At 72.1% G+C, this 56,275-nt stretch carries 52 protein-coding genes, 1 tRNA gene and 1 riboswitch (2 of these 54 running past the window's edge); of the genes, 28 read left to right on the forward strand and 25 right to left on the reverse strand.

Annotated elements, in window-relative coordinates:
- Positions 1-1,297, forward strand: the 3' portion of a protein-coding gene (locus AC27L3_RS20185; protein WP_487235441.1) for a DoxX family protein. 296 nt of this gene lie to the left of the window's left edge; only the last 1,297 of its 1,593 coding nucleotides appear in the window; its start codon lies beyond the left edge, outside the window; the stop codon is at positions 1,295-1,297.
- Between the two features lie 246 nt (positions 1,298-1,543).
- Here the strand turns inward: AC27L3_RS20185 and AC27L3_RS20190 are convergent, their stop codons facing one another.
- The 3 genes from AC27L3_RS20190 to AC27L3_RS20200 form a co-directional block, all read right to left on the reverse strand.
- On the reverse strand, positions 1,544-2,266 hold the full coding sequence (locus tag AC27L3_RS20190; protein ID WP_487235442.1) for a nucleotidyltransferase family protein: 723 nt from the start codon (positions 2,264-2,266) through the stop codon (positions 1,544-1,546).
- A 66-nt stretch (positions 2,267-2,332) separates the two neighbouring features.
- A complete protein-coding gene (locus AC27L3_RS20195) occupies positions 2,333-2,752 on the reverse strand; it encodes a hypothetical protein (RefSeq protein WP_344432560.1) in 420 nt (139 codons plus the stop codon).
- 265 nt (positions 2,753-3,017) lie between these two features.
- Entirely contained in the window at positions 3,018-4,154 is a 1,137-nt protein-coding gene (locus AC27L3_RS20200) for an ABC transporter ATP-binding protein (protein WP_487235443.1), read from the reverse strand.
- A gap of 166 nt (positions 4,155-4,320) precedes the next feature.
- Here AC27L3_RS20200 and AC27L3_RS20205 point away from each other — a divergent pair.
- Positions 4,321-4,393: transfer RNA gene (locus AC27L3_RS20205), tRNA-Thr, on the forward strand.
- Positions 4,394-4,464: 71 nt separating this feature from the next.
- Here AC27L3_RS20205 and AC27L3_RS20210 read toward each other — a convergent pair.
- Positions 4,465-6,612: an MMPL family transporter gene (locus AC27L3_RS20210; RefSeq protein ID WP_487235444.1), complete on the reverse strand. Its 2,148-nt coding sequence runs from the start codon at positions 6,610-6,612 to the stop codon at positions 4,465-4,467.
- 282 nt (positions 6,613-6,894) lie between these two features.
- On the opposite strand from AC27L3_RS20210, the gene AC27L3_RS20215 reads away from it, so the two are divergent.
- Positions 6,895-7,998 (forward strand): aminopeptidase P family protein, encoded by a 1,104-nt coding sequence (locus AC27L3_RS20215; RefSeq protein WP_487235445.1) that lies wholly within the window; start codon positions 6,895-6,897, stop codon positions 7,996-7,998.
- A 4-nt stretch (positions 7,999-8,002) separates the two neighbouring features.
- On the opposite strand, the gene AC27L3_RS20220 is transcribed toward AC27L3_RS20215, so the two are convergent.
- The 3 genes from AC27L3_RS20220 to AC27L3_RS20230 all read right to left on the reverse strand — a co-directional run bounded on the left by AC27L3_RS20220 (position 8,003) and on the right by AC27L3_RS20230 (position 11,351).
- Positions 8,003-8,491, reverse strand: a complete 489-nt coding sequence (locus AC27L3_RS20220; protein WP_487235446.1) for a GNAT family N-acetyltransferase — start codon at positions 8,489-8,491, stop codon at positions 8,003-8,005.
- Positions 8,492-8,576: 85 nt separating this feature from the next.
- Complete coding sequence (locus AC27L3_RS20225; protein ID WP_487235447.1) at positions 8,577-10,115, reverse strand: MFS transporter; 1,539 nt, start codon at positions 10,113-10,115, stop codon at positions 8,577-8,579.
- A gap of 219 nt (positions 10,116-10,334) precedes the next feature.
- Positions 10,335-11,351, reverse strand: coding sequence for a zinc-binding dehydrogenase (locus AC27L3_RS20230; protein ID WP_487235448.1), 1,017 nt, complete (start codon positions 11,349-11,351; stop codon positions 10,335-10,337).
- Positions 11,352-11,475: 124 nt separating this feature from the next.
- On the opposite strand from AC27L3_RS20230, the gene AC27L3_RS20235 reads away from it, so the two are divergent.
- The gene (locus AC27L3_RS20235) at positions 11,476-12,165 is read left to right on the forward strand and encodes a pentapeptide repeat-containing protein (RefSeq protein WP_487235449.1); all 690 of its coding nucleotides are present in this window, start codon (positions 11,476-11,478) and stop codon (positions 12,163-12,165) included.
- A 25-nt stretch (positions 12,166-12,190) separates the two neighbouring features.
- Here the strand turns inward: AC27L3_RS20235 and AC27L3_RS20240 are convergent, their stop codons facing one another.
- The gene (locus AC27L3_RS20240) at positions 12,191-12,685 is read right to left on the reverse strand and encodes a hypothetical protein (protein WP_487235450.1); all 495 of its coding nucleotides are present in this window, start codon (positions 12,683-12,685) and stop codon (positions 12,191-12,193) included.
- Positions 12,686-12,805: 120 nt separating this feature from the next.
- Entirely contained in the window at positions 12,806-14,356 is a 1,551-nt protein-coding gene (locus tag AC27L3_RS20245) for a M4 family metallopeptidase (RefSeq protein ID WP_487235509.1), read from the reverse strand.
- A 346-nt stretch (positions 14,357-14,702) separates the two neighbouring features.
- Between AC27L3_RS20245 and AC27L3_RS20250 the strand changes: the two genes are divergently transcribed.
- Positions 14,703-15,284, forward strand: a complete 582-nt coding sequence (locus tag AC27L3_RS20250) for a GNAT family N-acetyltransferase (protein ID WP_487235451.1) — start codon at positions 14,703-14,705, stop codon at positions 15,282-15,284.
- 18 nt (positions 15,285-15,302) lie between these two features.
- Here the strand turns inward: AC27L3_RS20250 and AC27L3_RS20255 are convergent, their stop codons facing one another.
- Both AC27L3_RS20255 and AC27L3_RS20260 read right to left on the reverse strand, forming a co-directional pair.
- Entirely contained in the window at positions 15,303-15,494 is a 192-nt protein-coding gene (locus AC27L3_RS20255; RefSeq protein WP_344432570.1) for an antitoxin, read from the reverse strand.
- 419 nt (positions 15,495-15,913) lie between these two features.
- A complete protein-coding gene (locus AC27L3_RS20260) occupies positions 15,914-17,347 on the reverse strand; it encodes a serine hydrolase domain-containing protein (protein WP_487235452.1) in 1,434 nt (477 codons plus the stop codon).
- 79 nt (positions 17,348-17,426) lie between these two features.
- Here AC27L3_RS20260 and AC27L3_RS20265 point away from each other — a divergent pair, with 79 nt between their 5' ends.
- Entirely contained in the window at positions 17,427-18,155 is a 729-nt protein-coding gene (locus AC27L3_RS20265; protein WP_487235453.1) for a TetR/AcrR family transcriptional regulator, read from the forward strand.
- Positions 18,156-18,753: 598 nt separating this feature from the next.
- On the opposite strand, the gene AC27L3_RS20270 is transcribed toward AC27L3_RS20265, so the two are convergent.
- On the reverse strand, positions 18,754-19,101 hold the full coding sequence (locus AC27L3_RS20270; protein WP_487235454.1) for a hypothetical protein: 348 nt from the start codon (positions 19,099-19,101) through the stop codon (positions 18,754-18,756).
- A gap of 116 nt (positions 19,102-19,217) precedes the next feature.
- Between AC27L3_RS20270 and AC27L3_RS20275 the strand changes: the two genes are divergently transcribed.
- Genes AC27L3_RS20275 through AC27L3_RS20285 form a run of 3 tightly spaced genes read left to right on the forward strand, consistent with a single transcriptional unit; the run spans position 19,218 to position 20,768 of the window.
- Positions 19,218-20,069, forward strand: a complete 852-nt coding sequence (locus AC27L3_RS20275) for a helix-turn-helix domain-containing protein (protein ID WP_487235455.1) — start codon at positions 19,218-19,220, stop codon at positions 20,067-20,069.
- Entirely contained in the window at positions 20,053-20,265 is a 213-nt protein-coding gene (locus tag AC27L3_RS20280) for a DUF397 domain-containing protein (RefSeq protein ID WP_487235456.1), read from the forward strand. Before AC27L3_RS20275 ends, AC27L3_RS20280 begins: the two co-directional genes overlap by 17 nt.
- Positions 20,262-20,768: an NUDIX hydrolase gene (locus AC27L3_RS20285; RefSeq protein ID WP_487235457.1), complete on the forward strand. Its 507-nt coding sequence runs from the start codon at positions 20,262-20,264 to the stop codon at positions 20,766-20,768. Before AC27L3_RS20280 ends, AC27L3_RS20285 begins: the two co-directional genes overlap by 4 nt.
- Here AC27L3_RS20285 and AC27L3_RS20290 read toward each other — a convergent pair.
- Together AC27L3_RS20290 and AC27L3_RS20295 are read right to left on the reverse strand one after the other, a co-directional pair.
- Complete coding sequence (locus tag AC27L3_RS20290) at positions 20,762-21,667, reverse strand: alpha/beta fold hydrolase (RefSeq protein ID WP_487235458.1); 906 nt, start codon at positions 21,665-21,667, stop codon at positions 20,762-20,764. The genes AC27L3_RS20285 and AC27L3_RS20290 overlap by 7 nt on opposite strands.
- A gap of 64 nt (positions 21,668-21,731) precedes the next feature.
- Entirely contained in the window at positions 21,732-22,223 is a 492-nt protein-coding gene (locus tag AC27L3_RS20295) for a MarR family winged helix-turn-helix transcriptional regulator (protein ID WP_487235459.1), read from the reverse strand.
- A 117-nt stretch (positions 22,224-22,340) separates the two neighbouring features.
- On the opposite strand from AC27L3_RS20295, the gene AC27L3_RS20300 reads away from it, so the two are divergent.
- Positions 22,341-23,255, forward strand: coding sequence for an EamA family transporter (locus AC27L3_RS20300; protein ID WP_487235460.1), 915 nt, complete (start codon positions 22,341-22,343; stop codon positions 23,253-23,255).
- Positions 23,256-23,261: 6 nt separating this feature from the next.
- Positions 23,262-23,915: an NAD(P)-dependent oxidoreductase gene (locus AC27L3_RS20305; RefSeq protein WP_487235461.1), complete on the forward strand. Its 654-nt coding sequence runs from the start codon at positions 23,262-23,264 to the stop codon at positions 23,913-23,915.
- A 312-nt stretch (positions 23,916-24,227) separates the two neighbouring features.
- On the opposite strand, the gene AC27L3_RS20310 is transcribed toward AC27L3_RS20305, so the two are convergent.
- Entirely contained in the window at positions 24,228-24,803 is a 576-nt protein-coding gene (locus tag AC27L3_RS20310; RefSeq protein ID WP_487235462.1) for a TerD family protein, read from the reverse strand.
- A 131-nt stretch (positions 24,804-24,934) separates the two neighbouring features.
- Between AC27L3_RS20310 and arfB the strand changes: the two genes are divergently transcribed.
- Positions 24,935-25,372 carry an alternative ribosome rescue aminoacyl-tRNA hydrolase ArfB gene (gene arfB / locus AC27L3_RS20315; RefSeq protein WP_487235463.1) on the forward strand — a complete coding sequence of 146 codons (438 nt, stop codon included), beginning with the start codon at positions 24,935-24,937 and terminating at the stop codon, positions 25,370-25,372.
- Positions 25,373-25,415: 43 nt separating this feature from the next.
- Here arfB and AC27L3_RS20320 read toward each other — a convergent pair whose 3' ends face one another.
- Complete coding sequence (locus AC27L3_RS20320) at positions 25,416-25,994, reverse strand: flavin reductase family protein (RefSeq protein ID WP_487235464.1); 579 nt, start codon at positions 25,992-25,994, stop codon at positions 25,416-25,418.
- Between the two features lie 296 nt (positions 25,995-26,290).
- Here AC27L3_RS20320 and cdgB point away from each other — a divergent pair, with 296 nt between their 5' ends.
- Both cdgB and AC27L3_RS20330 read left to right on the forward strand, forming a co-directional pair.
- Complete coding sequence (gene cdgB, locus AC27L3_RS20325; protein ID WP_487235465.1) at positions 26,291-28,078, forward strand: diguanylate cyclase CdgB; 1,788 nt, start codon at positions 26,291-26,293, stop codon at positions 28,076-28,078.
- Between the two features lie 167 nt (positions 28,079-28,245).
- A complete protein-coding gene (locus AC27L3_RS20330; RefSeq protein WP_487235466.1) occupies positions 28,246-29,190 on the forward strand; it encodes a carbohydrate-binding protein in 945 nt (314 codons plus the stop codon).
- Between the two features lie 17 nt (positions 29,191-29,207).
- Here AC27L3_RS20330 and AC27L3_RS20335 read toward each other — a convergent pair whose 3' ends face one another.
- The 5 genes from AC27L3_RS20335 to AC27L3_RS20355 form a co-directional block, all read right to left on the reverse strand.
- Entirely contained in the window at positions 29,208-30,053 is an 846-nt protein-coding gene (locus tag AC27L3_RS20335) for a class II fructose-bisphosphate aldolase (protein WP_487235467.1), read from the reverse strand.
- Positions 30,054-30,075: 22 nt separating this feature from the next.
- On the reverse strand, positions 30,076-30,990 hold the full coding sequence (locus tag AC27L3_RS20340) for a 1-phosphofructokinase family hexose kinase (protein ID WP_487235468.1): 915 nt from the start codon (positions 30,988-30,990) through the stop codon (positions 30,076-30,078).
- Between the two features lie 123 nt (positions 30,991-31,113).
- The gene (gene nagA, locus AC27L3_RS20345) at positions 31,114-32,268 is read right to left on the reverse strand and encodes an N-acetylglucosamine-6-phosphate deacetylase (RefSeq protein WP_487235469.1); all 1,155 of its coding nucleotides are present in this window, start codon (positions 32,266-32,268) and stop codon (positions 31,114-31,116) included.
- Positions 32,265-33,221 (reverse strand): ROK family protein, encoded by a 957-nt coding sequence (locus AC27L3_RS20350; RefSeq protein ID WP_487235470.1) that lies wholly within the window; start codon positions 33,219-33,221, stop codon positions 32,265-32,267. The genes nagA and AC27L3_RS20350 overlap by 4 nt, the downstream gene beginning before the upstream one ends.
- Before the next feature lie 217 nt (positions 33,222-33,438).
- Positions 33,439-34,335, reverse strand: a complete 897-nt coding sequence (locus AC27L3_RS20355; protein ID WP_487235471.1) for an SIS domain-containing protein — start codon at positions 34,333-34,335, stop codon at positions 33,439-33,441.
- 235 nt (positions 34,336-34,570) lie between these two features.
- Between AC27L3_RS20355 and AC27L3_RS20360 the strand changes: the two genes are divergently transcribed.
- From AC27L3_RS20360 to otsB, 3 genes are read left to right on the forward strand one after another with little or no spacing between them, the layout of a single operon-like run.
- Entirely contained in the window at positions 34,571-35,848 is a 1,278-nt protein-coding gene (locus tag AC27L3_RS20360) for an extracellular solute-binding protein (protein WP_487235472.1), read from the forward strand.
- A gap of 10 nt (positions 35,849-35,858) precedes the next feature.
- Positions 35,859-36,134 carry a DUF3263 domain-containing protein gene (locus tag AC27L3_RS20365; RefSeq protein ID WP_487235473.1) on the forward strand — a complete coding sequence of 92 codons (276 nt, stop codon included), beginning with the start codon at positions 35,859-35,861 and terminating at the stop codon, positions 36,132-36,134.
- 20 nt (positions 36,135-36,154) lie between these two features.
- Complete coding sequence (gene otsB / locus AC27L3_RS20370) at positions 36,155-36,994, forward strand: trehalose-phosphatase (protein ID WP_487235474.1); 840 nt, start codon at positions 36,155-36,157, stop codon at positions 36,992-36,994.
- A 181-nt stretch (positions 36,995-37,175) separates the two neighbouring features.
- Here otsB and AC27L3_RS20375 read toward each other — a convergent pair whose 3' ends face one another.
- Positions 37,176-38,654 (reverse strand): alpha,alpha-trehalose-phosphate synthase (UDP-forming), encoded by a 1,479-nt coding sequence (locus AC27L3_RS20375; RefSeq protein ID WP_487235475.1) that lies wholly within the window; start codon positions 38,652-38,654, stop codon positions 37,176-37,178.
- Positions 38,655-38,695: 41 nt separating this feature from the next.
- Positions 38,696-39,643 carry a glucosyl-3-phosphoglycerate synthase gene (locus AC27L3_RS20380; protein ID WP_487235476.1) on the reverse strand — a complete coding sequence of 316 codons (948 nt, stop codon included), beginning with the start codon at positions 39,641-39,643 and terminating at the stop codon, positions 38,696-38,698.
- A 182-nt stretch (positions 39,644-39,825) separates the two neighbouring features.
- Positions 39,826-39,973: riboswitch (SAM riboswitch) on the forward strand.
- Between the two features lie 17 nt (positions 39,974-39,990).
- Here AC27L3_RS20380 and thrC point away from each other — a divergent pair.
- The 10 genes from thrC to AC27L3_RS20430 all read left to right on the forward strand — a co-directional run bounded on the left by thrC (position 39,991) and on the right by AC27L3_RS20430 (position 53,079).
- Entirely contained in the window at positions 39,991-41,274 is a 1,284-nt protein-coding gene (gene thrC, locus AC27L3_RS20385) for a threonine synthase (RefSeq protein WP_487235510.1), read from the forward strand.
- 94 nt (positions 41,275-41,368) lie between these two features.
- A complete protein-coding gene (locus AC27L3_RS20390; RefSeq protein WP_487235477.1) occupies positions 41,369-41,644 on the forward strand; it encodes a ubiquitin-like small modifier protein 1 in 276 nt (91 codons plus the stop codon).
- A 415-nt stretch (positions 41,645-42,059) separates the two neighbouring features.
- Complete coding sequence (locus AC27L3_RS20395) at positions 42,060-42,263, forward strand: cold-shock protein (protein ID WP_004954158.1); 204 nt, start codon at positions 42,060-42,062, stop codon at positions 42,261-42,263.
- Between the two features lie 339 nt (positions 42,264-42,602).
- The gene (groL, locus tag AC27L3_RS20400) at positions 42,603-44,225 is read left to right on the forward strand and encodes a chaperonin GroEL (protein WP_487235478.1); all 1,623 of its coding nucleotides are present in this window, start codon (positions 42,603-42,605) and stop codon (positions 44,223-44,225) included.
- A gap of 146 nt (positions 44,226-44,371) precedes the next feature.
- Positions 44,372-46,027 carry a regulator gene (locus tag AC27L3_RS20405; protein WP_487235479.1) on the forward strand — a complete coding sequence of 552 codons (1,656 nt, stop codon included), beginning with the start codon at positions 44,372-44,374 and terminating at the stop codon, positions 46,025-46,027.
- A 51-nt stretch (positions 46,028-46,078) separates the two neighbouring features.
- The gene (locus tag AC27L3_RS20410) at positions 46,079-46,855 is read left to right on the forward strand and encodes a tetratricopeptide repeat protein (RefSeq protein WP_487235511.1); all 777 of its coding nucleotides are present in this window, start codon (positions 46,079-46,081) and stop codon (positions 46,853-46,855) included.
- Positions 46,856-46,964: 109 nt separating this feature from the next.
- Positions 46,965-48,614, forward strand: a complete 1,650-nt coding sequence (locus tag AC27L3_RS20415) for a hypothetical protein (protein WP_487235480.1) — start codon at positions 46,965-46,967, stop codon at positions 48,612-48,614.
- Positions 48,611-50,995, forward strand: a complete 2,385-nt coding sequence (locus AC27L3_RS20420; RefSeq protein WP_487235481.1) for a tetratricopeptide repeat protein — start codon at positions 48,611-48,613, stop codon at positions 50,993-50,995. The genes AC27L3_RS20415 and AC27L3_RS20420 overlap by 4 nt, the downstream gene beginning before the upstream one ends.
- Before the next feature lie 52 nt (positions 50,996-51,047).
- Positions 51,048-52,700, forward strand: coding sequence for a DNA repair helicase XPB (locus tag AC27L3_RS20425; RefSeq protein WP_487235482.1), 1,653 nt, complete (start codon positions 51,048-51,050; stop codon positions 52,698-52,700).
- 97 nt (positions 52,701-52,797) lie between these two features.
- Complete coding sequence (locus AC27L3_RS20430; RefSeq protein WP_487235483.1) at positions 52,798-53,079, forward strand: type II toxin-antitoxin system RelE family toxin; 282 nt, start codon at positions 52,798-52,800, stop codon at positions 53,077-53,079.
- Between the two features lie 22 nt (positions 53,080-53,101).
- Here AC27L3_RS20430 and AC27L3_RS20435 read toward each other — a convergent pair whose 3' ends face one another.
- Positions 53,102-53,437: a hypothetical protein gene (locus AC27L3_RS20435; RefSeq protein WP_487235484.1), complete on the reverse strand. Its 336-nt coding sequence runs from the start codon at positions 53,435-53,437 to the stop codon at positions 53,102-53,104.
- 467 nt (positions 53,438-53,904) lie between these two features.
- Between AC27L3_RS20435 and AC27L3_RS20440 the strand changes: the two genes are divergently transcribed.
- A complete protein-coding gene (locus tag AC27L3_RS20440) occupies positions 53,905-55,995 on the forward strand; it encodes a HelD family protein (RefSeq protein WP_487235485.1) in 2,091 nt (696 codons plus the stop codon).
- A gap of 6 nt (positions 55,996-56,001) precedes the next feature.
- Here AC27L3_RS20440 and AC27L3_RS20445 read toward each other — a convergent pair whose 3' ends face one another.
- Positions 56,002-56,275, reverse strand: the 3' portion of a protein-coding gene (locus AC27L3_RS20445; RefSeq protein ID WP_487235486.1) for an ArsR/SmtB family transcription factor. The gene runs 62 nt beyond the window's last position; the window shows 274 of its 336 coding nt (coding positions 63-336); its start codon lies beyond the right edge, outside the window — the gene reads right to left on this strand; its stop codon occupies positions 56,002-56,004.

The raw sequence follows: 56,275 nt of genomic DNA on the forward strand, positions 1-56,275 counted from the left end.
GGACTCCGGCGCCCCCCTGCACGCCGGCGGCGACGCCGGTGCCACGCAGGTCCTCCCCCGGATCGCCGTCGGCGACGACGCCCCCACCACCGTCATCGGCCCCCGCGGCCCCGCCGAGGCCACCGGCTCCCACCCCCGCCTCCTGGACGGGGTGCGCCCCACCGGCAGCGCGTACGACGAGGACGCCGGGGCGCACGGTCCGTACGAGGACTACCCCGACTACGACACCGAGCACGACGACGACGAGGAGCGGCGCGGCCGCCAGGGCGACCCCCTGCGCCACGCCTACTACCCCGGGCGCCGGATGAACCTCGGCGTCGTCCTGCTGCCCCTGCGGATCTTCCTCGGCCTCAGCTCGGTCTACGCCGGCATGGGCAAGCTGTGCGACCCCGCCTACTTCGACGGCGGCAGCCGCCGCGGCTCCATGGTCAACTGGCTGCGGCACCTGCACCCCTGGAGCGCCGCCGAGCCCCTGCGGGACTTCGCCCTCGCCCACCCCATCGGCTCGGGCCTGACGGTGGCCTTCCTGCAGATCGTCGTCGGCGTCCTGACCCTCTTCGGCCTCTGGCAGCGGCTCGCCGCCGCCATCGGCGCCCTGCTGTCCGCCGTGCTGCTGGTCACCGTCAGCTGGCAGAGCGCCCCCGTCTACGACGCGCCCGACATCATCTACCTGGCCGCCTGGAGCCCCCTGGTGATCGCCGGGGCCCCGTTCTACTCCATCGACGGCCGGCTGGCCGGCGAGGCATGGCGGCGGCTCGGGCCGCGCGCCGAGCTGTGGGCGCTGCGCCGGCGGGTGCTGCGGCGGGGCACGGTCATGGCGACCGTCGTCATCGGTCTGGCGCTGCTCACCGGCTCGATGCTCGGCGGCGCCGTCCGCTCCTCGCGCGTCGCCGAGACCCCGGGGACGCCCACCATCCCGGCCAACAGCCTGCCCGGCTCCCCGCTGCCGCAGTCGCCGTCGTCCTCGGCGCGGCACGGCTCGCACGGCCCCTCCGCCTCCGGAACGCCGAAGCCGGGCGCGACCCACAAGCCCGCGGTGCCCGGGGCCACGCCCTCGGCGGCGCCCGGCACCCGTACGCCGGCCGGTTCGGCCGGGGCCACGGGGGCCGGCCCGGGCAGCACCGGCAGCGTCCGCCCGGCGCCGCAGAGCCCGCACCAGGCCCCGGCCCCGGCGGCCCCGCCGCGCAGCTCCTCGGGCTCGTCCACGGGCGGCACGAGCGGCACCGGCGCCGGCAGCGGCTCCAGCGGCCCGGGCAACGGCTCCGGCGGCGGAGCCCTCGGCGGCCTCCTCGGCTGACGCCGGCCGCGCCGAAAGTGCCCCGCGCCCGGAAGGGCGCGGGGCACTTTCCGTGCCCCGTCAGGGGCGCGGGGAACTGCGCGATCGGCCACCGACGGCCCGCAGTCGACATGTGCGGGCCGTCGCTGGCTTGTCGCGCCCACGCGGCGGCAGCCGCAGATCGACACTGCCCCGCGCCCCTACGGGGCGCCGTGGTGCCGCGCCCCTGACGGCGCCCCGTCATGCAGACGGGGCGCCGGACAGGCCCTAGCGGGCCAGTTCCTTGGCGGCCTCCGTGAGGTCCTTGGCCGTGTCGATGGCCCGCCAGTACGCACCCTGGGGCAGCGGGAAGCCCGCCAGCCGGCGCTCACGGGCCAGCCGGGGGAACGTGGTGCGCTCGTGGTCGCCCCGCTCCGGCAGCAGCGCCGTGAAGCCGGGGGCGAAGACGTACACGCCCGCGTTGATCAGGTACGGGGACGGGGGCGCCTCGATGAAGTCCAGCACGTGCCCGAACTCGTTGGTCTCCACCGCGCCCCACGGGATGCGCGGGCGGGCCAGGGCCAGCGTGGCCAGGGCGTCGCGCTCGTGGTGGAAGGCCGCCATCTCGCGCAGCGAGAAGCGGGTCCAGATGTCGCCGTTGGTGGCGTACCACGGCTCGTCGGGCCGGGGCAGGGACGCGGCGGCGAACTTCAGGCCGCCGCCCCGGCCGAGCGGTTCCTTCTCCACCACCGTCGTCACGCGCAGCGGCAGGTCGGCCGAGGCGAGCCAGTCCTCGAGGACCTCGGCCAGGTGGCCGCAGGAGACGACCGCGTCCGTCACTCCCTCGGCCGCCAGCCAGGCGAGCTGATGGCCGATGATCGGGACCCCGGTGCCGGGGATCTCGACCATCGGCTTGGGACGGTCGTCCGTGTAAGGGCGAAGCCGTGATCCTTGGCCACCGGCCAGGATCACGGCTTGGGTCGGATACGGGGAGGGCTGGGTGCCGGTCATGCTCCGCACGATATGCCGTGCCGCGAGCGGAGCCGTCGCCGGTGGCCCGCCCGGAGCCGTGGACCGTCAGTGGCCGCCCTGGACGACACCGGCCGCGAAGGCCGTGTCGCACACGGGGCGGGCGTAGGACTGCGCCTGCTTGACCGAGCGGTACTTCTTGACCGCGGCCTGGCCCAGGGCGCGGGCGATCTCCACGCAGTGCTGGGCGAGCGAGGGGCGGCCGTTGGTCGCCTCCTGCAGGTGGGTGAGCGCGACCCCGGGGTTCTTCTCCTGGAGTTCGCCCAGCAGCCGGTCGCGCAGGACCTCGTGCGGGGCGCGCGCCTTGGCGACGGTGGAGGCGTTCTCCGAGGATGCGGTGAGCACCTGCGACTCGGCGTTCGGAGCGGCCCAGGGAACGCGCGTGACCGCGAGGGTCCCCGAGAGCACGAGAACGACCGGGAGGACGAGAGCGAGAGTTCTGCCGATGCGGCGGGCGGCCTGGTTCATGCCGCAGATGGTAGCGAGGGGTAATGGGCGCGCGACATTTAGTCACCCGGTCGAGGGATGTCGTCGGGCGGCATTGTGACGAGCGCGTTGACGCACGGGGGTCGAAATGGGTGGTCTGCCGGGGTATTTTCCCGGGCGGTCACCGGGTCGGGGTAGACGCATACCCCGCGCCGCCCGGTCCGCACACATGGCGTAACGCATCGTGTACGGAGCGCGGGCGGCGCGGGGGTCTTCCGGGGGATGCCCGGGTCAGTCGCTCAGTCGCTCAGTCGCTCAGGCGCTCGCCGGAGGACGTGGAGAACACGTGCAGCTCGCCCGGGCGCGGCACGACGTGCAGCACCGAGCCCTTCTCCGGCACCCGGCGGCCGTTCACGCGCACCACGAGGTCCTGCTGCGCGCCGCCGACCTCGGCGGTGCCGTAGACGTAGCCGTCGGCGCCGAGCTCCTCGACGACGTTGACGGTCACGGCCACGCCCGCCGGGTCGCCCGCGGACTCCTTGCTCAGCGAGCGCGCGGCCTCGCCGTTCTGCTCCACGACGTCGAAGTGCTCGGGGCGCACGCCGACGGTGACCGTGCGGTCGCCCTTGTCGGCGGCGGTGGTCAGGGCCTCGCGGGAGACGGGCACCACGCTGTTGCCGAACTTCACGCCGCCGTCGGTGATCGGCACCTCGACGAGGTTCATCGCGGGCGAGCCGATGAAGCCGGCGACGAACAGGTTGGCCGGGCGGTCGTACATGTTGCGGGGGGAGTCGACCTGCTGCAGCAGGCCGTCCTTGAGCACCGCCACCCGGTCGCCCATGGTCATCGCCTCGACCTGGTCGTGCGTGACGTACACCGTCGTGATCCCCAACCGCCGCTGCAGGCTCGCGATCTGCGTACGGGTCTGCACGCGCAGCTTGGCGTCGAGGTTGGACAGCGGCTCGTCCATGAGGAACACCTGCGGCTCGCGCACGATGGCCCGGCCCATGGCCACGCGCTGGCGCTGGCCGCCGGACAGCGCCTTGGGCTTGCGTCCCAGGTACTCGGTGAGGTCCAGGATGCGGGCCGCGTCCTCGACCTTCTGCCGGATCTCCGCCTTGGGCACGCCCGCGATCTTCAGCGCGAAGCCCATGTTCTCGGCGACGGTCATGTGCGGGTAGAGCGCGTAGTTCTGGAACACCATGGCGATGTCCCGGTCCTTGGGCGGCAGGTGGGTGACGTCGCGGTCGCCGATGCGGATCGCGCCGGAGTCGACGTCCTCCAGCCCCGCCAGCATCCGCAGCGAGGTGGACTTGCCGCAGCCGGAGGGTCCGACGAGGACCAGGAACTCCCCGTCCTCGATGGTGATGTCGAGCTGGTCGACGGCGGGCTTCTCGGCGCCGGGGTAGATCCTGGACGCCTTGTCGTACGTGACCGTGGCCATGGTGGTGTGGTGGTCCCTTCACCGGCAGGAACGTGCCGGACGATCCGTTGTAGAGGGAGTGGTCCAGTCCAATAGGACGGGAGTGCTGGTGACGGTACCCGGGCGGCAGGCGCTTGTCAGCAGGTGGCGGGTCACAATGCGGGTGTGGGTAGACTGCGTCACGCACGCCGCCTTAGCTCAGCTGGTAGAGCACCGCTCTTGTAAAGCGAAGGTCGTCGGTTCGAGCCCGACAGGCGGCTCTCTCACCACCCACGCGAAACCGCAGGCCCCTCCCCGAGGGACCTGCGGTTTCGGCGTTCTCGCGGGATCGTTACGCGCGGACCCGCTCGCCCGCGTCGGCCGCCCGGGCGGCCTCGCCCTGCGGCTCGTCCTGGTGACCGGGCCACCAGGCCTTGTGGCCCAGCAGCGAGGTGACCGTCGGGACCAGCAGCATCGCCATGATGAAGGCGGTGAGCAGGATGCCGAAGCCGACGGCGAAGCCCATCTGCTGCAGCATCGAGTTGTCGGCCAGGATCAGCACGCCGAAGGTGCCGGCGAGGATGATCGCGGCCGCCGAGACGGTCGGCGTGGACTGGGCGACCGCCGTGCGGACGGCCTCCCGGGCGGGGATGCCGCGGCGCACCTCCTCGCGCAGGCGGGCGACCATGAGGATGTTGTAGTCCGTGCCGATCGCCACCACGAAGAGGTAGACGATCACCGGCAGCATGAACAGCAGGCCGTTCTCGCCCTTGTAGTCCTGGAAGAGCCAGACCGTGGAGCCGAGGGTGGCGCCGAAGCCGAGGGCGACGGCGATCATCAGGTACCACGGGGCCACCAGGCTGCGCAGCAGCAGACCGAGGATGACCATGATCGCGACACCGGCGACGGGGAAGACGACCCGGTAGTCGTGGCCGACCGCGTCCTCGATGTCGGCCAGCACCGCAGAGGTGCCGCCGACGAGGGCCTCGGTGCCCTCGGGCGCCGCCTTGTGGCTGGTCGTGCGCAGGTCGCCGCCGGCCAGGTCGATGGCCTCGTCCGAGGTCGGCGCGTACTTCAGTACCACGCGGTACTGGGCGACGCTGCCGTCGGGGTTGGCGACGCCCGGGGCGACCGGGGCGGTCACGCCCTCGATGCCCTCCAGCTTGGCGCGGAACGCCTCGATCTCGGCGGGCTTGAGGCGGGAGCCGTCCTTGCTCTTGAGGTAGACCATGGCCGGGTCGGACTGGCCGGCGGAGAAGCCGCGCTGCATGTCCTTCATGGCCTGGACCGACTCGAGCTTCTGCGGCATCTGGCTGCTGGTGTCGAACTCCGCCTTGAAGCTCAGGGCACCGACCGCCAGCACGGCCAGGACGGCGGTGGAGACGGCCGCGACGATGCCGGGGCGGCGGGCGACGAGGTTGCCCACGCCGTTCGCGAAACGATTCCGCGGGGTCTTCTTCCACGCCTTCGACGGCCAGAAGGCCGCCCGGCCCAGCAGCGAGAACACCGCCGGCACGAGGGTCAGCGCCGCGACCAGCGTCACGGCCACGGCGATGGCCAGCGACGGGCCCATGGCCCGCATCATGCCCATCGTCGACAGCAGCAGCGCGAGGAAGGCCGCGATGACGGCACCCGCCGCGGAGGCGATGGTCTCGCCGACGCGGGCGACGGCCTCCACGAGGGCCTGCTTGGGCTCCTGACCGGCGCGCAGGTGCTCGCGGTAGCGGAAGAGCAGGAAGAGGATGTAGTCGGTGCCGACGCCGAAGAGGACGACGATGAGGATCGCCGTGATCGAGGCGTCCGCCTTCAGACCGCCCACCTCGGCGGCGGTGCCGATCAGGCCCGTGGCGACGGTGGCCACGACGCCGATGATGATCACCGGCATGATGGCGATCAGCGGGCTGCGGAAGATGACCAGCAGCAGCACGATGATCAGCAGGAACGTCGCCGACATGACCATCGAGTCGGTGTCGCCGGACGAGTCCTTCGAGTCCAGCGTCTGCGCGGCCGGACCGGTGAAGCCCAGCTTCAGCTGGGTGCCCTTGAGCAGTTCCTTGGCGTCCTCGCGCAACGCCTTGACGGAATCGGGCAGTGCGTCGTCGAAGCTGTTCTTGGTGGTGGCATAGACATTGGCCAGGGCTATTTCCCCGTTGGGGGAGACGGCCTGCTCGTTGGTGACCACCTTGGCGATCTTCGGCCGGTGCTTGGCGTCCAGACCGCTCGTCACCTTCGCGACGTCACGCTTGTCGGCCTCGGACAGCTTCCCGCCGTCGGACCGCTGGAAGACACCGATGGCGGTCGGCTGCTCGGTCTGCGGGAACGCCTTCTGTGTCAGATTCCCCACCTGCACGGATTCGTAGTGCGAGGGCAGGAACTCGGTCTCGTCGGTGGTGGACTTCAGGCCGGGGGCCAGCATGGCGAGCGCCACGGCTGCAATGATCCAGCCCGCGATCGTGAGCCAGGGCCGGTGGACGGCGAACCGCCCGACTCCTCGGAACATGATGCTCCTTCAACTTCCTTTTCCGCGCGTCGTTCGCGCTCTTGCTTCGCATCGTGCAAATGGGCAGGGTTGTGCGCCGACCCCCTCCTTCGGACGGGACCGGCTTTTCGACGGGCGTGCAGCACGGGCATGAACACGCTAGGGATGCGGGTTCCCCGCGGACAACAAAGTTCTGCGGAATCAGGGGTAAATCGATCCTGGGGATGAGGGCCTCTCACCCGTGGGGTAGAGACGGCGGCGCCGACCACCTGCAGCTGGATGACGCGGGTCTACGCTTCCCCCATGAGCGATGTCGACTTCTACGCAGCCCGCATGGACCGTGCCGCCCGCACGGCCGCCGACGCCGGGCTCGCCGGGCTGATCGTCACACCCGGCCCCGACCTCGTATGGCTGTGCGGCTACGCGCCCCCCGTCACCGAACGGCTCACCGCGCTGCTCCTCGCGCCGGGCCGGCGGCCCCAGTTGTTCGTACCCCAGCTCGAACGACCCGATGCCGAAAAGGCTCCGGGAGCCGGCGCCCTGTCCGTCTCCGGCTGGGTCGACGGCGAGAACCCCTACGCCGCGGTCGCCAAGCAGCTGCCCCCGCAGGGACGTTACGGCATCTCCGACAACGCCTGGGCCCTGCACCTGCTCGCCCTCCAGCGCACCGTCCCCGGCCTCGGCCTCGGCGCCCTGACCGAGGCCCTGCCCATGCTGCGGGCCGTCAAGGACGCCCACGAGACCGAGCTGCTCGCCGCCGCGGGAGCCGCGGCCGACGCCACGTTCGAGGAGATCGTACGGCTGCGCTTCGCCGGCCGTCGCGAGGACGAGGTGGCCGCCGACCTCGCCCGGCTGCTGCGCGAGCACGGCCACAGCCAGGTCGACTTCACGATCGTCGGCTCGGGCCCCAACGGCGCCAACCCCCACCACGAGGCGGGCGACCGCGTCATCGAGGACGGCGACATGGTCGTCCTCGACTTCGGCGGCCTGAAGGACGGCTACGGCTCCGACACGACCCGTACGGTCCACGTGGGCGAGCCCACCGCCGAGGAGCGCAAGGTCCACGACCTGGTGCGCGAGGCGCAGCAGGCGGCGTTCGAAGCGGTCCGCCCCGGCGTCGCCTGCCAGGAGATCGACCGCGTCGCCCGCCAGGTCATCCGCCGCGCCGGCTACGGCGAGTACTTCATCCACCGCACCGGCCACGGCATCGGCGTCACCACCCACGAACCGCCCTACATGGTCGAGGGCGAACACCTGCCGCTCGTGCCCGGCATGTGCTTCTCCATCGAACCCGGCATCTACCTGCCCGGCCGCTTCGGCGTCCGCATCGAGGACATCGTCGTCTGCACGGAGACCGGCGCACGCCGCCTCAACAACACCGCGCGGGAGCTGCGCGTGGTGGCGTGAGACCTCACAGCCGCCGGTACATGACGAGCAGCCCGGTGTACGTCCCGTCCGGCAGCCGGAATCCCTCGGGCACGGTGCCGACGACGGCGAAGCCGAGGGAGCGCCAGAGGGCGACGGCCGCGGTGTTCGCCTCGACGACGGCGTTGAACTGCATGCCGCGGTACCCCTCGGCGCGCGCCCACGCGAGGGCGTGTTCGCCCAGCGCCCGGCCGACGCCGCGGCGGCGGTGGCCGGGCGCGACCATGAAGCTGGCGCTGGCGATGTGGGAGCCGCCGCCGGCCTGGTTGGGGTTCATCTTGGCGGTCCCCAGAACCGCACCGTCGTCGTCCACGGCGACGACGGTGCGCCCGGGGGCGTCGAGCATCCACCACGAACGGGCCACCTCGGGCGTGAGGTCGCGGGGGTAGGTGTAGGTGTCACCGGCGGCGGTGACGGCACGGAAGACCGGCCAGATGGCGGGCCAGTCGGCGGCCTCGGCGTCTCGGATGAGCATGGGGGCGAGCATGGGGCCCCGGGCCCGTGCCCGCCACCGGTTTTCGCGGGCTCACGGCGCCCCGCCGGGGGCGCCCCGCAGGGCCCTACTCCGCCCGCATGCGGTGCGGGTCGTACGCCGCCGGGTACGTGCCCTCCGGGCGGCCCCGCTTCGGCGCCCCCGCCGTGACCAGCGTCGTCGCCACCAGCCCGGCCGTCAGCATGATGACCGCCGCCCACCCGATCGCCACATTGAAGCCGTGCACCACCCCGGCCCGGGCCACCGCCACCCCCGCGCCGCCCGCCCTGGCCCGGGCGGCCACGTACGCCGTTCCCGCGGACGTCGCGATCGTGTTGAGCAGGGCCGTGCCCACGGAACCGCCCACCTGCTGCGCCGTGTTGACCGTGGCGGAGGTGACGCCCGAGTCCTGAGGGGCGACGCCGCGGGTCGCGACGTCCATGACGGGCATGAAGGTCAGCCCCATCCCCAGGCCCACCAGCACTTCCGCCGGCAGGACGTGCGAGACGTACGCCGATTCGACCGGCAGGAAGGTCAGCAGGAAGAGCCCGGCCGCGGCGAGGAGCGTGCCCGGGCCCATGAGGAGCCGCGGCGGCAGGTGGTTCATCAGCCGCGCGGAGATCTGCGTCGAGGCGAGGACGATGGACGCGGTCACCGGCAGGAAGGCCAGCCCGGTGCGGACGGGGGAGTAGCCGAGCACGACCTGCAGGTAATAGGTCATGAACAGGAACATCCCGAACATGGCGATCACCGCGAGCCCCATCGTGAGCACCGCTCCGCCGCGGTTGCGGTCGCGCAGGACGTGCACGGGCAGCAGCGGGTGCGGCGCGCGCCGCTGCCACAGCGCGAAAGCCGTGAGCAGCGCGACGCCACCGCACAGCAGGCCGAGGACGAGCGGGTCGCCCCAGCCGCGCGGTTCGGCCTCGCTGCAGGCGTAGACGATGGCCACGAGCCCCCCGCAGCCGAGCAGGACGCCGGGCAGGTCGAGGGAGGGGCGGTGCGCCCGGTCGGGCCGGTGGTCGTGCAGCAGGGCGAGGGCGCCGAGGAGGGCGACGAGGGCGATGGGCACGTTCACGTACAGGCACCAGCGCCAGTCGAGGTACTCGGTCAGCAGCCCGCCGGCGATCAGCCCGATGGCGGCGCCGCCGCCGGCGATGGCGCCGTAGATGCCGAAGGCCTTGCTGCGCTCCCTGCGGTCGGTGAAGGTCGTGGTCAGCAGGGACAGCGCGGAGGGCGCGAGCAGGGCGCCGAAGACGCCCTGCAGCGCGCGGGCCGCGAAGAGCATGCCGGAGCTGTGCGCGGCGCCGCCGATCGCCGAGGCGGCGGCGAAACCGACGAGCCCGGTGCAGAAGGTGCGCTTGCGGCCGGCGAGGTCGGCGATCCTGCCCCCGAGCAGCAGGAGTCCGCCGAAGGCGAGGGTGTAGGCGGTGATGACCCACTGCCGGTTGCTGTCGGACATGCCGAGCGCGCGCTGGGCGGAGGGCAGGGCGATGTTCACGATGGTGGCGTCGAGGACGACCATGAGCTGGGCGACGGCGATGACGACCAGTCCCCACCAGCGCCGGGGGTCGGGCTCGGCGCCGGGCCGGTGGGGCGGGGATATGGGGGGCTGGTTCGCCGAGCTCATCACGCACCTGCTCTCGACGTGTGCCGGGCGCGGTCGGTCGCAGTCCAGCGTAGGCCCTGTGGGTGACGTCCGCGCGCGGAATGGGGAGGCGCCCCGGAGGGGCGCGGGGGCGCGATCGGGCACTGACGGCACGCTGTCGTCCGCGGGCGCATCGTGGCTTGTCGCGCCCACGCGGCGGCAGCCGCAGATCGACGCGGCCCCGCGCCCCTGACGGGGCACTCACGGCACCAGGACGACCTTGCCCATGGTGCCGCGCGTCTCCAGGGCCCGGTGGGCCTCCGCGGCCCGGGCGAGCGGGAAGCGGTGCACGGTGGGGACGACGTGGCCGGCGGCGGCCTCGGCCAGGGACAGTTCCTCGAGCCGCCGGAGCCCCGCCTGTCCACCGCCGAAACGTTCCAGCATGGCCGGGCCCAGGACGCTGCGCGAGGTGATCCCCCGCGCGGCGAGTTCCTCGGCGGACTGCTGCCCGCCGGGGGCGGCGCCCGTGCGGCCCTGCGAGGACCAGCCGAAGACCAGGTGCAGCCCGCCGCGCCCGAGCAGGCCGACGGCCTCGCGGGCGACGTCGCCGCCGACGCCGTCGAGGACGACGGTGGCCGGGCGCCCGCCCAGGGCGGCCCGGGCGGCCTGCGGCCACGCGGGGTCGGTGTAGTCCAGGGCGATGCCGGCGCCCAGCCCGCGGGCGTGCGCCACCTTCGCCGGCCCGCCGGCCAGGGCCACGACGGTGGCGCCGGCGTTGCGGGCGTACTGCACGAGCAGCGAGCCGATGCCGCCGGCCGCGGCGGGCACGACCACGACGTCGTCGGCGGTCAGGTCGGTGAAGGAGAGGATGCCGAGCGCCGTGCGGCCCGTCCCGATCATGGCGATCGCGGCGGCCTCGGCCAGCCCGGCGGGCAGCCGGTGCAGCCGGCCGGCGTCGGCCACGGCCAGCTCGGCGTAGCCGCCGCCGGGGGCGTCGTGCCCCAGGTGGGCGACGACACGGGCGCCGAGCCAGGCGGGGTCGGTGCCCGCGCCGAGCGCGTCGACGGTGCCGGCGACCTCGCGCCCGGGGACGTACGGCAGCTCGGGCAGCGCGTACGGGCCGTTCGGGTCGCCCGAGCGCTGGGTGGTGTCGACGAGGTGCACGCCCGCGGCGGCCACGGCGATGCGGACCTGGCCGGGGCCCGGGAGCGGGTCGTCGGTGCGCTCGTGGGTGAGGTTCTCGGCGGGTCCGAAGGCGTGCAGCCGGACTGCGTGCATGGCGGGGCTCCTCGGTGCGGAAGGGGGGTCTCGCACCGAGTCTGCGACCTCGACCGGACTTGAGGTCAAGGCCCGAACTTCCTGCTCACAGGCCGTTGTCAGTGCCGTGTGCCACGGTGGGGCCATGACGAACACGAGGCGCGGGCAGGGCACGGCGGCACGACTTCCACGCCTGCCGCAGGTGCGGCTTCCGCAGCTGTGGACGTACGAGGGCGCGGGGCTGGAGCCCGAGGGGGATCACGAGGGCGTCGGCTTCCGGGAGGCCGACTTCACGGGGCAGGACGGTGCCGCGTCGCGCTTCATCGACTGTCTGTTCGAGCGGTGCGTGCTGGACGGGACGGCGCTGGGCCGGGCCCGGTTCGCCGACTGCGTCCTGGACGCGCCGCGCGGGGTGGGCACCGGGCTGGCCGGGGCGTCCCTGCGGGACGTGGAGATACGGGATGCGCGCCTGGGCGGGACGCAGCTGCACGGCGCCGTGCTGGAGCGGGTCCTGGTGCGCGGCGGCAAGATCGACTATCTGAACCTGCGGTCGGCCGTGCTCAAGGACGTCACCTTCGAGGGCTGTGTGCTGGCGGAGGCCGACTTCGGCGGCGCGACGCTGGAGCGCGTGGTCTTCCGCGACTGCGTGCTGCGCCGCGCCGACCTCACCGGGGCGCGGCTCACCGACGTCGACCTGCGCGAGGCGGCCGAGCTGGACATCGCCGCGGGCATCGAGCGGCTGGCGGGCGCGGTCGTCACCCCGGCCCAGCTGCTGGACCTGGCCCCGGCGTTCGCGGCCCACATGGGCCTGCGGGTGGTGGCACGGGGGGAGTGACGGGCGCCCCGTAAGGGGCGCCGTGTCACACCCGCGGGAAGCGGGTCTGCAGGTTCCAGATCGCGGGGTTGTCGGCGAGGCCCTCGTGCATGTCGGCCAGGTCGGCGATCAGGTCGTGCAGGAAGTCGCGGGCCTCGCGGCGCAGCTCGGTGTGGCCGAAGGTCAGCGGGGCCTCGTCGGGCGCCCAGTCGGCGGTGACGTCCACCCAGCCGAAGCGGCGTTCGAAGACCAGGCAGTCGGTGGACTCGGTGAAGTCGAGCTCGGCGAACTGCGTCGTGGCCGAGCGGCTGCCGCGGGGGTCGCGGTCGAGCTGCTCGACGATGTCGCACAGGGCCCAGGCGAAGTCGAGCACCGGCACCCATCCCCAGGCTGTGGACAGCTCCCGGTCGGCCTTGACGTCGGCGAGGTAGACGTCGCCGCAGAACAGGTCGTGCCGCAGGGCGTGCACGTCCGCGGTCCGGTAGTCCGTCTGGGGCGGGTCCGGGAAGCGGCGGGAGAGGGAGTAGCCGAGGTCGATCACGCCTCGATGGTACGTACTGCCGCGTGCGTACGCGCCGTCCCGGCGGCGCGTACGGGGACAGGGCCCGCGCCCCCGCCGCCGTGGGGCGGAGGGGGCGCGAGCCCTGGGGAGGACCTGCGGTTACTTGACGTTGATCGCGGACCAGGTGGCGGCGACCGTCTTGTACTCGGTGCTGGTCGAGCCGTACAGGTCCGCGGTGGCCTTCAGGGTCGCGGTCCGGGCGGCCTTGTAGTTGGTGGTGGAGGTGAAGTACGTGGTGAGGGCCTTGTACCAGATCTTGGTGGCCTTGTCCCGGCCGATACCGGTGATCTTGGAGTTGTTGTAGGTCGGGCTGTTGTAGCTCACGCCGCCCAGGACCTTGCTGCCGCTGCCCTCGGACAGCAGGTAGAAGAAGTGGTTGGCGGGGCCGGACGAGTAGTGGACGTCCACGTTGCCGAGCGAGGAGGACCAGTAGTCGCGCGAGGCGCCGTCCTTGCTGGGCTTGTCCATGTAGCGCAGCGGGGTGCCGTCGCCGTTGATGTCGATCTTCTCGCCGATCAGGTAGTCACCCGGGTCGGTGGAGTTGTTCGCGTAGAACTCGGCGGCGGTGCCGAAGATGTCGGAGGTCGCCTCGTTCAGACCGCCGGACTCGCCGCTGTAGTTGAGGTTGGCGGTGGCGGAGGTGACGCCGTGGCTCATCTCGTGGGCGGCCACGTCGAGCGAGGTCAGCGGGTGGGCGTTGTTCTCGCCGTCGCCGTACGTCATGCAGAAGCAGTCGTCGTCCCAGAAGGCGTTGACGTAGCCGTCGCCGTAGTGGACACGGGAGTAGGCGCCCTTGCCGTCGTTGCGGATGCCGCTGCGGCCGAGCACGTTCTTGTAGAAGTCCCAGGTGACGGCCGCGCCGTACTGGGCGTCCACGCCGGCGGTCTGGCGGCCGCCGCCCCACACGTCGCTGGAGTTGGTGAACAGTGCGCCCGTGCCGGACGTGCCCTGGTTCAGGTCGTACGTCTTGTGGCCGCCGCGCGAGCCGTCGGTGAGGCTGTAGCCGGAGGACGTCTTCGTCGTCGTCAGCGGAACCGTGCCGCTGTAGGTGCTGGTGCCCGTGCCGGTGTGCACGCGCTCCTCGGAGTACAGCTTCTTGCCGGTGTTCGCGTCGGTGATGACGCGCAGCTTGCTGGGCGTGCCGTCCTTCTGGACGCCGGTGACGAAGGTCTCGTACGCGAGCACGGCCTTGCCCTGCGCCGCCCAGATCACCTTGCGCGGCGCCTGGCCGGCGTCGGCCTTGGCCGTCTTCTCCTCGGCGGCGGCGCTCAGCGCGCTCTTCTTCGCCGTGCCCGGACCAAGGGCGGAGGTCGTGGTGGGCACGGCTATCGAGGCGTCGGTCGCCTTGGTGACGTCGCGGGCGCCGTTCTTCTTCTCGTGGACCACGAGGTCGCCGCCGAGCACCGGCAGGCCGTCGTACGTGCGCTCGTAGCGCGTGTGCACCGTGCCGTCCGCGTCCTTGACGACGTCGCGGGCGACCAGCTTCTCCTTGCCGTCGAGGCCGATCTTCGCGGCGGTCGAGGAGGCCTCGCCCTGTGCGTCCTTGATGGCCGCGGCCCGCTGGCCGGCCGACAGCGCGAGCTGCTGCCCGCCCTCGGCCTTGTCGGCCGAGGCGTTCGCCGAGCCGGTCGTCGCGCCGATCACGACCATCGCGGCCGAGGCGACCAGGGCGGCTGCACGCAGGGAGGTCGTGCGGGGGGTGGCGGTGTTGCTTCTCAACTCAGTCTCCTATGAGGGGGGTTACGGGCGGCGTGTGCTGACGCCGCTCGCTGGTACAGGAGTTGTGCAGGAGCGAATTGAGGAGAGAGTGCCACTGATCGTTCGACTTTGACAGGGGCGCAACAAGGATTTGATCTATCGGTAAACAAATAGCGGTCATTTGCGTCCGCTATGCGGTGAGTTGAGAAGTCCCGCAGGAGTGTTCATCCGCCGGCCGCCGCCCGTTTGTATGCAGAATCGATTCGACCGGCGAAGGAAGCCAGGGGAGAAGGTGCGCGTGTCGATCAGAACCTATACGGAGTCAGCTGTTCCGTGGGCTCTGCGCGTTCAGGTGGACGCGCTGCACGAGGAGGCATGGTCCGGCACGGGCGGCAGCGGCGGGCACGACCCCGCACTGCATCCGATGACCATGCTGCTGGTCTCGGCACACGACGAAGTGCTGGCAGCGCTCGACATCCTCACCAAGGACATCGAACACGGCCCGCCCGGCGGGCCGGCCGAGCGCTACCGGGCCGCCGGCCTGAGCGCAGTCGTCACGGCCCCGGCGCACCGGGGCACGGGAAACGGGCGACGGCTCGTGGCCGCCGCCCGTGACGCGATGGCGCGCAGCGGTGCGGACCTGGGGATCTTCACCTGCGACCGCCCGACGCGCGGCTTCTACGAGCGCGCGGGCTGGCGGGTGCTGGAGGGCACGGTCCTCGTCGGCGGTACGCCGCAGGACCCCTTCCCCAGCGACCGGCCGGGGTTCGACAAGGTGACCATGGCCGACTTCTTCACCGAGCGCGCACGGCGCGCGGAGCCGGCCTTCCGGGGGAGCCGCATCCGGCTCCACCCCGGCGAGATCGACAGGTTGTGGTGAGGTGGGGGTCGGTGGCGGTTACTGCTGGTCGTCCGGCCGCCTCTCCTGAGTGCCGAGCTGCTCGTTGATCTTCTGTTGGGCGGTGTCGACCTGGCTCTGGTACTTGTTCCCCGTCCGGGCGTCGAAGGCGTCACCGCCCTTCTCGACGCCCTGCCGGGCGACATCCTCGTGACCCTTGAGCAGTCCCTTGAGCTTGTCGAGCATGGACATGGCGCGATCCTCCCGGGGCGCGGTCCTTCTCCGTGTGTACCTGACCCCCTCAGGATCGCCAGCGCGGCCCCGCCCCGCATCCCGAGCCCAGGGCGTACGGGGGCGGGCACGGGGCGTACGGATGGCTGCGCCGCAGCGCCCCGTCAGGGGCGCGGCGATCTGCGGCCACCGCCGCGGGGGCGCGAGACGGCGCCCGTCTGCGGGCGCATCGTGGCTCGTCGCGCAGTTCCCCGCGCCCCTTGCGGGGCACTGCACCAGCCCACGGCGCCCCGTAGGGGCGCGGGGAACTGCGCGATCGGCCCGCGACGACCTGCAGTCGACACACCACCCGGGGCCGACGGCGGGCAGGTCGTGGCCGGTCGCGCCCACGCGGTGGCAGCCGCAGGGGCACTGCCCCGCGCCCCTGCGGGGCGCGGTGGCTAACCCTGGGAGTAGTCCTTCGGTGCTGCCCGCATGCCGACGTAGCAGCAGGGCGTGCCGTCCCGGAGGGCGGAGAAGACCACGGGCATCCAGTCCTCGCTGAAGGCGCCACTGCCGGGTACGGCGAAGACGTTGGCCGTCACGGGGGCGAGGTCCGCCTCCAGTGCCGGTGACAGGTTCTTCATCCCGTCCACGAACTCGTACCGCAGGTGCAGGCCGCCGTCGGCCCGCTCGGTGACGGTGATGACGACGCCCTCGCGGCGGTACGTGCCCGCGAACGGCGAGGCCACGACGGCCGGCGGCTGCGCCGCCGGGGCGAAGGCCGGGGGCAGGTCGACGCCGGCGAGTTCGCCGAGGAGCTCACGGGAGAGGGCGGCGTGCAGGCGGCGCGAGCCGCCGTTGGTGAGGAGGGCGACGGCGACGCCCGCGCCGGGGACCACGCGCAGGAATCCGTACTGCCCGATCGTCGCGCCGTCGTGGCCGAAGCCCGGGGTCCCCTGCCAGTCGTAGAGCGTCCAGCCCAGGCCCCAGCCGTCCGAGTCGACCGTCCACTTGTCCGGCGAGTCGGCGTGCCGCCGCTGCATCGCGGCGACCGCGTCGGCGCCGAGCAGGCGCGTGCCGTCCGGCGCCGTACCGCCGGCGAGGTGCATCCCCGCGAGCCGGACGACGTCGCCGGCCGATGCGCACAGGACGCCGCCGTATGGGCCGGACGAGCGGGGCAGCATGTTCCACGCCGGGGCGGGCTCGGGCTCCTGCCCCGGCTCGCCGAGGTGCCCCATGGCCGCCCGGAACCGCAGGACGTCCTCGGGAAGCGTCACGGTGCGGGTGAGGCCGAGGGGCGCGCACAGCCGCTCCTGCAGGGCCTCGTCCCACGTCTGCCCGGTCAGTGCTTCGACGATGCGGCCGAGGACGTTGTAGCCGACGCTGCTGTAGGAGAACGTGCCGGGCGGCCCGTCGAGCGCCACGCCCGCGGCCGCCTCCACATAGCGGGCCAGGCAGTCGTCACCGCGGCCGGTGTCATGGGTGAAGTCGCACGTCAAACCGCTGGTGTGGCTCAGCAGCTGACGTGTTGTGATCACCTTGGTGGCCTCCGGATCCGCCGTGGCGAACTCCGGCAGCACGTCCACCACCGGCGCGTCCAGGTCGAGGGCGCCGGACGCGGCGAGCTGCATCACGAGCGTGGCGGTGTGCAGCTTGGTGATCGAACCCACCTGGAACACGGAGTCGGTCGTGACCTCCACGCCCGTCCCGCGGTGCAGCACGCCACTGGCCACCTCGTGGACGACGCCGTCGACCAGTACGGCGAGGGAGGCGCCGGGGACGTGGTGGGTGGCGCGAAGCTCGTCGAGTCGGGCCTGCCAGTGGGTGGTGTCGAAGCGCATGAGTGTCCCCCCGGGGGTGCGGATGCGGTGCGACCGTACGGTGTACGGCATGTCGAACACTGTACGGTCGCCGAACGTGATTCGTAAAGCCGTACACTGTTCGGACACCCGGGGTTCAGGAGGAGACCGCATGAAGGGTTCGGAACAGCAGGCACTGCCGTCCGTGTGGACCAGGCCGGAACGGCGCCGCCGCGACCAGCCGGCACTGAGCCGGGAACAGATCGTCGCCACGGCCCTCGAACTGCTGGACAGCGAGGGCATCGACGCCCTCAGCATGCGCAAGCTCGGCGCCCGGCTGGGCGCGGGAGCCGCCTCCCTCTACACACACGTCGCCAACAAGGACGAGCTCATCGAGCTGGCCGTGGACGAGGTCTACGGCGAGGTCGAAGTCCCCGAGGCGGGCGGTGACTGGCGTGCGGCGGCGATCCGGTGCGCCCACGCCCTGCGGGCGGCCCTCCTGCGGCACCCCTGGATCGCCTCCGTGCTGGGCGAGGCGGGGCTGTCCCACCTCGGACCCAACATGCTGCGCATGTCCGAGGGAATGCTGGGCCTGTTCGAGGACGCGGGCTTCCCCCTGGAGGAGGCCGACCAGGCGGTGAACACGCTCAGCGCGTACGTCATCGGCACGGCGACCAGTGAGGCGGCCTGGCTCACGCTGCTGGCCCGCAGCGGCCGCAGCGAACAGGAATGGGTGGAACACCTGTGGCCGGCGGCGGAACGGGCGGTCGAACCGTATCCGCGGCTGCGCAGACTGTACGCGGCACGGCGCGCCCAGAACGCGGAAGGCGCCCGCGGCGATGCGTTCGGGGCGGGGCTGGAGAGCGTGCTGGACGGGCTGGAGGCCCGGCTGGCGAGGTAGCGGGGCGGGTGGGTGTGGGTGCGGGCCGGTGGGCCTGGTCGCGGAGGGTGCGCTGCGCCGCTGCGCGGCTTGGGGGGCGGAGGGCCGGGCTGCGCCCTGGGGGCCCACCCGCTGCGCGGCTGGAAGGGGGAGCCCGGCATCGTGCGGGTGCCCCGAATCGTTTTCCTGGCGCAGTGGGGTCCGCCGCTGCGCGGCTTGAGGGCGAGCCCCGTGTTCGCGGCGTTTCCCTTCCTCGTGGGCGGGTCGCTCCGCTTCGCTGCGCGGGCAGGATGCCCGGGCCGGGGTTGGGTGCCGTCTTGGCGGCGGGAATCCTCGTGGAGGGTGCTCCCGCGGTGCGGGGTATCGCTGCCAAGCCGCGCAGCGGCGGGCTTCACTGCGATCCGGGGGGTGCTTTGCCCCTTGCGGGGCTCGCCCTTGAGCCGCGCAGCGGCGTGCCTCGCTTCATCGCTCAGACCGGTGCCGGGCATCGATCCCGTTCCGGGTGCGCGCTTCCGGCCGCGCAGCGGGCGGACCCCCCAGGGCGCAGCCCGGCCCTCCGCCCCCCAAGCCGCGCAGCGGCGCAGCGCACCCTCCGCCACTGGACCCACTCACCCGCACCTCACCTCCACACCCCCTGCGGCACCAGGTGAGCCCACCGGAAGTGGCTGCGCACGGCCACCGTCGCGTCGGCGACGGCCTTCTCGTCGCCGCCCTTCACCGCCTCCCGCCGCGCCGCCTCCAGGTCGGCGCATTCCGTGCAGCCGATCGGCGACGCCGCGGCGGTGCCGGGCAGGCCGGCGGCCCGGCGCTCCTGCTGCGTGGCCAGGCGCAATGCGTTCGTGGGCACGTACCACTCGTACGCACCACCCGGCTCCTTGACCCGCACGTGCGGTCCGGCGTTGCCCAGTACTTGCGCGAGCGTCGCGTCCCGCGTGTCCACGACGTAGGCCCCCTCGCGGTAGGTCATGGAATGTTCCCTTCGGGTTGTGCTGACTGATGCGGGCCTCAGCGTTGTGCGGCAGGGCCTAGCTTCGGGAGGGGGTTGTCCGCTACAACCAGTACCGTAAGAAGGGGAGTTAACCCATGGCCAAGGATGCAGGCCGCTTCGGGCGTTTCGGCCAGGCCAGGGTCGGATGGGAGTTCTTCGGATCCGAGTTGAAGCGTCGCCGCGAAGCGGCTGGCCTCACGCAGCACGAGCTGGGCAGGCGGGTGTTCTGCTCAGGTTCCTACATTGGCCAGCTGGAGGCCGGGATCCGCAGGCCGCAGCCCGATCTCGCCGCCCTGATCGACGCCGAACTGGAGACGGACGGCCTGTTCGAGCGCATGTGCAGGGAGCTGATCAGCGTCTCCCCGTATGCGGCGTGGTTCACCGAGGCGCTGTACCTGTACGGGCAGGCCACCAAGATCAGGGAGTATGCGCCCATCTTCGTGCCGGGCGTGCTGCAGACCGCGGGGTACGCCCGCGCTGTCTTCCTGGGAGGCTTTCCGTTCCTCCCGGAAGACGATCTGCAGGCCCGTATCGAGACCCGCATGGAGCGGGCACGGATTCTGGAGCATCCAACAACCCCCGTGTGGTGGGCCGTACTCGATGAAGCCGTCATCCGCCGTCGGACCGGCGGAGCGGCGGTGATGTGCGAACAGTTGATGCACATCGTGTCGCTGATCCGGCGTCGCCGGATCGGTGTGCAGGTTCTCCCGCTTGCAGCCGGGCACCCAGTGGTGGAAGGGGCGTTGACTCTTATGACCTTTGAGGACGCGCCGCCCGTGGCGTACAGCGAAGGCCATCGCACCGGCATCCTGCTGGACGATCCGGCGACCGTGAGCCGTTGTATCGACTCCTACAGCCGCGCTCGGTCCGTCGCGCTGTCTCCCGACGACTCCCTGACCCTGCTCGAATCTGTCGCGAAGGAATACGCCCATGAGGCCGGTAAATGATCCGGGTGCGGTGAAGTGGCGCAAGAGCAGTTACAGCGGCTCGGGAGATGAACAAGGTGGCGACAACTGCCTCGAAGTCGCCGACAACATACCCAACTTAACCCGCGTCCGGGACAGCAAGCGCCCCCACGGCCCCACCCTCGCCCTCCCCACCCCCACCTGGGCCGCCTTCGTCGCCTACCTTCAGGGCCCATGACCGATCAGATGACATACCGCCGCCGTTCCGCCCGCGTGCTGGTGCTCGACGAGGCGGACCGCCTCCTGCTGCTGAAGTCGCACGTCGATCCGGAGGATCCCGCGGCCGGTCATGCGTGGGCCACTCCCGGCGGTGGGGTGGAGGCCGGCGAGTCGTTGGCTCAGGCCGCCGCTCGTGAGCTGCGGGAGGAGACGGGGCTCGTCGTGGCGCCGGAGGCGCTCGGTCCCGCCATCGCGTACACCTCCGGGTATGCCGATCTCGGCTGGGCCGAGGGGGTCTTCCGGGACGACTTCTTCCACCTCCGCGTGGCCCGCCACACGGTCGACATCAGTGGCCAGGGCGCCGACGAGCGCACGTACCACGCGGGGCACCGCTGGTGGGCGCCCGGCGAGCTTGCCGGCAGCGGAGAGACCGTTTATCCCCTCGGCCTGGCCGGCCTGCTCGGCGAGCTGGTCGCCGGGCGCGTACCGGGCGCGCCCGTACGGCTGCCCTGGCATCACTGACGGCGTCGGCTGCCGGCCTCCGCGCGTCGGACCAGCGCGGCGATGCGGGCCGTGATCGTGGGCCACACCTCGCGGGGGAGGTTGTGGCCCATGCCCTCGACGAGGAGGAGTTCCGCGCCGGGTACGGCCGCCGCCGTGGCGTGGCCGCCGCTGGGGTCGCACATGGCGTCGTCCGTGCCGTGGACGACGAGGGTGGGGACGCGCAGGGAGCGCAGTGCCGGTGTGCGGTCGCCGGAGGCGAGCGTGGCGACGGACTGGCGCAGCATGCCGGTGAGGTCGTGGCCGCGGTCGTAGGCGCGTGCGGCCCGTTCGGCGGCGACCGCCTCGTCGTAGGGGAACCCGGGGGAGCCGATCGCGCGGAAGGCGCGGACGCGCCAGTCGATGTAGCCCCGGCGGTCCGGCGGTGGTGCGCCGATTCCGGCGAGGGCGGCGAAGCGGGGCTGGCCGACGCCGCGGTCGCCGGTGGTGGACATCATCGAGGTCAACGACCGGACGCGGTCGGGGTGTTCGATGGCGATCGTCTGGGCGATCATGCCGCCCAGCGACGCGCCGACGAGGTGGGCGCTGCCGAGTCCGAGGGCGTCGAGCAGGCCGACGGTGTCGGCGGCCATGTCGGAGAGGGTGTACGACGCGGAGGTGAAGTCGCCGGCCAGGGCGGCCTGGAGGTCGGGTGCGGGCGCGTCGTGGAGATGGGTGGAGCGTCCGGAGTCGCGGTTGTCGAACCGGACGACGTGCAGTCCGTGGTCGACGAGTGCGGTGCAGAAGCCGTCGGGCCAGTCGGTGAGTTGTGCTCCGCCGCCCATCAGCAGCAGGAGGGGCGGGTGGTCGGGGTCGCCCAGGCGTTCGTAGGTGATGTCGATGGCGGACGGTCCGACGTTCAGGGCTTTTTCCTCGCTCACCGTCGTACCAACTCCTCGTTGTGGAGGGGGCGGCGACGGTGAGGCTTCCCCGGCGTCGGTTTCCTTATCCGTCGTCGAGGGAGCACAGGAGGCGCTTGAGTGCGCCTGCGAGTGCGTCGCGTTCGGGGCCGGTGAGGGCGGCGAGGAGGCGTTCCTCGGTGGCGACGTGGTCGGGCAGGGCGCGGTCGATCAGGGCCCGGCCCTCGTCGGTGAGGGTGACGACGACGCTGCGGCCGTCGTCGGGGCTGGGGGCGCGGGTGACCAGGCCGCGCTCTTCGAGGCGGTCGAGGCGCTGGGTGATGGCGCCCGAGGTGACCATGGACGAGCGCATGAGGGCGGCGGGGGTGAGGCGGTGGGGCGGGTCGCTGCGCCGCAGGGTGGCGAGGACGTCGAAGGATGCGGAGTCCAGGCCGTGGGCGGCGAAGGTGCGGCGCAGCTCGGCGGAGACGAGGTGCTGCAGGCGGGAGAGGCGCCCGATGACGGCCATGGGGGAGACGTCGAGGTCCGGGCGTTGCCGGCCCCACTGTTCGAGGACGCGGTCGACGTGGTCGGTCACGGGTCCAGCCTAGCGCCGGTTGCTTAGCGCTGAGGCAGATCCCTTAGTGGTGAGACAGATTGCTTAGTGCTGAGATATATTGGCTTAGTGCTAAGCGACCTGAGCAGCAACAGCAGCATGAGCAGCAACAGGAGCAGCAGGCTCGCCCTCCTGCTCGTCACCGCCCTCGCCCCCGCCGTGTGGGGCACCACCTACGTCGTCACCACCGAGTTCCTTCCGCCCGGCCGGCCGCTGCTGGCCGCCGTCGTCCGGGCGCTGCCGGCCGGGCTCGTCCTGGTCGCCGTCACCCGGCGGCTGCCGCGCGGCAGCTGGTGGTGGCGGGCGGCCGTGCTGGGGGCGCTCAACATCGGGGTGTTCTTCGCGCTGCTGTTCGTCGCCGCCTACCGGTTGCCCGGCGGCGTCGCCGCCACCGTGGGGGCCGTCCAGCCGCTGCTGGCGGCCGGGTTGTCGGCCGGGCTGCTGGGGGAGCGGCTCTCGCTGCGCACGGTGCTGGCGGGTGCGGCGGGAGTGGCCGGTGTGAGCCTGCTGGTGCTGCGGGCCGATGCCCGGCTGGATGCGCTGGGGGTCGCCGCGGCGCTCGGTGGCGCGGTGGTCATGGCCACCGGTGTCGTACTCAGCAAGCGCTGGGCCTCGCCCGCGCCGCTGCTGGCGACCACCGGCTGGCAGCTGGTGGCCGGCGGCGTCCTGCTGCTGCCGGTCGCCCTGCTGGTGGAGGGCCCGCCGCCGGCGGCACTGACCGGGGGCAACCTCGCCGGGTACGCCTATCTCGCCGTCGTCGGCTCGGCGCTGGCGTACGCCCTGTGGTTCCGCGGCATCCGGGCGCTGCCCGCCACCGACGTCACGTTCCTGGGCCTGCTGAGCCCGGTCGTCGCCACGACGGTGGGGTGGCTGGCCCTCGGCCAGGACCTGGCGCCGGCGCAGGTACTGGGCGGCCTCGTCGTGCTCGGGTCGCTGGTCGTCGCCCAGACGCGGAGGCCGGGGGCCGCCGCGGAACGGAAATCACCTCTGCCTCAGATGTCTCAAAGGAGCTGAGAACACATGCGCATCACCGTCTTCGGCGCAGCCGGAAGCGTGGGCAGCCGGATCGTCGCCGAGGCCCTGGAACGGGGCCACGAGGTCACGGCCGTCGTCCGGGACGCGGCCCGCTTCGGCGAGCTGCCGCCGGGCGCCCGGCACCGTACGGGGGACGCCTCGGTGGCCGCCGACGTCACCGCGCTGGGCGCGGACCAGGACCTCGTCGTCGGCGCCACCCGGCCCGCCGCCGGCCGGGAGGACGACCACGGCGCCACCGCCGGCGGCCTGCTGGCCGGGCTCGCGGGCACGGGCGTACGGCTGCTGGTGGTCGGCGGCGCGGGCAGCCTGGTCGTACGGGATTCGGGGAAGCCCGTGTACGACGACCCGCGGTACGTGCCCGCGGCGTGGCGGGACATCGCCCTCGCGAGCGTGCGGCAGTTCGAGGTCTTCCGGAATGCCGGGAACGCCGGTACGGCTGCCGTCGACTGGACGTACCTGAGCCCGCCGGCCCTGCTGGAGCCGGGCGAGCGGACCGGGACGTACCGGACGGGGCGCGACGAACTGCTCGTCGACGCCGAGGGCCGCTCCGAAATCTCCGTCGAGGACCTCGCGGTGGCGGTACTCGACGAGGCGGAACACCCCCGCCACCGCGGACGGCGCTTCACGGTGGCGTACTAGCGCCTGTCCGGCGGATCCTCGTCACGCGCCACCACGGCGCCCCGAAGGGGCGCGGGGCGTTGTCGATCTGCGGCTGCCGCCGCGTGGGCGCGACAAGCCACGATGCGCCCGCAGGGTCCGGGACGGCGCGTCGACTGCGGGCCGTCGGTGGCCGATCGCGCAGTTCCCCGCGCCCCTTCGGGGCGCCGTGGGCTGGGGCAGTGCCCCGTCAGGGGCGCGGGGAACTGCGCGACGAGCCACGACGCACCCGCAGGCCGAGTGCCGCACCGTGGCTGATCAGACCGTTCCCCGCGCCCCTAGGGCGCGTCCGGGTCAGACGTTGACGCCGAAGTCCTGGGCGATGCCGACCAGGCCCGAGGCGTAGCCCTGGCCCACTGCGCGGAACTTCCACTCCGCACCGTGGCGGTAGAGCTCGCCGAAGACCATGGCGGTCTCGGTGGCCGCGTCCTCGCTCAGGTCGTAGCGGGCGATCTCGGCGCCGCCGGCCTGGTTGACGATGCGGATGTAGGCGTTGCGCACCTGGCCGAAGTTCTGGCCGCGGGAGGCCGCGTCGTAGATGGAGACCGGGAAGACGATCTTGTCGACGTCGGCCGGCAGGGCGGCCAGGTTGACGTTGATCTGCTCGTCGTCGCCCTCGCCCTGGCCGGTGCGGTTGTCACCGGTGTGGACGATGGACTGGTCCGGCGTCGACTTGTTGTTGAAGAAGACGAAGTGCGCGTCGGAGTAGACGCGACCGGACGGGTTGACGGCGATCGCGCTCGCGTCGAGGTCGAAGTCCGTGCCGGTGGTGGTGCGGACGTCCCAGCCGAGGCCGACCGTGACGGCCGTCAGGCCCGGGGCCTCCTTGGTGAGGGAGACGTTGCCGCCCTTGGACAGGCTTACAGCCATGGGATGGTCCCTTTCTGCGTACGAGCTGCGTCGCCCCTCATAACGCCATGTGGGGGACCGAGGGTTCCAGGTCCCTTTACTTTCTTTGCCGGACATTAACGGGATGACGAGTTCCGGCCGCCGGGGACATCATGGAACGCATGTCCGGCCCTTATGTCATCCGCGGTTCCGTCACACTCCCCGAGGGGGAGCTGATGTGGCGTTTCTCCCGTTCGTCCGGGCCGGGCGGGCAGCACGTCAACACCAGCGACAGCCAGGTCGAGCTGCGCTTCGACCTGGCGGCGACCGAAGCGTTGCCGCCGGTGTGGAAGGAGCGCGCCCTGACCCGGCTCGCGGGCCGGCTCGTGGACGGCGTCGTGAGCGTACGGGCCTCCGAGCACCGCTCCCAGTGGCGCAACCGCGAGACGGCGGCCGTGCGGCTGGCGGCCCTGCTGGCGGAGGCCAGCGCCCCGCCGCCCAAGCCGCGCCGGGCGACGAAGATCCCCCGCGGCATCAACGAGCGCCGGCTGCGGGAGAAGAAGCAGCGCGCCGAAACGAAGCGCGGGCGCTCGGCCCGCGACTGGCAGTAGACGGTGCCCCGCGCCCCTTCGGGGCGCCCCCGCCAGTCGCCGTCTACGCCAGGTGGCGGTAGCGGCCCTGGAAGTACGTCAGCGGGCCGCTGCCCGTGTCGGGCGTGTCCACGCGCAGGACGCGGCCGATGACGAGCGTGTGGTCGCCGGCGGTCACGCGCTGCTCGGTGCGGCACTCGACGGCGGCGAGGGCGCCGTGCACCAGGGGTGCGCCGGTGACCGGGCCGCGTGTGGTGGCCATGTCCTCGAAGAGGAGCCGGTCGCTGAGGCGGCCCTTCATCGCGAAGCGGCCGGCGATGTGGCGTTGCTCCTGCGCGAGGACGGAGACCGCCCACAGCGGCTGCCGTTCCAGCAGTTCGTCCATGCGCGAGCCGGTGCGCACGCTGGCCATGACCAGGGGTGGTTCGAGGGAGACGGACAGGAAGGCGGTGGCCGTCATGCCCACGTCCTCGCCGCGGGGCCCGTCCTCCGGGTCGTGCGCGGTCACCAGCACCACGCCGGCGGCGAGCCGTGCGAGCGCGGCACGGAACTCGTCGGCGGTCACTCCCTCACTGGCACTGGCGGCGGTCACCCCTTCAGGATGGGCTATCCCGGTCACGGTGGGCGTAGTCGTCTGCAACACGCTCCGCACGCTAGTCGGCCCGGGGGACGGGACGCATCGGGCCCGGGGACCAGGAGGGAGGGGGATACGGTCCTAGGTCGTGGGGTCCCGTGTGCCCGAATTTGCGTTCACGAAGCATAGAGGGCACTCGAACGCCAGTAGCGCGGCGCGATCACTCATTGTGACATGAGTCACAGTGGCCTCTAATTGTTGACCCTGTGTACCGGGCAGTCAGCTCGCTGTGATTCAGTGGCCGGGTAATCGGACGAAAACAAGAAGTCTGGAGTTGCTGTCGAGGTCTCGGGGGAGAGCGAGCTATGGAGACCGAGTCGGAGCCGTATGTCCGCCTGGCGACCTTGAAACAGGTCCACCGGGCCATCGCGGACCTGAACACCGCGCGAAGCCTCGCGGACACCTTGCAGACCGTGGCCGACGGTGTCGTCACCGGGCTCGGCTACGAGCTCTCGGCCGTCAATCTCGTACGACCGGACGGCGACCTCGTGGTCGCCGCGGTGGCCGGCAGCGCCAGTGCCGAGGCGCTCATGGCGGGGCGCGTCGGGTCGCGCGTGTCGTGGGAGCGCCGGCTGGCCATGGGCGACCAGTGGGGCGAGCTGAGGTTCATCCCGTACACCGAGGGCTGGGTCCTCGACGACGACGACGTTCCGCAGTGGCACACCGGCGGACCGGCGCCGCGCTTCGCCGACGAGTGGCACCCGATGGACCGGCTGTTCGCGCCGATGTATACGACCGGGCCGTCCGGTGGTGAACTGCTGGGTGTCATTTCGGTGGACAAACCGCGCAATGGGCGCAGACCAGGCGCATGGGGCCGCGAAGCCCTTCAGATGTATGCATCGCAAGCGGCGATTGCAATCAGTAACGCTCGCTTGCGCGCAAACATGCAACGCGCGTTGGTCAGACTCGAACGCGAACAGCAGGCCCTGCGCGCCAGTGAGGAAAGCTTCCGCCAGGCCTTCGAGTACGCCCCCAGCGGCATGGCCATCGCCGAGATGGGCGGCGACCAGCACGGCCGGCTGCACCGCACCAACGACGCCCTGTGCCGGCTGCTCGGCCGCTCCGCGTCCCAGATGCGCCGCTACTCCTTCTCCGACCTCGTGCACCCGGACGACGTCGGCACCCTGCTGCGCACCTCCGCCGAGGGCGGCCGCGCCGAACTGCGCCTCGCCCGGCGCGACGGCACCTTCGTGTGGGTCTCCCTGCGCAACTCCGTCGTCGCCGACGCCGCCGACGGACCCCGCTACCTGCTCACGCACGTGGAGGACATCGAGGAGCGCAAGCGGCACGAACTGCAGCTCGCGCACCGGGCCAGCCACGACTCGCTCACCGGCCTGCCCAACAGCGCCGAGCTGCGCGCCCGCCTCAGCAGCCGGCTGTGCGGCCGCCCGCCCGGCAGCGAGACGCACGGCGCGGCCACCGTCGCCCCGTACGGGCACCTGGAGGGCTTCGCCGAGGTCGAGAGCGTCACCGCGGGCGTCGCGGTGCCGGCCGCGCTGGAGGCCGCGGGCATCGGGGCCGGCGCGGGGGCCGGCCCGGGCCACGGCCACGGCTTCGGCTCCGACGCCGGACCCGACTACGCGCCGGACTTCCCCCCGGTCTCCCCGGAGGACTACGGCAGCCTGCCGCCCGCCGGCGGCTACGACCACCACCACGAGCACGCCATCGCCCCCGACGAGGACATCGCCGACGGCACCAAGGGGCTCGCCGTCCTCTTTTGCGACCTCGACGGCTTCAAGGCGATCAACGACCGCTTCGGGCACCACACGGGCGACGAGGTGCTCATAGAGGTCGCCCGGCGGCTCAGCAGCGGGGTGCGCGACGGCGACACGGTCGCCCGACTCGGCGGCGACGAGTTCGTCGTCCTGGCCGACGGGCTCACCCCCGCCGACGCCGAGGATCTCGCGGCCCGGCTGCGCAATGCCATCATTCCGCCCATAAGGGTCGACGGGCGCGCCGTGCGGGTGGGGGCCAGTTTCGGAATCGGCTGGGCCGGCTGCGGAATGTCCGCCGACGAGGTGCTCCACTCGGCCGACCAGCGGATGTACGTCGAGAAAAGATCGCGTGCCAAGGCGGGAAGACGGGCCGGCTGAGTGCCGGGACCGTGGGGTTTTGCGTACGTTGTGAAGGGCAGGGGCACGGCGTGAAACCACCCTCTCGGGGTACGCTTCGCCGATGCGGCAACCGCCGCCGACAGCTGCGGTTTCGGCGGGTATCAGCGTGGGCGCCGATGGGCACACCATGTGGGGAGTGACAGGGGATGACGGCCGGTAACAACGGCACGGGCACGGGCCCGGGCACCGGTACGCCGGAGAACGACGATCCGTTCGGCTACCTGTACCGCTCGGAGGGCGGCGAGGGCACCAACCAGGACTCCGCCGGCTACCAGCCGGGCGTCCCGCGCACGTCGTACAACCAGGTCCGCCCGGTCGGCTCCCGCACCTACGGCGGTGCCCAGGGCGTCGGCGCCACCCAGCGTCCGAACCCGCACTACGCGGCGCCGGAGACGCTCGGCCGCGGCGCCCCCGCCCCCGCCGCCCCGCCCCAGGGCGGCCACGCCGCCCCACCGGCCCGCCCGAAGCGCCGCGGGCTGCTCATAGCCGCGGTGGCGGTCGTGGTGGTCGTCGCGGGCGGCATCGGCGCGGCGATCGTGGCCAACAGCTCGGGCGACGACAAGAAGACGTCGGCCAATGGCGACAGCGACAAGGTCAAGACCGACGAGCCGGCCAAGGACGACGACGCGAAGAAGAAAAAGGGCAAGGACGACCAGCCGAACAACCCCTCGGTCAACGACCAGCAGAAGCGCGACGCGGCGAATCTGCGGCTGAGCGGCGGGGCCACCACGGAGAAGACGGTCAAGGGTGCCCAGGCCGACGGGGGCGTCTACATCACCGGGATGAACCAGCCCGGCGCCGCCGTCGAGTGGACGGTCGACGTCAAGCAGGCCGGGAACTACCGGCTGAACCTGCGCTACGGCGTGCCCGGCAAGGACGCCAGCCTCACCACGTGGGCCAACGGCGACAAGACCACGACGCCCATCAACATGAGGAATTACGGGGCCAAGCCGGGCGACTGGGAGAACGCCTGGTACAGCAGCTGGGTCCAGGTGACCCTCAACAAGGGCACCAACGTCCTGAAGATCTCCTGCGAGCCGGGCAACGCCTGCGAGTCCCACCTCGACCAGGTCTGGCTCTCGCAGGGCTAGGGCCTGTCCGGCGCCCCTCACGGGGCGCCGTGTCGGCAGATCTGCGTGAGTCGTAGGAACTGCTCCACCACCCCGGCCATCGCCTCGCGGGCCGGGGTGAAGTGTTTGCGGGGGTCCGTCGCCTCGGGGTGGGCTTTCAGGGAGGCGCGGAGCGCGGCCGTGAAGGCGCGGTTCAGCGCCGTGCCCACGTTGATCTTGCGGATGCCCGCCGTGACCGCCGCGCGGAGTTCGGAGTCGGGGACGCCCGAGGAGCCGTGCAGGACCAGGGGGACGGGGACGGTCGCGCGGAGGGTGGCGATCAGCGCGTGGTCCAGGGTTGCGGTGCGGGTGGTCATGGCGTGGCTGCTGCCGACCGCCACGGCGAGGGCGTCCACGCCGGTTTCGGCGACGTAGGCGGCGGCCTCGGTGGGGTCCGTACGGACGCCGAGGGTGTGGGCGTCGCCCGGTTTGCCGCCGATGCGGCCGAGTTCGGCCTCCAGCCAGATGTCGCGTGCCTGGGCCCAGCGGACGGCTGCGGCGGTCGCCTTGACGTTGTCGGCGTAGGGGAGTTTCGACGCGTCGAACATGACGGAGCCGAAGCCGTGGGCGTGCGCGGCGTGGAGGAGGTCCGTGCTCTCGACGTGGTCGAGGTGGAGGGCGAGCGGGGCGCTGGAGGCGCGGGCCACGGCGGCCGTGGCGGCGGCGAGGGGGGCCAGGGCGCCGCCGTGGTACTTCACGGCGTTCTCGGAGATCTGGAGGACGGCCGGGGTGCCCGCGGCTTCGGCACCCGCCGCGATGGCTTCGGCGTGTTCGAGGGTGATGACGTTGAAGGCGGCGAGGGGGCGGCCGGACTTCATGAGCTCGCCGGTGCGGGTGAGGGGCATGTGCGGCTCCTGTCGTGGGGTGTCACATTGCCGTGACCCGTACCTGCGGCAGCAGGTCCTCGTACGCCGCCGCGTCGAAGTCGCCCGCCGTCGGGGAGTGGACGGTGGCGGCCGCCAGGGCCACGGCCCGGGCGAGGCGGTCGGGCCACGGCAGGTCGCGGGCGAGCAGGAGGCCGGCCACGGCCGAGTCGCCGGCGCCCGTGGGGTTGCCCCGCAGGGGGCGGGGGGTGGTGGCCCGCCAGGTGCCGTCGGGGGTGACGGCCAGCATGCCGTCGGGGCCGAGGGAGGCCGCGACCGTGTGGGCGCCGCGGCGGCGGGCGTCCATGGCGGCGCGCAGGGGTTCCGTCGAGCCGGTGAGGGCCGCCAGTTCGGCGGCGTTGGGCTTGACGACGTCGGGGCGGGCGGCGATGCCGCGCCGCAGGGGTTCGCCGCTGGTGTCGAGCAGGACGGGTACGTGGCGGGCCCGGGCCTGGCGGACGAGGTGGGCGTACGCGCCCACCGGCACGCCCGGCGGCAGGCTGCCGCACAGGGCCACGGCCTCGGCGTCGCGCAGGAGTTGGGCGTAGCGGTCGGTGAAGGCGGCCCATTCGCCGGGGGTGATGTCGGGGCCGGTCTCGTTGAGCTGGGTGGTGGTGCCGGTGGCGGCGTCGGTGACGGCGACGGTGCGGCGGGTGGTGCCGGTGACGGGGAGGAGGGCGTCGGTCAGCGGGCCGGGCGCGTCGGCCAGCAGCCGGCGCAGGGTGTCGCCGGTGGGGCCGCCGGCGAAGCCGGTGACGACGGTCTCGTGGCCGAGGGCGGCCAGGACGCGGGAGACGTTGAGCCCTTTGCCGCCGGGGCGTTCGAGGGCCCGGTCGACGCGGTGTTCGGTCTGCGGGAGCAGCCGGGGGACGCGATAGGTCAGATCGAGCGCGGCGTTGAGCGTGACCGTGAGGATCATCGGCGCCTCTCTCTCCTCGACTCTCTCCTCGTCCGGCGGACGACAGCGCCAGTGATCATGCCAAAAGCGCGGCGGCAGGCCCAGACCTCGGGACCTGCCGCCGCGCCGCAACTGGGGGAGGAATCAGCCCACTTCGGGACGGACCAGCCACTCGCCCCTGCGCATGACACCCACCAGGTCGTAGGAACCGTCGAACACCAGCAGGTCCGCGTCCTTGCCGGGTTCGAGGGAGCCGACACGGTCGTCGACGCCGAGCAGCCGTGCCGGATTGGCGGACAGGGCCCGTACGGCGTCCTCGACCGGCAGCCGGTCGACCGTCACCGCCCGCTTGAAGGCCACGTCGAGGGTGAGCGTGGAGCCGGCGATCGAACCGGCCGTGGGGCCGTCGGCGATGCGGGCGACGCCGTCCCTGACCTCGACCCCCATCGGTCCGAGCGTGTACATGCCGTCGGACATGCCCGCGGCGGCCATCGCGTCCGTGACGAACGCGACGCGGTCCGCGCCGGCCCGCGCGAAGGCCAGCTGCAGGACGGCCGGGTGCAGGTGGGTGCCGTCGTTGATGAGCTCGACGGTGACCCGCTCGTCCTCCAGCAGGGCCGTCACCGGCCCCGGCGCCCGGTGCAGCAGCGAGGGCATCGCGTTGAACAGGTGGGTGGCCACGGTGGCTCCCGCCTCGACGGCCTCCAGTGTGGCCTCGTACGAGGAGTCGGTGTGGCCCACGGCGGCGACGACCCCGTGGTCGGCGAGCAGCCGCACCGAGTCCAGGCCGCCGGGCAGTTCGGGGGCCAGCGTCATCATCCGGGCGGCGCCGCGGGCCGCGTCCAGCAGCTTGCGCACGTCCGCCGGGTGCGGATCGCGCAGCAGCTCCGGCTGGTGGGCGCCGCAGCGGTGCGGGGAGATGAACGGGCCCTCGAAGTGGACGCCGGCCAGCTCGCCCTGCTCCGTCAGCTCCGACAGCAGTGCCGCCTGCCGGGCCAGGTCGTCCAGGTCGCCGGTCACCATGGAGGCGACCATGGTCGTCGTGCCGCGCGCGCGGTGCGCCCCGATCGCCGTCATCGCCTCCTCGGCGCCACCCGCCTGGAACGACGCGCCACCGCCGCCGTGGACGTGCATGTCGACGAAGCCGGGGACGATCCAGTGCCCGGTCAGGTCCATGGTGGGCGCCTCGTGCGGCACGCCCTCGGCGATCCGGGTCCCCTCCACCGTCAGCCGGTCGTCCTCCGCGACCCCGGCCGGCAGGACCACGCGGGCTCCCGTGAGAACCGTACGTTCGTTCATCGGGCGGATACCTCCGTGGTGTCGGTGGGGACGGCGAGCAGGTCCCAGGCGAGCAGACCGGCGCCCAGGCAGCCGGCGGCGTCCCCGAGGGCCGCCGGGACGATGAGGGGAAGCCTGCGGAACGTCACGCGCTCGGCGACCGCCGCGCGCAGCGGCGCGAACAGCGTCCTGCCGGCCTCGGCCAGCCCGCCGCCGATGATCAGTGTGCCGGGGTCCAGCAGGCTGATCGCCACGACGAGGCCGTCGGCGAGGGCGTCCACGGCGCGCTGCCACACGGCGCGGGCGCGCTCGTCGCCGGCCTCGACGGCCCGGGCGCAGCCGGCCGCGTCCGCCGCCGGGTCGCCACTGGCCTCGGCCCAGGCGCGGCTGACGGCCGAGGCGGAGGCCAGCGTCTCCAGGCAGCCGCGGCCCCCGCAGCCGCACAGCGGCGCGTCCGGGCCGGTACGGACGGCCACGTGGCCGATCTCGCCCGCGTTGCCGTGGGCGCCGGCCTCGATACGGCCGTCGATGCCGATCGCGCCCGCTATGCCGGTGCCCAGCGGCACGAACAGGAAGCGGTCCGCACCCCGGCCCGCGCCGATACGGCCCTCGGCCAGCCCGCCGGTGCGCACGTCGTGGCCGACGGCCACGGGGATGCCGCCGAGGCGCTCGGCCAGCACGTCGCGCAGGGGCACGTCGCGCCAGCCGAGGTTCGCGGCGTACACGGCGGTGCCGGAGGCCGCGTCCACGATGCCGGGCACGGCCACCCCGGCCGCCACGGCCCCCTCCCCGAACCGCTCCTCCCCGACCCCCCGCAGCTCGGCGGCAAGATCGAGGATCCCCGCCACGACGGCGTCCGGCCCCCGATCACGACCGGTGGGACGGCGCGTCTCGTACAGAAGCGTGTGGTCCGGGGCGACGAGCGCCGCCTTGATGGCGGTGCCGCCGACGTCGAGGGCGATGACGTGTTTCACGCCTGTAGTTTTGCGCGTCGAGGCACGAAAGGTCTAGTCCACTCGCCCGGGGGCGGGTGCGGTGCGCCTGCGGCGGGCCGTTCCCCACCCCGCCCTCTCCCCGTCTCCTAGCGGGGCTGCGCCCCTAGCACCCCCGGACCGGGGTCCGGGGTGGAGCCCCGGTTTCGGGAAGGGGCGGGGTGGGGAACGGCCCGCCGCAGGCGCCACCGGCGCCGGCTCAGCCCGCCGGCAGGATCACGCTGCGCGTCAGGTTGCGGGGGGCGTCCGGGTTCAGGCCGCGGGCCTCTGCCAGGGTCACCGCCAGGCGCTGGGCGCGGACGAGGTCCGCCATCGGGTCGCGGCCCTCCGCGTGGACGAGGGTGCCGCCGATGGCGGCCACCTCCGCCGGGAGGCCGTCGGGCAGGGGGCCGAAGGCCCACGTCACGCGGCCGGGGGCGGTGACGGCGATCGGGCCGTGGCGGTATTCCATCGCCGGGTAGGACTCCGTCCACGCGCCGGCCGCCTCGCGCATCTTCAGGGCCGCCTCCTGGGCCAGGCCGTACGTCCAGCCGCGGCCGAGGAACGTCCACTGTTCGGCGGTCAGTGCCGCCTCGGGCAGCGGGTCGGTCAGGGCCTCCTCCGCGTCGGCCGCGGCCTTCTCGACCGTGGTGGCCCCCTCGATGCCGGTGCGCAGGTAGGCCAGGGCGGTGGTCGCGAAGCGGGTCTGGACGACGGATTCCTCGTCGGCCCAGTCCAGGACGGCGGCCTCGGCCGCGGCGTGCATCACCGGTGTGTGCGGGTCTGCGGTCAGGGCGAGGGTGGGGGTGCGGCCGCGGAGGGTGTCGAGGAGGTGCAGGACCTCGGTGGTGGTGCCGGAGCGGGTGATGGCGACCACGCGGTCGTACGTCCGGGCCGCCGGGAATTCGGAGGAGGCGAAGGCGTCGGTCTCGCCGTGGCCGGCGGCCTCGCGCAGGGCCGCGTACGCCTGGGCCATGAACCACGAAGTGCCGCAGCCGGTGACCGCCACGCGTTCGCCGGGGGCGGGGAGTCCTGGGGCGTGTGCGGCGGCGGTGGCGGCGCGGCGCCAGGAGGCGGGCTGGGTGGACAGCTCACGCGTGGTCAGTGACGGCTTCATGCGGCTGGCGCTCCTTGCGGGTGCGGTGGTGCGGCAATCGGTCGTTCCCGTGCATAGCAGTCCGCGCTGACCTGGGGGAAGGGCGTTAGGGCGATACCGAAGCGCAACGCGGGATCCGTAGACCGTAAGGTTGCGCGCGGGAGAAACTCACGGTCTCCACGGGACCGACGAATCCCAGGGGGGAGATTCACGGTCTCCATAGTGCGGACACGAACCACAAGGTGGGTAGCAGAGAGTGCAGCGGCGGCGGTTCCTGGGCATGACGGCGGCGGGCGTGGCGACGGCGGCGCTGGCGCCCGTTCTGACGGCGTGCGGGAGTGAGGGCCCCGTCGGCGACAAGAAGCTGAAGCTGGTCGCGGCGGACTACGGTGACAAACCGGACAACAGCTCCAAGAAGTACTGGAATTCCCTCGCTCGGGATTTCGAGTCCAAGCACAGCGGCATCAAGATCGACGTCGAGGTCTACAGCTGGACCGAGGTCGACAAGAAGGTCGCCGACATGGTGGCCGCCGGCAAGGCGCCCGACATCGCGCAGATCGGCGCGTACGCGGACTTCGCGGCCGCCGGCAAGCTCTACAGCGCCGACCAGCTGATCTCCATCCCCACCCAGGCGGACTTCATCACCCCGATCGCCAAGGCGGGCGAGGTGCACCGGGTGCAGTACGGCCTGCCGTTCGTCTCCAGCACCCGCATGCTCTTCTACAACCAGTCCCTCTTTACCAGGGCCGGCATCGGCAAGGCGCCGGAGACCTGGGAGGAGCTGCAGGCCGCGGCGGTCAAGCTCAAGGCGGCCGGCGTGAAGATACCCTTCGGTCTCCCGCTGGGCCCCGAGGAGGCGCCCGCCGAGACGATGCTGTGGATGCTGGCGGGTGGCGGCGGCTACACCGACAACACCGGCGCATACACGATCAATTCGGACGCGAACATCAAGGCGTTCGCCTGGGTGCGCGACGAGCTCGTCGGCAAGGGCCTCACCGGCCCCGGCGACCCCGCCCGCACCAACCGTCAGGACCTCTTCGACGCCTTCTGCAAGGGCGAGGTCGGCATGCTGCACGGCCACCCGACGCTGATGCAGCAGGCGGAGGGCGCCAAGCTCAAGTACGGCACGGCGCCGCTGCCGGGCATCAAGGGCAAGGCCGCCTCCACCATGGGCGTCGCCGACTGGATCATGGCCTTCAAGCAGAACGGCCACCGCGAGCAGATCGGCACCTTCCTCGACTTCGTCTTCAGCAAGGACAACCACCTCAGCTTCACCGGCCAGTACCAGCTGCTGCCCGTGACCGAGTCCGCCTCGGCCGCCATGCACCTGGACCGGCAGTACGAGAAGCTGTGGCCGTTCCTCGACCAGCTGCAGAACTCCGACTTCTACCCGGCCGACAAGACCTCCTGGGCCAAGGTCAGCGCGACGATCAAGGAGAAGATCGGATCCGTCGTGCAGAAGAGCGGCGACCCCGCCGCCGTCCTCGGCGAGATCCAGCGCGAGGCCGAGGCGACGGAGCTGGCCGACCGGTAGGTTGGGATACGTGAGTCGGGAGAAGGACGGCGGAACGGACGCGCCGGAAGGCCGCCCCCAGGGCGGCCTGTCCGCACGCGACCTCGCCGTCCTCGCCCTGGAGCGGCAGTCCTGGCCCGGGCCCGGCGCCAAGGAACGGGCCGTCCGCGAACGGCTCGGCATCACACCCACCCGCTACTACCAGCTCCTGAACGTCCTGCTCGACGACCCCCGCGCCCTCGCCCACGACCCCGTCACGGTCAACCGGCTGCGGCGCCTGCGCGAGCAGCGGCGCGAGCGCCGCTGACACCGGTAGGGTCGGGCCCCATGGGCAGCCAACCGCTTCCGGAACCCGTGACCGACGCCGGCCGCGAGGGCCTGACCGCGCTGCTCGCGCGGCCCGAACACGCCGTCGTCGCCCTCGACTTCGACGGCACCCTCGCCGAGATCGTCACCGACCCCGAGCGGGCCCGCGCCCACCCCGGCGCCGTGCCCGCCCTCGCCCGCCTCGCCCCCCACCTCGCCTCCGTCGCCGTCGTCACCGGCCGCCCCGCCGGGGCCGCGGTGCGCCACGGCGGCTTCGCCGGCGTGCCCGGCCTGGAGCGCCTGGTCGTGCTCGGCCACTACGGCGCCGAGCGCTGGGACGCGGTCACCGGCACCGTACGCGCCCCGGCGCCGCACCCGGGCGTCGCGGCGGTACGGGCCGAGCTGCCCGGCGTGCTCGACGCGTCCGGTACGTGGCAGGGCACCTGGACCGAGGACAAGGGCCGGGCCATCGCCGTGCACACCCGGCGCGCCACCGACCCGCAGGCCGCCTTCGAGGCGCTGCGCGCGCCGCTCGCGGCGCTCGCCGAACGGCACGGGCTGATCGTCGAGCCCGGGCGGTACGTGCTCGAACTGCGCCCGCCCGGTGTGGACAAGGGCGTCGCCCTCGCCGGCTACCTCCGCGAGACCGGCGCCCGCGCCGTGCTGTACGCCGGCGACGACCTCGGCGACGTGGCCGCCTTCGCGGCGGTGGAGGAGCTGCGGGGGGAAGGGGTGGCGGGGACGCTCGTGTGCAGTGGCAGTGCGGAGGTGACGGTGCTGGCGGAGCGGGCGGATCTTGTCGTGGACGGGCCGTCGGGTGTGGTGGAGCTGTTGACGGCGCTGGCCGACAAGCTCGGCTGAGCGGCGCGGGCTGCCGTGGGCTGCCGCGGGGTGGTGCGGGCCGGTGGGCCGGGTTTGTGCCCACCCGTGCCTCCCCCAGCTACCGCTGGGAGGTGCCCCCAGCGGCACGCCTGCCCACAACCGGGCAGCGGCCCGGCCGCCTGCAAAACGGGCAGCCGGGGGCGCCGCCCCCGGAACACGCCTACCTCCGCAGTGCTGCCAGTTGGTCCGTGAACCAGCGGGCCGGGGGGAGGGCTGTGGCTGCGGAGGAGAGGCGTTTGGTGCGTTCCGCGCGCTCGGCCGGGTCCATCAGCAGGGCCATGTGCAGGGCGCGCGCCGTCGCCTCCACGTCGTAGGGGTTCACCAGCAGCGCGTCGTCGCCCAGTTCCGCCGCGGCGCCGGCCTCGCGGGAGAGCACGAGGGCGCAGCCGCGGTCGGAGACGACGGGGACCTCCTTGGCGACGAGGTTCATGCCGTCGCGGATGGGGTTGACCAGGGCCACGTCGGCGATGCGGTAGGCGGCGAGGGAGCGCGCGAAGTCGTCCTTGACCTGCAGGGAGACCGGTTGCCAGGAGTCCGTGCCGAAGGTGGAGTTGATCTCCTGGGCGACGCGCTGGACCTCGTCGGTGTAGTCGCGGTAGACCTTCAGGTCCTGCCGGGAGGGGTAGGCGAAGGCGAGGTGGACGACGCGGCCGCGCCACTGGGGGTGGTCCTCCAGGAGGCGCCGGTAGGCGTGCAGGCCGCGCACGATGTTCTTGGACAGCTCCGTGCGGTCGACGCGCAGGACGATGCTGCGGTCGGGGCCGATCTGCTCGCGCAGCCGGTCGATCCACTCCTCGACGTCCGGCCGGTGCGCGCGGGCGCGCAGGAACTCGGCGTCGGCGCCGAGCCCGTGCACGCCGAGCCGGGTGGTGCGGTCCTCGAAGCGGACGGCCGCGGCGGTGCCGTCGGCCTCGCGCAGGATCTCCGCGCCGGGCAGCACGCTCGTGCAGCAGGCGGCGAAGGACTCGGCCCAGCGGCGGGTGAGGAAGGCCGCCCGGTCGCCGCCGAGCATGCCGCGCAGCACCTGTTCGGCGATGTCGTCGGGCAGCAGGCGGTAGTAGTCGGGCGGGGCCCACGGGGTGTGGGAGAAGTGGCCGATGCGCAGGTCGGGGCGGCGGGCGCGGAGCAGCCCGGGCACGAGGGTGAGGTGGTAGTCCTGGACGAGGACGCAGGCGCCCTCGGCGGCCTCCTCGGCGACGGCGTCGGCGAAGGCGGTGTTGTACGCCTCGTACTGGGCCCACTGCTCGCGGAACCCGCTGTCGAAGGAGGGTTCGAGCGGGGTCTGCCAGAGCATGTGGTGCAGGAACCACAGGACGGAGTTGGCCACGCCGTTGTAGGCGGCGGCGAAGGTGGCGGAGGGGATGTCGAGCATCCGCACCGGCTGCTCGCCGGTGTCGGCGGCGGCCAGTCTGCGCCCGGCGCGCCGGGCGGCGAGCCGGTCGCCCTCGCCGAGGGCCGCGCAGACCCACACCGCCCCGGCGTCCGGGCCGATCGCGCTCAGCCCCGAGACCAGCCCGCCGCCGCCGCGGCCCGCGTGCAGGGTGCCGTCCTCGCCGAGCCGGTAGGAGACCGGGCCGCGGTTGGAGGCGACCACGATGGGTGCCGTGCCGGGGGCGGTGTGGGTGTGCTCAACGACCATGTCGCCAGCCTTGCCCCCGGGAGAACCGCTCAAACGTACGCTTACGCGGCATGCCGGCGGGCGTACTCCGGGATTCCGGCCATCGGGGGCCGCTCCTCCGTGTCGACGGGGTACGTGCGCGGGACGAAACCCTCCGCCGTTCGCTCGAACTGGGTCAGCGCGGGCCGTACGAGGTGGCCGCGGGCCAGGCGCAGCTGTGCCGTGCGGTAGATGGTCGCCGCCATCCGGCCGAGCGCGCGGCCGTCCTGGTGGCGGTGCTTGCGCTCGCCGACGTCGACCTGGGCGAGGGCGTCCAGGCCCACCGTGTGCAGGGCGTCGACGAGCAGGCCGAGCTCCACGCCGTACCCCACGGGGAAGGGCAGCCGCTCCAGCAGCGAGCGGCGGGCCGCGTACTCGCCGCCCAGCGGCTGGACGAAGCCGGCGAGCTGCGGCCAGTGCAGGTTCAGCAGCGGGCGGGCGACCAGCTCGGTGACCCGGCCGCCCTGGCCGGGGGCCTCGCCGAGGGGACGGTCGTACATCCCCTTGACGAACTGCACCTCCGGGTCGGTCAGCAGCGGGCCGACGATGCCGGAGACGAACGTGGCGGAGAAGTCCCGCAGATCGGCGTCGACGAAGCAGACGATGTCACCGGTGGTGACCAGCAGCGAGCGCCACAGGACCTCGCCCTTGCCGGGCAGGGCGGGGATCCGCGGCAGCACCTCGTCGCGGTGCACCACGCGCGCCCCGGCCGCCGCCGCCTCCTCCGCCGTACGGTCGGTGGAGCCGGAATCCAGCACCACCAGCTCGTCCACGAGCGGGACGGCGTCCGTCATCAGCTCGCGGCGGATCGTCGCCGCTATGGCGCCGACCGTGGCCTCCTCGTTCAGCGCCGGCAGTACGACGCTGACCGTGGTGCCCGAGCCGCGTTTGGCAGCGAGAAGCCGGTCGAGCGGACGATCGGCTGCGGACCAGGACCGCTGGGCCAGCCAGCGCTCCACCTCATCCAGCACGTGTAGGACTCCCTGCTGTGCATCGTCTCGATGGTCGCCGATGCGCCCGTGTGACGCATCTCGCGGTTCGGACGGCCCTCTGCTGCGGCCGCCCCTTCCGTTACAGTCTTGAACAACGCGGACGGCCGTCCTATGTCGGGGTCGTGCCGCGCACAAATGCCTGGGTCCGCCCAGCGCCATACCGCTCATCCAGAGGGGCAGAGGGACACGGCCCGATGAAGCCCCGGCAACCCTCCAGCCGGTCTTTCGTCCGCAGCAGGACGCGAGGCTCCCGGCGGGGAAGGTGCCAATTCCGTCTCGCGGCGAGGTGCGCCGCGAGGAAGATGAGGAGAAAGGGCCTCGCCTCCATGGCCGTCGAAGCCGTTGAAAGTCGTACCGTCACATCTTCTTTCGGGTCCGCCGTCGCGCTCTCCTGCCGCGAGTGCGGGGAGCGTTCCCCCCTCGGCCCCGTCTTCGCCTGCGCCTCCTGCTTCGGACCGCTGGAAGTGGCCTACGAGCTGCCCCAGGGCGACCCCGAGGAGCTGCGCCGGTGCATCGAGGCCGGCCCCGCCAGCATCTGGCGGTACGCGCCGCTGCTGCCCGTCGCCGCGGACGTCGCCGAACGGCCCAACCTCGAGCCCGGCCTCACCAGGCTCGTCAAGGCCGACAACCTCGCCCGCGAACTCGGCGTGACCGGCGGCCTGTACGTCAAGGACGACTCCGGCAACCCCACGCACTCCTTCAAGGACCGCGTCGTCGCCGTCGCCGTCGAGGCGGCGCGCGCCTTCGGCTTCACCACCCTGTCCTGCTCCTCCACCGGGAACCTCGCCGGCGCCGTCGGCGCGGCCGCGGCCCGCGCGGGCCTGCGCTCGTGCGTGTTCATCCCGCACGACCTGGAGGCCGGCAAGGTCGTCATGGCCGCGGTCTACGGCGGCGACCTCGTCGGCATCGAGGGCACGTACGACGACGTCAACCGCTTCTGCTCCGAGCTCATCGGCGATCCGCTCGGCGAGGGCTGGGGCTTCGTCAACGTCAACCTCCGCCCGTACTACGCGGAGGGCTCCAAGACCCTCGCGTACGAGATCTGCGAGCAGCTCGGCTGGCGGCTGCCGGACCAGATCGTCGTGCCGGTCGCCTCCGGCTCCCAGCTGACGAAGATCGACAAGGGGCTGCGGGAGCTCGTCGCGCTCGGGCTCGTCGAGGACCGCCCGTACAAGATCTTCGGCGCCCAGGCCGAGGGCTGCGCCCCGGTCTCCCGGGCCTTCAAGGCGGGGCACGAGGTGGTGCGGCCGGTACGGCCGGACACCATCGCCAAGTCCCTGGCGATCGGCAACCCGGCCGACGGTATCTACGTGCTCGACATCGCCCGGCGCACCGGCGGCGGCGTGGAGGACGTCGACGACGCGGCGGTCGTCGACGCGATCCGGCTGCTCGCCCGGACGGAGGGCATCTTCGCCGAGACCGCGGGCGGGGTGACGGTGGGCGTGACGCGCAAGCTGCTCGCGAGCGGCGCGCTGGACCCGGAGCTGACCACGGTCGTGCTCAACACGGGGGACGGGCTCAAGACGCTCGACGCGGTGGCGGCGGGGCCGACGGCCACGATCCGCCCGACGCTCGACGCCTTCCGCGCGGCGGGCCTGCAGGGCCGGTAGGGCCCTTCGCCCGAATGGGCGTCCCTCTCTTCACTCACACCGCTCACCTCACACCGCTCACCTCACACGACACACAGAAGGCTGAGGCATACCCATGAGCGTCACCGTCCGCATCCCCACCATCCTGCGCACCTACACCGCCGGGCAGGCGGAGGTCACCGCCGACGGAGCCACTCTCGGCGAGGTGATCGCCTCCCTGGAGGCGAACCACCCCGGCATCGCCGGCCGGGTGCTCGACGACGCCGGCAAGCTGCGCCGCTTCGTGAACGTCTACGTGAACGACGACGACGTCCGCTTCGAGGACGGCCTGGGCACGGCCACGCCCGACGGGGCCGGCGTCTCGATCATTCCCGCCGTCGCGGGCGGCTGAGCGGCCCCGCGCGAGCACGCTCGGCAAGCAGACGGAATCGCCCCGTCCGTAAAGCGGACGGGGCGATTCCGTCTGTTGAAGCGCGCTACAGTTGGGGCGTTCCCCCTCTGGCGTCACTGCCGAGTGCGTACGAGAACCCGTCAAGTTGCGCCCAATGCGAGGATGCGATCTGCCGGGTTGGTGGCGTTTTGCCCGGTCCGACTTGCCCGGGAAGCTGTGGAAATCGGTACGAATAACCGATCGGCCGCCGCCGGATTTCTCGTCCGAGTGACCTGTTGCAGACGGCATCCGTGCAGATACATTCAGCCGCGGTCGACGCGTTCCGGCGCACACCCCCACCCTGTCTGGGGGTGAGGTCTGACCCGGGTCCGCGAAGTGCGGTCCTGTGCAAGGGCCAGTAATAGGGGAGTTAGGCATGGCTCAGGGCACCGTCAAGTGGTTCAACGCGGAGAAGGGGTACGGCTTCATCGCGGTCGACGGTGGTGCGGATGTATTCGTCCACTACAGCGCGATCCAGATGGACGGTTACCGCACCCTCGAGGAGGGGCAGCGGGTCGAGTTCGAGATCTCGCAGGGCCAGAAGGGGCCGCAGGCGGACATGGTCAAGGTGACCGCCTGATCGGTGCGCATCGACCACCGGCTCACTCAAGCTCACTGAAGCTCGCCGAGGGGCTCGCGTCATCACGACGCGGGCCCCTCGCGTGTTGCGGGCACCCTTGGGCACCACGTGTGACGCCGGGCCCGGCGGGGCAGGCTGCACCGGTAGGGCGGCCTTGCACTCTCAGGGTGCGAGTGCTAATCATTGGGCTTAGCACTCTCCAGGTGAGAGTGACAGATTTGGACCGTCGGTGAGGTCGCGGGCCAAGCGGGGCAAGGAACCGCGGGGCAAGCAGGCCGTCCGTCGCGGGCGCCAGCGCGGTCCGGAGCAATCCACCCCGTCCTGGGAGGACCACTTCACATGGCCAAGATCATCGCGTTCGACGAGGAGGCACGGCGCGGTCTCGAGCGCGGGATGAACCAGCTCGCCGACGCCGTCAAGGTCACCCTCGGCCCCAAGGGCCGGAACGTCGTCCTCGAGAAGAAGTGGGGCGCCCCCACGATCACCAACGATGGTGTGTCCATCGCCAAGGAGATCGAGCTCGAGGACCCGTACGAGAAGATCGGCGCCGAGCTGGTCAAGGAGGTCGCGAAGAAGACGGACGACGTCGCCGGTGACGGCACGACGACCGCGACCGTCCTCGCCCAGGCGCTGGTCCGCGAGGGTCTGCGCAACGTGGCCGCGGGTGCCAACCCGATGGCCCTCAAGCGCGGTATCGAGAAGGCCGTCGAGGCCGTCTCCGCCGCCCTGCTCGAGCAGGCCAAGGACGTGGAGACCAAGGAGCAGATCGCCTCCACCGCCTCCATCTCCGCCGCCGACACCCAGATCGGCGAGCTCATCGCCGAGGCCATGGACAAGGTCGGCAAGGAAGGCGTCATCACCGTCGAGGAGTCCAACACCTTCGGCCTCGAGCTCGAGCTCACCGAGGGCATGCGCTTCGACAAGGGCTACATCTCGGCGTACTTCGCGACCGACATGGAGCGCATGGAGGCCGTCCTCGAGGACCCCTACATCCTCATCGCCAACTCCAAGATCTCCTCGGTCAAGGACCTGCTCCCGCTGCTGGAGAAGGTCATGCAGTCGGGCAAGCCGCTGCTGATCATCGCCGAGGACGTCGAGGGCGAGGCCCTGTCGACCCTGGTCGTCAACAAGATCCGCGGCACCTTCAAGTCCGTCGCCGTCAAGGCCCCGGGCTTCGGCGACCGCCGCAAGGCCATGCTCGGCGACATCGCCATCCTCACCGGTGGCACGGTCATCTCCGAGGAGGTCGGCCTCAAGCTGGAGAACGCCGGTCTCGACCTGCTCGGCCGCGCCCGCAAGGTCGTCATCACCAAGGACGAGACGACCATCGTCGACGGTGCCGGTGACAGCGACCAGGTCCAGGGCCGCGTCAACCAGATCCGCGCCGAGATCGAGAACAGCGACTCCGACTACGACCGCGAGAAGCTGCAGGAGCGCCTGGCGAAGCTGGCCGGCGGCGTGGCCGTCATCAAGGCCGGTGCCGCCACCGAGGTGGAGCTCAAGGAGCGCAAGCACCGCATCGAGGACGCCGTCCGCAACGCCAAGGCCGCCGTCGAGGAGGGCATCGTCGCCGGTGGTGGCGTGGCCCTGCTCCAGGCTTCCTCGGTCTTCGAGAAGCTGGACCTCGAGGGCGACGAGGCCACCGGTGCCGCCGCCGTCAAGGCCGCCCTGGAGGCCCCGCTCAAGCAGATCGCCGTCAACGGTGGTCTCGAGGGCGGCGTCGTCGTGGAGAAGGTGCGCAACCTGACCGTCGGTCACGGTCTGAACGCCGCCACGGGCGAGTACGTCGACATGATCGCCGAGGGCATCATCGACCCGGCGAAGGTCACCCGCTCCGCCCTGCAGAACGCCGCGTCCATCGCCGCGCTGTTCCTGACCACCGAGGCCGTCATCGCCGACAAGCCGGAGAAGGCCGCCGCGGCCGCTCCGGGCGGCATGCCGGGCGGTGACATGGACTTCTGATCGACCGCACCGGTTGATCGACCGTCCTGATCGCCGGGGCGGCACCCCTCTCCCAGGGGGTGCCGCCCCGGCGGCGTTTTCCCCTCCCCGCGGCCCCGTGCGCCCGTACCGTGGGGAGGCACACGGATGCGAGCGAGGGGCGGGGCGTGCACAACGACATATCCGGCGGCGTCTTCTTCCACACCGTCGTCCAGGGCCAGAACGTCACCCTCCAGCTGCCCCGCGAACTGCCGCCCCACCTCACCGGCATGCCCGACCCGTCACCCGCCTTCACCGGCCGCGGCGACGACCTCGCCTTCCTCACGGACCTCCTGCGCCCGCGCCCGCCCGGCGACGGCGCACCCCACGTGTGCTCCGTGGCCGGACTGCCCGGCGTCGGCAAGACCGAACTCGTCCGGCAGGCCGCCTGGCACGCCTGGCGCGAGCAGGACTGGTTCCCCGGCGGCGTGCTGTTCACCGACCTCTTCGGCTACGACGCCGAACGCCGCCTCACCCCCGAACGCGCCCTCGGCTCCCTGCTGCGCGCCCTCGGCGTCACCGACGAGCACCTCCCCGCCGACCTGCAGGACCGCGCCCGCCTCTACCGCTCGGTCCTCGCCGCCTACGCCGACCAGGGGCGCCGGCTCCTCGTCGTCCTCGACAACGCCGGCAGCAGCGAACAGGCCCGGCCGCTGCTCTCCGGCGACCCGCGCATCCCCGTCCTCGTCACCTCCCGCCACACCCTCACCGGCCTCGGCGCCCGGCTGTACGACCTGTCCGTACTCGACGAGGCCGCCGCCGTGGACCTGCTGGCCGGAGCCGTGCGCCAGGCCCGCGGCGAGGACGACACCCGCGTCGCCGACGACCCCGGCGCCGCCGCCCGCCTCGCCCGGCTGTGCGGCCACCTGCCCCTCGCCCTGCGGATCGTCGCCGCCCTGCTCGCCGAACTGCCCAGCCGGCCGCTGGCCTCCATGGCCGGCGCCCTGGAGGACGGCCGCAGCAGACTCGAGCGCCTGACCAGCGAGGACGCCACGGTCCGCGCGGCCTTCGCGCTCTCCTACGCGCACCTGCGCCCCGACCAGGCCCGCCTCTTCCGGCTGCTGTCCCTCAACCCCGGCCCCGACCTGTCCACCGAGGCCGCCGCGCGCCTGGCCGACGCCGACCCCTACGCCGCCGAGGAGCTGCTGCGCGCCCTCGCCCGCGGCCACCTGCTGGAGGCGGGCGCGACGTACGGGCGCTGGCGCATGCACGACCTGATGCGGCTGTACGCCGCCGAACTGGGCGAGGCCCACGGCCCCGAGGACGCCGCCGCGCGGGCCCTCGAACGGCTCCTGCAGCACTACGTCACCACCACCCGGGCCTCCGCCAGCCACCTGGCCCACGCGACCGCGCCCCACCCCCGCTTCGCCACCCGCAACCAGGCCCTGACCTGGCTCGACGACGAGCGCACCAACCTCATCGCGGTCGCGGCGACGGCCGCCGCCCTCGACGCACCGCAACTGCCCCTGATGCTGTTCGAGGCCCTCGGTGAGTACCTCTCCCTGCGGCGCCACTTCGACGACTGGCTGGGCCTTGGGGCCCTGGCCATGTCGGCGGCCAGGGCCATGGAATGGCCGCTCGCCCTCGCCGGAGTGCTCAACAACATCAGCGTGCCGATGCGCCACCTGCGACGGTTCGAGGAGGCGGCCTCGATCATCGAGGTCGCCGCGGACCTGTACCGGCGGATCGACGACCGCAGCGGCGAGGCCGGCGCCCTGAGCAACCTCGGGCTGGTGCTCGGCGAGATGCGCCGCTTCGACGAGGCGATCACCGTCCTGGAGTAGGCCATCGCCATCCACCGCGAGACCGGCGAACTGCGCAACGAGGGCATCGCGCTGACCAACCTCGGCCTCGTCCTGCAGGACCTGCGCCGCTTCGCCGAGGCCATCGAGGTCCACCGCCGGGACGCCGCCATCTGCGCACGCATCGGCGACCGCCGCGGGGAGGCCCTGGCCCTGAACAACCTCGGCACGGTCCTGCGCCACGAGGGCCTGCTCGACGAGGCCGCCGAGGCCCTCGTCCGCGCCCGGGACATCCTGGGCGAGCTGGGCGACGTCCACGGCGAGGCCCAGACGCTCACCAACCTGGGCCTCGTCCGCTCCCGGCAGGGGCGGTTCGAGGAGTCCCTGGACGCGCAGGCCCGGGCCGTCGAGTCCTTCCGCACCTGCCACGCCCCGCACGGCGAGGCCAACGCACTGGGCAACCTCGGGCTGTCCCTGATCAGGTCCGGCCGCAACGAGGAGGCGCTCGCCCCCCTCGAACAGGCGGTGGCCCGCTACCGCGAGCTGGCCGACCGCAACGCCGAGGGCAGGGTCCTCGTCAACCTCGCCTCCGCCCTGGCCGGCGCCGACCGCCCGGCCGAAGCCCTCGCGGCCTGCACCGAGGCCGTCGCCTGCTACCGCGACACCGACGACCGCTACCACGAGGGCCTGGCCCGGGTGAACCTCGCCCAGCTCCTGCACGAGGCCGGCAGCCCGGCGGAATCCGCCACCGCCCTCGCCGAGGCGGTCCCCGCCCTGCGCGAGACGGGCGTCCTGGAGCAGGACGCGCCCGCGCCGCGGACCCTGGAGGACGTCCACCAGATCCTCGACGCCCGCGGAATCCTCGACTGAGGCTGCCGGCCGGGTCTCCCACAGCGGTCACCGGAAATCTGTCAGGTTGTCCTACGAGATTGCCAGTGGGCCCCGCAAGATAAGCCACACTTGCACCCGGGAGGGTGAAGTGGGCAAAGCATCGAGGAAGAAGCAGGAAGCACGAGGGCAGAAGACAGCGCCGACTTCCGTGGCTCGAGTCAGTGTCAGTGGCGATCCACGAGCACTGGGCGAAGAAGCGCTCGGGCGGCTGTTGCGCTCCAACGCGCCGGGGAAGCTCAGCCTGGCCGGCGCCTACGCATTCGGTTACGGGGGGCTCGGGTTCGCCCAGCAGGAGGGAACCGCGCCGCACTGGTACCGGGAGATCGACCCGCTGGACGCGCTGTTCCTGGGAACGGTTTGGCCCCAGGCATTCGAGGACGAGTACGAATTCGCCAACGCACGTGATGCGTGGCTGCGCCTCCTGCGCGGCACCGTGCACGGCAAAGGCATCCAACGCTTCGTCCGCGAAGCCGTCTTGATAAGCGAGGAGCTGAGGCTCCCGGTGGATGACGGGCATCTGATGCTTGCGCTGGCAGGCCGGCTCGAAGCTGCCGGGCTCGACCAGCGCCGCATTCCCCGGCGGTTTCTTCCGGGGGAGGCCCTAGATGGATGCCGCGCGGTCTTCGGACCGCCCAGCGACCTGCGGTTCCCCGATCCGCCGGCGGACGCGAAGGAACGGGTCAGGCGGTTCTGGAAGAGCGCGGACGAGGAGGAGCGGGCCGACGACACCCCTGAGGCCATCCTCGGCGAAGGCCTGCGCCGGATTCGTGACGCCGGGCTGCCGGTGAAGAAGGACTCGCTACTACTGCTGGTTGCCTTGTACGCGGCGCTCATGGCGAAGCCCGGCGAACTCGTGGAGGACTTGGGTGAACATGCCTCGGCCTGGGCTCTCTCCATGGGCGAGGCATCGACGTTGGTGCCGGTGCTCGACATCCTTCTTCTCGCCCCAGCGCGGGAGATGCCCGTCGCCGATGTTCTCGGGCACCTCTTCGCCATACCCGCGTTCACCGAACCGATTCCCTCCGAAGCCCTGCTCTGGACCAGCTCTCCCGGTCTCGCCCTGTCGCGCCTGGCTTTCGAGCTGGGTATTTCTAGTGTGACCACACGGGACACGGTGATCACTGCGGACATGCTGGACTGGGTCGGCATGCACGCACGAATGAGTCTGAGTGCCGCTGCTCGGAGAAGTGCCGCCGCCTTGGCGGAAGCGGAGGGTGACGAAGAGGCGGACCGCACTCCGGAAGGAGAGGACACGGGATGGGCCGAGCGGCGACAGGCCGTTCGCGAGGCGGTGCGGCAGAAGGTCCACAAGAAGTCCGGTGGGACGGCGGCCAATGGCCGGAGGATCGACCGGCCTTTCGAGCGCATCTGGAACGCGGATGGAAGTTCCGTGATGACGTTCTCGACCGATTCTGCGCAAGGGCAGGAGATCAAGAAGTCGCTGGAAGCCCAACGTAGTGAGTTCAGGAGGAAGTTTGGGCGCGATCCGGGTCCGGAAGACCCGGTGTTCTTCGATCCCGACGCCGAAGAACCCACTCCTCTCACCAAGAAGTACTTCGACGACGCGCTGCTGAGAATGGCGGAGCAGGCGGAGGAGATGGGCATGGACCCTGCGTTTCTGCATGCATGGCGTGAGGTCGGATATGTGGTCACCACAGAAACCAGACACATGTTCACCGCGGCGGAGGTGATCGCCTTCAGTAGAGCGGTCGCCCGGCACCAGCAGGTCGGGGAATGACCGACACGATCGAAAACTCTATTAGCGGTGGAGTGTTCTTCGACGTCGTCGTCCAGGGGCAGACAGTCACTCTGACTCTGCCAGATCGCCCCGACCCGGCGCTCGCCGGGCTTCCCCGGCAGACGGCCACCTTCGCCGGACGCCGTGCCGAGTTGGAACAGACCCTCGCGCTTCTGGCGCCGACACCCGCCGAGACCGTGGGCGCCGTGGTGGTGACTGGACTCGCCGGCGTTGGCAAGACCGAATTCGTGCTACAGGCCGCTCACCGAGCGCTGCGAGAAGAAGGCTGGTTCCCCGGTGGGGTCCTCTTCGTTGATCTGCACGGGTACGACGCGGGACGCAAGGTGTCACCCAAGCGGGCTCTCGGTACCCTCCTGCGGGCGCTCGGTGTCCCCCCGGAACACGTTCCGCCAGGCACCGATGAGCGCGCGCTCGTCTACCGTTCCGCTCTCGGCGCGCTGGCTGCTGCCGGACGACGGGTCTTGGTGGTCCTGGACGATGTACCGGCCACCGACAAGATCCGTCATCTTCTGCCGAGTGACGGAAGTACGGCGGTGCTCGTGTCGTCACGGCATTCCCTGGCCGAACTGGATGCCTTGTCGCTGACCTTGCAGGAGCTGCCCGCCCACGAGGGCCGGGAGCTGCTGGCCGGTGCGCTCCGCACGGCTCTGCCCGAGGACTCGCGGATGGTGGACGAGGCTCATGAGGGCGACCGGCTCGTCGCGCTGTGCGGCGGTTTGCCGCTGGCGCTGCGCATCCTGGCGTCCCTGCTCGTCGACGTACCGACACGGCCTTTGTCCCACCTGTGCCGCGACCTGGCGGACGCGCACTCCCGGCTCTCCGTACTGAGCAGGGAGGAACGGGCTGTGACGGCGGCCTTCGAACTCTCCTATCGGAGGCTCACCAAAGCCCAGGCCAAGCTATTCCGGCTGATTTCCTTGAACCCGGGGCCGGATTTCTCCACCGAGTCTGCGGCCCAGCTGTCCGGCGACAGTGTCAAGGAGACCGAACGGATTTTGCTGGACTTGGCTCGCCGACACCTCGTTGAGCCACGGGAACCGTACGGTCGCTGGCAGCCGCACAGTCTTGTGCGCCTCTACTCCCGCCAGCTGCTCATGTCGAGCGACGACTCCTGGGGCGAGGGCCTCATGCGTCTGCTCGTCCATCTCCACAAGATGGCCACCGTGGCGTGCGATACGCTTTTCGACTTCGCGGTAGAGGGGCATGGGGCCGAACCCATCTTCGCCGGCCGGGCTGCGGCGCTGCAGTGGCTGGAGGTCGAGCGACACACCCTGGTCGCAGCCACCGTCTGGGCTCATGAGGCCGGTGACGATTTTATGTGTGCGGCTCTGGCAGCGCCCGTCTCGCGTTTTCTGCAGGAGGCACGCTATCTGGAGGACGCCAGGCGGGTCCTGACTGCGGGCATCCGGTCGAATCGAAACCGCAAGGACGGATATCGCGAGGCAGCTCTGCTGAGTTCTCTCGGCGTGGCCCTTCGGGATATGCGCAAACTGCGTAAGTCGGTTCGCGCACACCATAAGGCCATCAAGATCTGCCGGAAGCTGAAGAGAGGCCAGGCCCTGGCCAGTGCGCTGAATAATTTCGGTCTCTCACTTCACGATCAGCGCAAGTTCCAAGCGGCGGTAGTGGCCCACAGCGAAGCCGCGCAGCTGTTCAGGAAAGCCGGCGACCGGAACGGAGTAGCCAGTGCTCTGAGCAATGTCGGCGAGACACTGCTCCAGCTGGAGCGTGTTGGCGAGGCTCGCCGTGCCTTCCGGAAAGCCGCGAAGATTTACCGGAAGCAAGGAGACCTACGTAGCTATTCCCAGGCTCTGGGCGGCCTCGCCAAGGCCGTGCGCGATGAGGGGAAGGCCGAGCAGGCCGTGGAGCTGCACAAGCGTGCGCTCGGAATGGCCGATGGTCTGCTCATTCCCCATGAGAGGGCGGTCGAGCTCTCCAACTTCGCCGGGACGCTGATCGTTGCTGGGGATCTCGAAGCGGCTCTTACCGCGCAGCAGGAGGCACTCGGTGTATTCCAGAGCTTGGGAGACCATCGCGGCGAGGCGATGACCTTGGGAAACATGGCCCTGGTGCGACAGAAGCAAGGAAAATGGCGCAAGGCGATACGGCTCCACACCCTCGCCCTGGAGGCTTTCCTGGAGGCAAAGGACGATCACGCTCTCGCCTCGGAGCTCACGAGTCTCGCGTTCGCGCTTCTCCGGCAGGGTTGCAACACCGAGGCTCTGGAAAACCTTGAGCTTGCCGCCGATCTCTATCACCAGACCGGCGATGTTGAGAAGGCCGACGTGACCCTCGACTACATCGGCCGGGTACGAAGGAGGGTAGGAGCCGGCTTGCGACCCGGCGAACCCCCGACGTGACCACCGCCGCATGAGGCACACTGGAGGTTTAGCCGTAGCGAAAGGGTGACGCGTGAACGGTCCGCTGATCGTCCAAAGCGACAAGACGCTGCTCCTGGAGGTGGACCACGAGCAGGCCGACGCCTGCCGGCGGGCCATTGCGCCGTTCGCGGAGCTGGAGCGGGCGCCGGAGCACATCCACACCTACCGGGTCACCCCGCTGGGCCTGTGGAACGCGCGGGCCGCCGGGCACGACGCGGAGCAGGTCGTCGACGCGCTCGTCACCCACTCCCGCTACCCCGTGCCGCACGCGCTGCTCGTCGACGTCGCCGAGACCATGGCCCGCTACGGGCGGCTGCGGCTGCTCAAGCACCCGGTGCACGGGCTGGTGCTGGAGAGCACCGACCGGCCGGTGCTGGAGGAGATCCTCCGGTCGAAGAAGATCGTGCCGCTGGTGGGGGCTCGGATCGACGACGACACCGTCGCGGTGCACCCCTCCGAGCGCGGGCAGATCAAGCAGACCCTGCTCAAGCTGGGCTGGCCCGCGGAGGACCTCGCCGGGTACGTCGACGGCGAGGCGCACCCCATAGAGCTGCGCGAGGACGGCTGGGCGCTGCGGCCGTACCAGCAGCAGGCCGTCGACGGTTTCTGGCACGGCGGCTCCGGCGTGGTCGTGCTGCCGTGCGGCGCGGGCAAGACGCTGGTCGGCGCGGGGGCCATGGCCAAGGCCAAGGCCACGACGCTGATCCTGGTGACCAACACCGTCTCGGCCCGGCAGTGGAAGCACGAGCTGGTCAAGCGCACCTCGCTGACCGAGGACGAGGTGGGCGAGTACAGCGGGACGCGCAAGGAGATCCGCCCGGTCACCATCGCCACGTACCAGGTGCTGACCACCAAGCGAAAGGGCATCTACCCCCACCTGGAGCTGTTCGACTCCCGGGACTGGGGCCTGGTCGTCTACGACGAGGTGCATCTGCTGCCCGCACCCGTCTTCAAGTTCACCGCCGACCTGCAGGCCAGGCGGCGGCTCGGGCTGACCGCGACGCTGGTGCGCGAGGACGGGCGGGAGTCCGACGTCTTCTCCCTGATCGGCCCCAAGCGCTTCGACGCGCCGTGGAAGGAGATCGAGGCCCAGGGCTACATCGCCCCGGCCGACTGCGTCGAGGTGCGGGTGAACCTCACCGAGTCGGAGCGGCTGGCGTACGCGACGGCGGAGACCGAGGAGAAGTACCGCTTCTGCTCGACCACCGACTCCAAGCGCAAGGTCACCGAGGCGCTGGTGGCCCGGCACAAGGGTGAGCAGACGCTGGTCATCGGCCAGTACATCGACCAGCTCGACGAGCTCGGCGAGCACCTGGACGCGCCCGTGATCAAGGGCGAGACCAGCAACGCCCAGCGCGAGAAGCTCTTCGACGCCTTCCGGGCGGGGGAGATCTCCGTGCTGGTCGTCTCCAAGGTCGCGAACTTCTCGATCGACCTGCCGGAGGCGACCGTCGCCATCCAGGTGTCGGGCACCTTCGGCTCCCGCCAGGAGGAGGCCCAGCGGCTCGGGCGGGTGCTGCGGCCCAAGGCCGACGGGCACGAGGCGCGGTTCTACTCGGTCGTCGCCCGCGACACCGTCGACCAGGACTTCGCGGCCCACCGCCAGCGCTTCCTGGCCGAGCAGGGCTATGCGTACCGCATCGTCGACGCCGACGAGTTGCTCGCCGGTGACGGGACCGGCTGATGCGTCCGCGTGTGCGCGGGAGCAGTCGCTACCCTGGCGGGTGAATTCCGCGGACGCATCACGCCACGGCGCACGGCGGTACGGCGAGGAGGGCGCTTTGCCTCATCAGGAGATCTACGAGGTGCTGTACACCGAGCCGGCGGCGCGCGACCGCGACCGGCTCGACCCGGTGCGCCGCGCCGCGTTCGACAAGGCCGTCGAGATCCTGGCGCGTGACCCCTACACCGAGCTCTCCCGGCCCATCGGGCTGGGCGAGCACGACCGCGAGGTGCGGCTGACCTCGCAGATCGTCGCGGAGTACATGGTCTCGCGCGGGCGGCTGCTGCTGGTGGTGCTGCGCATCTTCGACGACGCGGACGTGCTGCTGCCGGAGCCGTAGACGGTCCGCACGGCCGTGCCCGTCAGCCGTTCGGCAGGTTGGCCAGGACGGCGAAGGTGAGCAGGCCGGCGCCCGCGGACAGGGCGGCCGTGGTCGTGCGGGCCGCGGAGAAGCGGGTGCGCGAGGGCAGCGCCCACGAGGTGATCAGCAGGCCGATGGCGGTCAGCCACAGGACGGGGGCGGCCGCCAGGGCGTTCGTCAGCTCCTGCGAGCAGTGGTCGGGGCCGCAGCTGTCGGTCGCCATCGGCGACAGGCCGATGAACACGAAGTCCATGAACAGCATCGGCAGCATCACGACGGCGGTCAGGGAGCGGACCAGCCAGGCCTTGCCGTCGGTCGCGGAGTCAGTGGGGTTCATGCTCCCCAGCCAACCGGCCGGTGGGCCGGCGGAACACCGTCGGCGTACTCAGTTCCCGCTGGGACGGGCTACTCAGAGGGCGGGGCGCTCCTCCGCGTGGCGGCCCAGGAGGACGACGCTGACGGCTGCGCCGGCGAAGGCCTTCAGGGCGCGGAGGGCGGAGTTGAGGGGCGTGGTCGTGTTCATGCCCTCCATCATGGTTTCCGCGCGCCCGCGCGGCATCGGCCTGCCGGTGTAACTGTGCAGGTCCGGGCGTACGACTTGAGCAGCACGGCGTCCCCTACGGGAGAGGGACGGCGTCCCCGAGGGCGCGCCGGGGGCGCTGAAAATGCTTCGCGCGCCCAGGGGGCGGGTGACTACAATCCCCCCTTCTCGCCGCCTCCCGCCCCTCTCGTCGCGGGTGCGCTGCCGTCCGGACGGAAACCGGCGGCCGACCGCTCTTCCGCCGTACGTCTGGAGGCTCCGCCGTGCCCGCACAGCAAGTGACCACCCACGCCGACGACCCGCTGGAGCGCGAGCGCACCCATTTGGCCGCCTCGCGGGCGGCCCTGCGGGCGATGCGGGCCGACGTCGAGGCGCTCGACATCAAGGACGTCGCCGCCAACTGGGTCAACGCCCAGGTGCTGGAGCGGCAGATCGAGGAGCGCATCGCGGCGCTGGCGGATCTTGCGCACACCCCGCTGTTCTTCGGGCGCCTGGACTACCTGCACGCGCCGGGCGCGGAGCTCGCCGAGGGCGCAGGCGGGGAGCAGTTCTACATCGGGCGGCGGCATGTGCACGACGGCGACGGCGATCCGATGGTGATCGACTGGCGTGCACCGGTCTCCCAGCCGTTCTACCGGGCGTCGAAGAAGGAGCCGATGGACGTGCGGCTGCGCCGCCGCTTCGGCTACACGGGCGGGGAGTTGACGGCGTACGAGGACGAGGACCTCACGGGCGCCGACCCGGCCGCCGGCGAGCGGGCCGGGGCCCTGCTGCAGGCCGAGATCGAGCGGCCGCGCGTCGGCCCCATGCGGGACATCGTGGCCACCATCCAGCCGGAGCAGGACGAGATCGTGCGCGCCGGGATCGCCGGCACCGTGTGCGTGCAGGGCGCCCCCGGCACCGGCAAGACGGCGGTGGGCCTGCACCGCGTCGCGTACCTCCTGTACGCCCACCGGGAGCGGCTCGCCCGTACCGGCACGCTCGTCGTCGGGCCGAACCGCTCCTTCCTGCGCTACATCGAGCAAGTGCTTCCCGCGCTGGGCGAGTTGAACGTCGCCCAGGCCACCGTCGACGACCTGGTGGGCAGCGTCGCCAAGGTCGAGGTGCGCGGCACCGACACCCCCGCCGCCGCCCGCATCAAGGGCGACGCGCGCTTGGCCGAGGTGCTGCGGCGCGCGGTGCGCTCCGGCGTGACGATGCCCACCGAACCGGTCGTCGTCGTGCGCGGCGCCCGGCGCTGGCGGGTGCCGGCGTACGAGATCGAGGAGATGGTGCGCGAGCTGCTGGCCCGCGACATCCGCTACGGCGCCGCACGCGAGGCGCTGCCGCAGCGCATCGCGCACGCCGTGCTCGTGCGCATGGAGGAGTCCGGCGAGGCCCCCGACGACCGGGTGCAGGACGCGGTCGCCCGCAACCCCGCCGTGAAGGCGGCGGTCAAGGCGATCTGGCCGGCGGTCGACCCGGCGAAGCTCGTCCTGCGCCTGCTGTCCGACGCGCCGTTCCTGGCGCAGCAGGCGGCCGGGCTGCTCGACGAGGACGAGCAGCGGCACATCCTGTGGGAGCGCCCGCCGCGCTCGGCGCGCTCGGCCAAGTGGTCCGCGGCGGACGCGGTGCTGATCGACGAGGCGGCCGACCTCGTGACCCGTACGCCCTCGCTGGGGCACGTGGTGCTCGACGAGGCCCAGGACCTCTCGCCCATGCAGTACCGCGCGGTCGGCCGGCGCTGCACCACGGGCTCGGCGACGATCCTCGGCGACCTGGCGCAGGGCACGACGCCGTGGGCCACGCGCACCTGGCAGGAGGCGCTGGCCCACCTCGGCAAGGCCGACGCGGTCGTCACCGAGCTCACGCAGGGCTTCCGCGTGCCCCGCCAGGTGATCGCCTACGCGTCCCGGCTGCTCCCGGCGATCGCGCCCGGCCTCACGGAGGCCACCTCGGTGCGCGAGTCGCCCGGCGACTTCGCGGTGCGTGAGGTCGGCGCGGAGGCGCTCGACGAGGCGGTGGTGGCGGCCTGCCGCCAGGCACTGGGCCACGAGGGCTCGGTCGGCCTCATCGCCGCCGACGCCCGCGTACCGGAGCTGGCCCGGGCCCTGGACCGGGCCGGCCTCGCCCACCTCGCCCCGGGCGAGGAGACGAGCGAGGGCGCCCGCCTGACCCTGGTGCCGGCGACGCTGGCGAAGGGCCTGGAGTACGACTACGTGGTCCTGGACGAGCCGGCGGCGGTCGTGGCGGGCGAACCGGACGAACGGACGGGCCTGCGGCGCCTGTACGTGGCGCTGACCCGAGCGGTCTCGGGCCTGACCGTGCTGCACGCGCAGTCGCTGCCGGCGGAGCTGGGGCAGGCCGGGGGCTGAGGCCCGTCAGCCGCCGGACCCGGCCTGCGCGGCCTCCTTGAGGATCGCGTCCAGCAGGCCGGGGAAGCGGGCGTCGAGGTCGGCGCGGCGCAGGCGCACGTAGCGGTGGCGGCCCGCCGCGCGTGTCGTGGTGACGCCGGCCTCGCGCAGGACGCGCATGTGGTGCGAGACGGTCGACTTGTGGAGGTCCTCCAGCCCGAGGTCCGCCTGGGCGCAGCTGTGCTCGCGGTCGTCGGCGTAGACGGCGAGGAGCTGCAGGCGTACGGGGTCGCCGAGGGCC

The sequence above is a fragment of the Streptomyces sp. PKA51 genome (assembly GCF_057552455.1).

Excerpts from the sequence above, each read along its gene's own strand:
- AC27L3_RS20190 (WP_487235442.1), bottom strand. The coding sequence starts at position 2,266 with ATGACCGGCACCCAGCCCTCCCCGTATCCGACCCAAGCCGTGATCCTG.
- AC27L3_RS20195 (WP_344432560.1), bottom strand. The coding sequence starts at position 2,752 with ATGAACCAGGCCGCCCGCCGCATCGGCAGAACTCTCGCTCTCGTCCTC.
- AC27L3_RS20200 (WP_487235443.1), bottom strand. The coding sequence starts at position 4,154 with ATGGCCACGGTCACGTACGACAAGGCGTCCAGGATCTACCCCGGCGCC.
- AC27L3_RS20210 (WP_487235444.1), bottom strand. The coding sequence starts at position 6,612 with ATGTTCCGAGGAGTCGGGCGGTTCGCCGTCCACCGGCCCTGGCTCACG.
- AC27L3_RS20215 (WP_487235445.1), top strand. The coding sequence starts at position 6,895 with ATGAGCGATGTCGACTTCTACGCAGCCCGCATGGACCGTGCCGCCCGC.
- AC27L3_RS20220 (WP_487235446.1), bottom strand. The coding sequence starts at position 8,491 with ATGCTCATCCGAGACGCCGAGGCCGCCGACTGGCCCGCCATCTGGCCG.
- AC27L3_RS20225 (WP_487235447.1), bottom strand. The coding sequence starts at position 10,115 with ATGAGCTCGGCGAACCAGCCCCCCATATCCCCGCCCCACCGGCCCGGC.
- AC27L3_RS20230 (WP_487235448.1), bottom strand. The coding sequence starts at position 11,351 with ATGCACGCAGTCCGGCTGCACGCCTTCGGACCCGCCGAGAACCTCACC.
- AC27L3_RS20235 (WP_487235449.1), top strand. The coding sequence starts at position 11,476 with ATGACGAACACGAGGCGCGGGCAGGGCACGGCGGCACGACTTCCACGC.
- AC27L3_RS20245 (WP_487235509.1), bottom strand. The coding sequence starts at position 14,356 with ATGGTCGTGATCGGCGCGACGACCGGCTCGGCGAACGCCTCGGCCGAC.
- AC27L3_RS20255 (WP_344432570.1), bottom strand. The coding sequence starts at position 15,494 with ATGTCCATGCTCGACAAGCTCAAGGGACTGCTCAAGGGTCACGAGGAT.
- AC27L3_RS20260 (WP_487235452.1), bottom strand. The coding sequence starts at position 17,347 with ATGCCGTACACCGTACGGTCGCACCGCATCCGCACCCCCGGGGGGACA.
- AC27L3_RS20265 (WP_487235453.1), top strand. The coding sequence starts at position 17,427 with ATGAAGGGTTCGGAACAGCAGGCACTGCCGTCCGTGTGGACCAGGCCG.
- AC27L3_RS20270 (WP_487235454.1), bottom strand. The coding sequence starts at position 19,101 with ATGACCTACCGCGAGGGGGCCTACGTCGTGGACACGCGGGACGCGACG.
- AC27L3_RS20275 (WP_487235455.1), top strand. The coding sequence starts at position 19,218 with ATGGCCAAGGATGCAGGCCGCTTCGGGCGTTTCGGCCAGGCCAGGGTC.
- AC27L3_RS20280 (WP_487235456.1), top strand. The coding sequence starts at position 20,053 with ATGAGGCCGGTAAATGATCCGGGTGCGGTGAAGTGGCGCAAGAGCAGT.
- AC27L3_RS20285 (WP_487235457.1), top strand. The coding sequence starts at position 20,262 with ATGACCGATCAGATGACATACCGCCGCCGTTCCGCCCGCGTGCTGGTG.
- AC27L3_RS20300 (WP_487235460.1), top strand. The coding sequence starts at position 22,341 with ATGAGCAGCAACAGGAGCAGCAGGCTCGCCCTCCTGCTCGTCACCGCC.
- AC27L3_RS20305 (WP_487235461.1), top strand. The coding sequence starts at position 23,262 with ATGCGCATCACCGTCTTCGGCGCAGCCGGAAGCGTGGGCAGCCGGATC.
- AC27L3_RS20310 (WP_487235462.1), bottom strand. The coding sequence starts at position 24,803 with ATGGCTGTAAGCCTGTCCAAGGGCGGCAACGTCTCCCTCACCAAGGAG.
- arfB (WP_487235463.1), top strand. The coding sequence starts at position 24,935 with ATGGAACGCATGTCCGGCCCTTATGTCATCCGCGGTTCCGTCACACTC.
- cdgB (WP_487235465.1), top strand. The coding sequence starts at position 26,291 with ATGGAGACCGAGTCGGAGCCGTATGTCCGCCTGGCGACCTTGAAACAG.
- AC27L3_RS20330 (WP_487235466.1), top strand. The coding sequence starts at position 28,246 with ATGACGGCCGGTAACAACGGCACGGGCACGGGCCCGGGCACCGGTACG.
- AC27L3_RS20335 (WP_487235467.1), bottom strand. The coding sequence starts at position 30,053 with ATGCCCCTCACCCGCACCGGCGAGCTCATGAAGTCCGGCCGCCCCCTC.
- AC27L3_RS20340 (WP_487235468.1), bottom strand. The coding sequence starts at position 30,990 with ATGATCCTCACGGTCACGCTCAACGCCGCGCTCGATCTGACCTATCGC.
- nagA (WP_487235469.1), bottom strand. The coding sequence starts at position 32,268 with ATGAACGAACGTACGGTTCTCACGGGAGCCCGCGTGGTCCTGCCGGCC.
- AC27L3_RS20355 (WP_487235471.1), bottom strand. The coding sequence starts at position 34,335 with ATGAAGCCGTCACTGACCACGCGTGAGCTGTCCACCCAGCCCGCCTCC.
- otsB (WP_487235474.1), top strand. The coding sequence starts at position 36,155 with ATGGGCAGCCAACCGCTTCCGGAACCCGTGACCGACGCCGGCCGCGAG.
- AC27L3_RS20375 (WP_487235475.1), bottom strand. The coding sequence starts at position 38,654 with ATGGTCGTTGAGCACACCCACACCGCCCCCGGCACGGCACCCATCGTG.
- thrC (WP_487235510.1), top strand. The coding sequence starts at position 39,991 with ATGGCCGTCGAAGCCGTTGAAAGTCGTACCGTCACATCTTCTTTCGGG.
- AC27L3_RS20390 (WP_487235477.1), top strand. The coding sequence starts at position 41,369 with ATGAGCGTCACCGTCCGCATCCCCACCATCCTGCGCACCTACACCGCC.
- AC27L3_RS20395 (WP_004954158.1), top strand. The coding sequence starts at position 42,060 with ATGGCTCAGGGCACCGTCAAGTGGTTCAACGCGGAGAAGGGGTACGGC.
- groL (WP_487235478.1), top strand. The coding sequence starts at position 42,603 with ATGGCCAAGATCATCGCGTTCGACGAGGAGGCACGGCGCGGTCTCGAG.
- AC27L3_RS20420 (WP_487235481.1), top strand. The coding sequence starts at position 48,611 with ATGACCGACACGATCGAAAACTCTATTAGCGGTGGAGTGTTCTTCGAC.
- AC27L3_RS20435 (WP_487235484.1), bottom strand. The coding sequence starts at position 53,437 with ATGAACCCCACTGACTCCGCGACCGACGGCAAGGCCTGGCTGGTCCGC.